The organism is Aurantimonas endophytica (assembly GCF_014196845.1).
In the GTDB taxonomy this organism is placed as follows: domain Bacteria; phylum Pseudomonadota; class Alphaproteobacteria; order Rhizobiales; family Rhizobiaceae; genus Aurantimonas; species Aurantimonas endophytica.
The window spans coordinates 166,603-224,273 of the sequence record NZ_JACIEM010000001.1 but is presented as its reverse complement, the minus strand read 5'-3'; the positions used below and the strand labels follow the sequence as shown (position 1 = coordinate 224,273).

The window sequence follows — 57,671 nt, the reverse complement described above, 5'->3', positions numbered from 1 at the left end:
CAGCAGGCCGAGATAGCCCGCTCGCTGCAGCCCGATCGCCATGCCCACCTGGCTCGAGGCCGGTCCGGGAAGGAACTGGCAGAGCGCGACGAGGTCGGCATACGCCCGGTCGCCGAGCCATTGCCGGCGAACCACGAACGCCTCGCGGAAATAGCCGATATGGGCGACCGGCCCGCCGAACGAGGTGAGGCCGAGCAGAAGGAACACGCGGAACACCTCGAGCGGAGACCCGGGACGGCCCTGCCCGACAGCCGCGACACGCTCGCTGGCGCTCATGAGCCGTCAGCGGGCATCAGTGCCCATTTGCGTCGGGTGACCGATGCGCCTGCCGTCATGGATTTCCCCCTATAGTTCACCGGCACAAAAGCCGACCGGTTCCCTCCGCGCAAGCCTGACATGAGTCTTGTAACCGCACCGAGGAAACGGCAGCATGACACTCCACCTTCGCCCTATCCAACGCCTCTTATTCCGTCCTCAGGTCCGACGTGACCTCATCGATCGTTGATGCCCGCGGCAACGATCATGCGCCACCGGCCCTGCCCTCCATTGCGGCACCGGCCGGCTGGCGAAGGCGAACCGAGCTCGCAACGAAAGCCTGACGCATGCGCCTGTTCTTCTCGCCCGAGCAGCTTGCCCATCGGCCCACCCAATACGGCGTCCACGGCCGGCTCATAAAGCCGCTGGAGAATCCGGAGCGCGGCGAGACGCTGATCGCCTCCCTCGGCCAGCTTGGCCTCGTGGCGGAATTGCCGGCACCCATCGCGCGGGAGACCGTGACCGGGGTCCATGCGGACCACTATGTCGGATTCCTCGAGACGGCGTTTGAGCGGTTCCAGGCGCTGCCCAATGCCGGGCCGGAAGTCCTGCCCAACGTGCATCCGTATTATTCGGGAGCGACGCAGCTGGGTGCCCGTCCCCGCCCCCGCACGACGGGGATACTCGGCCAAGCCGGCTGGTATATCGGCGATCTCTCCTGCGCCATGACAGCAGGCTCGTTCAGAGCGGCGCTTGCCTCTGCCGCCTCGGCGGCTGCGGCGGCGCAGGCGGTGCTGGACGGCGAGACATCCGCCTACGCCCTCTGCCGGCCGCCCGGCCACCACGCCTATCCGGACCGCGCCAACGGCTTCTGCTTCCTGAACAATGCGGCGATCGCAGCCCAGCAACTGCGCCAGCGCTATGAGCGCGTTGCGATCATCGACTTCGACACCCACCACGGCGACGGCACCCAGGCGATCTTCTACAGCCGCGACGACGTCTTCGTCGGGTCAACCCATACCGACCCGTCGGCGTATTATCCGCACTTCTTCGGCTATGCCGAGGAGCGCGGCGCGGGTGCCGGCGAGGGATTCAACCTGAACCTGCCGCTGGCTCCGGGCGCTGGCGACGCCGCCTTCGTCGCGGCAGTCGAAAAGCTGGCGGGAGCCGCAACCCGGTTCGGCGCCGAGGCGCTGGTCGTCTCCGCGGGCTGGGACGCCCATCGCGACGACCCGCTCTCGAAACTCGACGTCACCACCGCAGCCTACCCGCTCGTCGGTCGGCTCCTCGGCGGCTTGAACCTGCCAACGGTGATCGTTCAGGAAGGCGGCTACTCCCTCGCCGCCGTCGCCGAAGCCGCGCTAGCCTTCGTCGCGGCGTTCCAGGAGGGCTGACGGGCACCCTGCCCGCCGCAGCCTGTCCAGGCCGGCCGCGGCGATCAGGGCTGAACCGGCCTTCGTCCGTGCTCAGCCCTGGTCGGGCTCGAAGTTCATCGCGACGCCGTTGATGCAGTAGCGCAGGCCCGTCGGCGGCGGCCCGTCCGGGAAGACGTGGCCGAGATGGCTGCCGCAGCGGCTGCAGTGGCATTCGGTGCGGATCATGCCGTGGCTCCGGTCCTCGGTCGTCTCGACCGAGCCTTCGACCGGCGTGTCGAAGCTCGGCCAGCCCGTACCGCTCTCGAACTTGCGTCCCGCGACGAAGAGCGGCTGGCCGCAGCCTGCGCAGGTGAACATGCCCGGACGCTTCTCGTGAAGCAGCGCGCAGCTGCCCGGGCGCTCGGTGCCATGGCCGCGCATGACCGCGTACTGCTCGGGAGTCAGGACGGCGCGCCATTCGGCATCGGTGCGGGTGAAGGGGTAGGTCTTGGCATCCATGCTGGGCTCCTGGCTTTGACACGTGCGCCCGTCAGCGCAGTCGGCGCCTGCTCAACGAACCAGGGCGCCACCCGCGGTCGCGACCGAGCGCCGCGTGGCACTCATATAGGCGGGCGCTCGGCGGTGCGCGAGGGTCGAGGCTGCGGATCGTCCGGGCTCTCAGGAACCCGCGGAGACTCCGAGCGCCGCGGCATCCCGTCTGTCGACGCCCGCCCCCCGCATGTCCTCCCAGGCACGCTCCAGCGACCCGTCGAGATCGATGGCGCGACAGGCATCCTCGATGACGACCACCTCGAACCCCGCAGCCCGCCCGTCCAAGGCGGTCCAGGCGACGCAGAAATCGGTGGCGAGGCCGGCGACGATGATCCGGGTCGTGCCGCGTTCGCGCAGATAGCCGGCGAGGCCGGTGGGCGTCCGGCGGTCGGCCTCGCGGAAGGCGGAGTAGCTGTCGACGCCGGGACGAAACCCCTTGCGCAGGATCAGCTGGACGCCGGGCAGCACGAGTTCGGGGTGAAGTGCCGCGCCGTGCGTGTCCATGACGCAGTGATCCGGCCACAGGACTTGTGCCCCGTAGTGAAGATCGATCATCTCGAACGGATCGCGGGCGTGCGTCGAGGCGAACGAAGCGTGCCCCGGCGTGTGCCAGTCCTGTGTGACGGCGATGACCGGGAACAATGGCGCCAGCCGGTTGATCACCGGCACGACAGCTTCCCCGCCTGGAACGGCGAGCGCGCCGCCGGTGCAGAAATCGTTCTGGACGTCGACGACGAGCAGCGCGTCGTCGGATTTGATATCGAGTTTTGGCATAAGGCGAAGATGGCACCGATCGTGTGACCGGAAAAGGTCGACCGCCGCTGCCGGCACGGTCAGGTCCAGGGATTGCCTGCCCAGCAGGATCCCTCACCGCGCTCGGCGCACGCCTCTGAGACGCCGGCCCCGCGGTGGCAGGCCCGGCGTCAACGTTGTCAGTCGAAAGATGCGTCCGCCCGCAGTTCGGGGGCCAGGCGGTGGGTGACCTCGACGCGATCGCCGGTGCGGGCAATGACGACATCGTTGCTCCGCTCGCCCAGCGTCGCCGGTACCGCGATGGTGACACTCTGGCCGTCGGCTAGGGTGGAAACGACGCGGATGGGCTCGCCGCTCTCGCCATTGCCGATCGTGGCGACGACACGGAAGCCGTCCGGCTCCACGGTGTAATAGGCAGCGCCCGTGATTCCGCCCAGCGCGATGCCATGGCCGGCAAGCGGCTTCAGTTCGCCCGCACCGGCGTTCGTGGCGACGGCAACTACCAGGGCTGCTGCGAAAATGGTCTTCATGGTCTGATTCCTAAGATCCGTTGTGGACCTCCCGCAGCACAAGCTATGCGCGATTGCTGCACTGCACAACGACATGGCAGCCATGAGGATTTGCCGGGACGGAATCCCTAAGAAAAGAACCTGAAGATTGAAGCGGCGCATCGTCGCCCCCGAAGGGGCCGCGGCGCCTGGGGTGAGCCGACGGCGCGGCAATGCGGCTCCCGCGGGAACAGCACATCGGACTCTCGCGAGACCCAACAGGAGGTCTGGACCAAAGTTCGCAAAATCAGGCTGAACGATCGGAAGATGATGGCGAAACTGTTTCCCGGCGCCGAGCTTTGGATCGAGAAGGTGGCGGGGCTTTCGAAGTCTGTTATGGTCATCGGACGATCAGCAGCGTGAAGCGAAGGCTGGCCCGGCGGGCACCATCTGCGCACGGCGATCGCATGGGAACGGATGCGGTGCACCGGGCCTTATCACCACATGACCGATCCGGAGAACGACATGAGCGCATCGACGCGTCAGCCAAAGCGATTGATCGCGCTGGGCCTCGGCCTGTTTCTGGCCCTGACCGGCAGCGGGTTTGCACAGGTGGCAGAGCCGGCAGCCGACGTCGAGAACCCCAACGGACTGGTGGAGGTTTCGCTCGGCGACTGGGGCGTCAAGACTGCGCTTGCCAAGGATCTGTCCATGGGGATCGCCGATGTTCCCCTGACCATTTCCGTGCCAGCCGACATGGCCGCCGAAGTCTGCCCGATCTCCGACGAGGATCTCGAGCAGCAGGAAGTGATCAGCCCGACGCGAACCTGCGCAGCGAAGAGCCTGACCGACGGCCTGCGGGCCGAGGTGCGGAAGCAACTCCAACCGCAGTGACCGCGCTGGACGACGGCCGTTGCGGCAGCCCCCTCTGGCTAGCCGGAGCAGCCGGATGTCGCGACTCAAGTGCCACACCTTTGCCGGAATCCTCGCCTCAGAGGTTGTTTCGTGCGCGGAAGTCCCGCAACGGAACGCGCGGGCCGTTTCCGGCCTTCTTCCTGAACCGGCCAGTGCCGGTCGGCCTCGATTTTCGCCTCGGCGTGAGACCACACCTTCCTTCGGCGTCGAATCGCGCGGAAGGCACTTGAAAGGCATTGAGATGCGCATCGCCGCGACCCTGGCCGTCAGCCTCATCCTGTCCGGATGCGTGACGGGTGGTAACGACCTCGAGGACGCACTGCGCCTGACGGAGGCCGAGGACGATGCGCACTGCCGGAGCCTGCTGATCCAGCCGGGCGAACTCGTCTACGCGCAGTGCCGCCTGGCGATGCGCAAGACCTACCTGAACAACTACAATTCGCGCAAAGCCCAGATCCAGCAGCAGTACGGCTTCGTGTCCACGGATCTGGATCAGGCTTTGCGGGCCGACGCGTTCTGCAACTATGACGAGTCGGTGAAGGAAGCGGTCAAGCCGGTCGCCGAGGACGTCGCCGCCGCAGTCGCCTACGGAAACTGCGCCACGACGCGCGATCTGCTGCTGCAGGCCTTCCAGACCGCGACCGGCGCCGATGGCGTCGCCTTCTCCTTTGCGGAGCAGCCGCTGATCGTCCAGCAGAACATCACTGCAGTACGCGAGGCGCGGCTGGTCATCAGCGGTCCGGGAGTCGCTCAAGTTTCACTGTGACGGCTCAGGCATTTGATTCTGTTGAGCCCTGAGCACCCGGACGACGCGGATTCTCGCGGAACGTTGCACGATTTAACGAAGGTTGAGGCGTTCTGGCCATACGTGGCAGTCGCCTGATCGGAAGCTCGTTCAAAGCGTGAACGACAGCGATTTCAAGGCTGTGCCCGCTTTGGCCGTTCTGGCCGCAACCATTTGTTTAGATTGAGGAGACGGTTCCCCCACGTTACCGGCGCAGTGTGGCTTTTCGGCACTTGCCGCTATCGCCTAAAAGCAACAGGTTGCCGACGCACCGGCCGCAAACAGCGTCGGGAATTTGAACTGCGGCATCAACCGTCAGGCACTGATAGGTAGCTACTATGAAGAAAGTCATCATCGCATCGGTCGCGTGCTTCGCTCTCGCAAGCTTCGCCGGCTGCATGGGCAAGGGCATCGGCAAGGGCAAGGGCAAGGCCCCTGTCGCAGAGCCGATGGTCGTCGAAGAGACGTACGTCACCAAGGGCTAATGCCCTGGGTATCTTGGGGGGAGCCGTTTTCGCGCTTCCCCCAAGTACCGCCTCAATTCAAGTCCATGACCCGCGGCGTCCCTACGCACGTCGGGTGTCGTGACTCGGCCATGCCGAGACGGGGACAACTGATCCCTTTTGCAAGAGGCATGTCAATGTCGTTGTCCCTGATTCGGTTGGCCTTCGTCGCCTGCCTGGGAATCGCCCTCGCCGGCTGCACGTCGACCGCATCAGATACGACGATGTCGGGTGCCCCGATCGCTTCGGCCGCCACCCTCGCAACGCCTGCCGCCTTCGCGCCGACCGATTCCGCGCCCGGCACGTTTGCGCGAGCCAAGCCCTATTTCGTTGAATTCCGTGCCCGTTCGGCGATGAGCTACGGCCACACCTTCGCGGTGTTCGGCGTCCTCGACCAGAACGGCCGCGTGCCGACCGACGCCAACGGCGTGCTGATCCCGAACATGACCGAGGTCACCGGCCTGCATCCGGCGTCGACCAGCAACGTGCCCTATACGATCGGCCACGTGCTGCCGGTCCCTTCCGAGACCGGACCGAGCGACGGCGACACCGAGAATGCCTACATGACGGCGCGCTACCGGATCGATCTGACCGAAGCGCAGTACCGCGACCTGGTGGCCTTCATCCGCAAGAAGCAGAGCAGCAGCCCGGTCTGGCATGCGGTGCTATACAATTGCAGCGCCTATGTCGGCGACATCGCCAAGCACCTCGGCCTCAAGACGCCAAACTCGATGCTGTTCCCGAAGGAATACATCAACAAGCTCGAAGAGCTGAACAGCTGACGGATCTGCCGTCGGCCCGTTTCATCGCAATGTGACACGCCAGATGCCAGGTGGCCCCGCCCCTGGCATCTTGCGTTGGCGAGCCCACGACAGCCGAGCCGGCGTCGTCACCCGCGGCGCTGGCCGTCGCGTTCGCTGACGCCCGCTACGAGATCGGCAAACCGCTCGCCCTGCACGGCGATGTGGTCGCGCAATTCGCGCTCCGCCGCCTCCCCGTCCCCCGCCACGATCGCCGCGACGATACGGCTGTGCTCGGCCAGCGACTGGCGCAGCCGCTGCGGAACCCGCAACTGCAGGCGACGATATGCCTTGAGCCGGTGATGCAGGCGCCTCGCCTCGACGGCAAGAAACGCGTTGCCGCAGGCGTCGTAGATCGCGTGGTGGAAGCGTTCGTTCTCGTAGTAGTAGGCGTCGGGATCGCGCCGCTGCGCCGCCTGCTCGCAGGCCGCGAGCGCAGTCCGGAGCGCGTCGAGGGAGCTCCGCTCCGCCCGCCGGGCCGCCAGCCGGCCAGCCATGGCTTCCAGCTCGGCCATCACCTCGAACATCTCCACCAGTTCGGCAAGGCCGACATGCCGGACGAAGGCGCCGCGATTCGGGATCTGCTCGATGAGGCCGGCGGACGCCAGCTGATTGATCGCTTCGCGGATCGGTGTCCGGGATACGCCGAAACGCTTCGCCAGTCCCGATTCGTCGAGGCGTTCGCCGGCTTCCCGCGCCCCGGTCACGATCTCCTGCTCCAGCGCGTCGCGGATGTCGCTTGCGCGGGGCCGCGGGCCGGGCGGCCGCCCGGAGATGGCCCCGGCGGACGCCGGTTCGTCCCCAGATAGCTCCAGGGGAGCAGCAACAACGGTCGTTCCATCCGAGGGAGCCATGAAGATCGTATACAATCCGGTTGACATGGCATGCAAGAGCGTATTGGCTCGCCTGAATGCGCTGGGAGGCGCTTCCAAGGGAGGAAAAATCATGAAATCGATTCTGCTTTCGGCCGTCTGCACGCTGGCGATCACGGCGGGCGCGCTTGCCCAGGACGTGACGCTGCGAGCTTCGCACCAGTTCCCCGGCGGCAAGGGCGACGTCCGTGACGAAATGGTCCAGATGATCGCGCGAGAGGTCCAAGCGGCGAATGTCGGACTGACCATGCAGGTCTTCCCGGGCGAGTCCCTGTTCAAGGCTGGCGACCAGTGGGCCGCCGTGACCAAGGGCCAGGTGGACATCACGGCTTTCCCGCTCGATTACGCATCGGGCCGCCATCCTGAGTTCTCCGCGACGCTGATGCCGGGCCTCGTCGGCAATCACGAACGGGCGGCACGGCTCAACGATTCGCCGTTCATGGACTCGATCAAGGAGTCGATCGACAAGGCCGGCGCGATGGTTCTCTCCGATGCGTGGCTCGCCGGCGGCTTCGTCTCCTCGCAGAACTGCATCACGACACCCGAGAGCGCCAAGGGTCAGACGCTGCGGGCCGCAGGTCCGGCCTTCGAGCATATGCTGGTCGGCGCTGGTGCCTCGATCTCCTCGATGCCGTCGTCGGAAATCTACACCGGCATGCAGCAGAACGTCCTGCAGGGCGCCAGCACCTCCTCCGGCTCGCTCGTGTCGTTCCGTATCTACGAGGTCGCCAAGTGCCTGACCGCGCCGGGCGAGAACGCACTCTGGTTCATGTACGAGCCGGTGATCATGTCGAAGCGCTCGTTCGAGCGGCTCACCGAGGAGCAGCAGGCTGCGCTCATCGCTGCAGGCGAGAAGGCCGAGGCGTATTTCGCCGAGGAAGCGCCGAAGCTCGATGAGAAGCTGGTGGAAGCTTACAAGGAAGCCGGCGTCGAAGTGGTCGAGATGTCCAAGGAAGACTACGACGCCTGGCTCGCCGTCGCCCAGGAGACCTCCTACAAGGAGTTCGCCGAGAAGGTGCCGAACGGCCAGAAGCTGATCGACGACGCGCTCGCGGTCGAATAGGCGGCAGTCCGGCAACCGATTGTTCCCGGGGACCGGCCTGCCGGTCCCCGCTCCTCTTGCGTGGTACCCGACATGCGGTCCTTCATTGCTGCCGTCTCGGCAGTCTCGCGATTTCTCGGCCTGATCGGTGGCATCCTCCTCGTCACCGCCATTCTCTCGGTCACGCACATGGTCTTCGTGCGCTACGTGCTGGTCCAGTCCACGGTCTGGCAGACGGAGTACACAATCTACGCCATCGTCGCCGCGACCTTCCTGGGCGCGCCCTGGGTGCTGATCGAGCGCGGCCACGTCAATGTCGATCTTCTCCAGATGGCAGTCGGACCGCGTGTGCGACTTGCCCTGCAGATGCTGTCCGGCCTCGCCTCGATGGTCTTCGTCGGCCTCCTGGCCTACGCCGCCTGGTATCATTTCGAGGAAGCCTGGGTGAACGGCTGGACGACCGAAACGGTCTGGGCCCTGCCGCTCTGGATCCCCGTCCTGCCGATGCTCGTCGGGATGGTTTGGCTGCTGGTGCAGTACATCGCGGAACTGATGCGGCTATGGCTCGACGGTGCGGACCCGGCACTCGGCGCGCAGGAAGCGCTCTTCTCCGACATCGCGAAGGGAGCCTGACATGGATCCGACCGTTTCCGGCCTTTCCATGCTTGCAGGACTGCTGGTGCTGCTCGCCATCGGCGTTCCCGTCGCCTTCTCCCTCGGTCTCGTCTCGATGGGCGCACTGTTCGTCGTCTACGGGCCTTTCTTCCTGGAAACCATCGGCGAGCAATTCCTCGGGGGGCTGGCTTCCTTCGGCCTCGTCGCGGTGCCGATGTTCATCCTGATGGGTGCGGCCGTCGCCTCCTCGCCGGCCGGCAAGGACCTCTACGAAGCGCTGGACCGCTGGCTGAACCGCGTGCCCGGCGGGCTGGTCCTGTCCAATCTCGGCGCCTGCTCGATCTTCTCGGCGCTGTCCGGTTCCTCGCCCGCCACCTGCGCCGCGATCGGCAAGATGGGCATCCCCGAGATGCGCCAGCGCGGCTATCCGCCGGAAATCGCTGCCGGATCGATCGCAGCCGGCGGCACGTTGGGCATCCTGATTCCGCCGTCGGTCACGATGATCGTCTACGGCATCGCCACCGAAACCTCGATCGGGCGGCTTTTCCTCGCCGGCGTCGGGCCGGGGATCATGCTCACGGCGCTGTTCATGATCTGGACGATCTACTCCTGCCGGCGGCAGGGCCTCGGGCTGACCGAGCTCAGCCAGCGCTTCACCATGCGCGAACGCTTCGCGGCGCTGCCGCGCGTGCTGCCGTTTCTCGCGATCATCGTCGCGGTACTGTTCGTCCTCTATGGCGGTATCGCCACGCCGTCCGAGGCCGCCGGCGTCGGCGCGCTGTTCTGCCTGATCCTCGTTGCGGTGATCTACGGCATCTTCTCGAAGTCCTGGAAATTTTCCCAGATGGGCGGGATCTTCAGGGACACGCTGAAGGAAAGCGTGATGATCATGCTGATCATCGGGGCGTCCGAGCTCTTCGCCTTCGCCCTGTCGTCGCTGTTCATCACCCAGTCGATCGCTGCCTTCATCGCCGACATGGACGTCAACCGCTGGGTGCTGATGGGGATCATCAACCTGTTCCTGCTGGTCGCCGGCTTCTTCCTGCCGCCGGTGGCGGTGATCCTGATGACCGCCCCGATCCTGCTGCCGATCATCATGGGCGCCGGATTCGATCCCTACTGGTTCGCCGTGATCCTCACGATCAACATGGAAATCGGCCTGATCACCCCGCCCGTCGGGCTCAATCTCTACGTCATCAACGGCATCGCGCCCGATATCTCGCTCGGGCAGATCCTGCGGGGCTCCCTGCCCTATGTCGGGTGCATGGTGCTCGGGATCGTGCTGCTGTGCCTGTTCCCCGACATCGCGCTCTTCCTGCCGAACCTCGTGATGGGCCCTTCGTAATGAGCCGGGTTTCGCTGCTCTCCGACCTTCTCTCCTCGATCGGGGCGCGCTCCTGGTTCCTCGGCGACGACGCGACGCGCCGGATCGCCTTGCCGGAGCTCGCCGGCCTCTGCCACCGGCTGGTATCCTCGCGCGGTGAAGCGTCGGGTGTCCGGCTGGCCGCCAACATCCTGAAGGGCATCCGGGCGCTGGACGACGCGGATGCCGAACGGTTCTTCGCAATTCTGGCCGACGATTTCGGGCCGGACGCGGCAGCGTTGCGGGAAGCCGCCGATGCCTATGCCAGCGCGCCGAGCCCGGCGACGCTGTCGACGCTCCAACGCCTCGCCGAACCGCCGCGCCAGGAACTGTTCCGCCGCCTCAATCTCGCGCCCGGCGGCACCGCGGAAATCGTCCGGCTGCGCGAGCGGCTGCTGCCGTTCCTGCGGCGGGACCGCGAACGGCTCGGCCCGGTCGAGGACGATCTGCGGCATCTGTTCCAGTCCTGGTTCAATCGCGGCTTTCTCCTGATGCGGCCGATCGACTGGAACACGCCGGCCAGCATCCTGGAGAAGATCATCCGCTACGAGGCGGTCCACGCGATCGCGACATGGGAGGAGCTGCGCCAGCGGCTGGCGCCGGCGGATCGGCGCTGCTTCGCCTTCTTCCACCCCTCGATTCCCGACGATCCGCTGATCTTCGTCGAGGTGGCCCTGACGGTTGAAATCCCGGCCTCCATCGCCTCCGTCCTCGACCCGGCCCGCCCTGTCCTGGCCCCCGAGGCGGCGCAGACGGCGGTGTTCTATTCGATCTCGAACTGCCATGCTGGCCTCGCCGGTGTCAGCTTCGGCTCTTTCCTGATCAAGCAGGTGGCCGAGGATCTCAAGGAAACCGTCCCGAGCCTCAGGACCTTCGTGACGCTGTCGCCGGTTCCGGGCCTCGCGGCATGGCTCGCGGGACTGTCGCCCGCCGGAATCGAGAAGCTGGAAGCGAACGAGAAGCAGGCGATCGCCATCGTGGGCGAACCGAACTGGACGGCCAATACCGCCAAGGTGGAAGCGGCGCGTCCCGGCCTGCTGTCGCTGGGGGCACGATACTTCCTGCGCGCCAAGCGGCCCGACGGCCGGCCGGTCGATCCGGTGGCGCGCTTCCATCTCGGCAACGGGGCGATGCTCAACCGGATCATGCATGTCGGCGACATCTCCGCCGGCGGGCTCGCGCAGGCGCACGGGCTGATGGTCAATTATCTCTACGATCTTCCGCGTGTGGAGCAGCGGCACGAAGCCTACGCGACCGACGCGGAGATCGCGGCCAGCCGGGCGGTGACCTCGCTGCTCCCGGGTCGCGGCAGTGCAATGAAGGACGTAGCATGACGAACCGCTTGTTCGATGGCCTGATGGAAGCGGGACGACGCGATCCGGGAAAGCGCTTCGCCGTGCTTCCTGACGGGCGGAACTACTCCTACGCAGACGTGGAAGCGGTCTCGGCGCGGTTCGCCAACGTGCTGATCGGTCTCGGCGTGCAACCCGGAGACCGGGTGGCGGCGCAGGTGGAGAAATCCATCGAGGCGCTGATGCTGTATCTCGGCACCGTGCGGGCCGGCGGCGTCTTCCTGCCGCTGAACACCGGCTATACCGGCTCAGAGATCGGCTATTTTCTCGATGACGCTCGCCCGACCGTGTTCGTCTGCGATCCCGCTTCCCGCGACAGCCTCGCACCATTGGCCGAAAAGGCCGGCGCTCGCATTGAGACCCTGGGTGTCTGGACGTCCGCCGACCGAAGCGGCGGTTCGCTTTTCGATGCCGCGCTGGCCGCGCCGGAGAAGTTCGATTCTGTCGCACGGGCCGGAGACGACCTTGCGGCCATCCTCTACACATCGGGCACGACCGGCCGCTCCAAGGGCGCGATGCTGACGCACGACAATCTCCTGTCGAACGCTGAGGTGCTGCGCGACACCTGGCGCTTCACGGCAGACGACATGCTGCTGCATGCCCTGCCGATCTTCCACACGCATGGACTTTTCGTCGCGTCGAACACCGTGCTGATCGTCGGAGCATCGACGATCTTCCTGCCGAAATTCGATGTCGAGCAGGTGTTTCGCTACCTGCCGCAGGCGACCACGATGATGGGCGTCCCAACCTTTTACACGCGGCTGCTTTCTGACGAGCGGCTGACCCGCGAGGCGACGGCACACATGCGGCTGTTCGTCTCCGGGTCGGCGCCCCTGCTGGCAGACACCCACCGGGAATTCGAGGCACGCACCGGCCAGCGCATTCTCGAGCGCTACGGCATGACCGAGACCAGCATGAGCACGTCCAACCCCTATGAGGGCGAGCGACGGGCCGGCACGGTCGGCTTCCCCTTGCCGGGGGTGGCACTCCGCGTGGTGGATGCCGAGACGGGCAAGGAACTGCCGCAGGGCGAGATCGGGGTCATCGAGGTCAAGGGGCCCAACGTCTTCTCGGGCTACTGGCAGATGCCGGAAAAGACCGCGGCAGAGTTTCGCGACGACGGCTACTTCATCACCGGCGACCTCGGCCTGATCGATCCCGATGGCTACGTGACGATCGTCGGGCGCGGCAAGGACCTCGTCATTTCCGGGGGCTTCAACATCTATCCGAAGGAAGTCGAGATCGCCCTGGACGAGTTGCCGGGCGTGGTCGAAAGCGCCGTGATCGGCGTGCCGCACCCCGACTTCGGAGAGGGTGTGGTCGGCGTCGTGGTGGCGAAGGGGGCCGTGCGCGAGGACGAGCTCACTGCGGCGCTCAAGGAGCGGCTGGCTCGGTTCAAGCAGCCCAAGCGCATCGTCTTCGTCGACGAGTTGCCCCGCAATACGATGGGCAAGGTGCAGAAGAACGTCCTGCGCGAGCAGTTCGCCGATCTCCTGTCGAAGGCCTGAGAGGACGCAGCTGATCAGGACAGCTCCCACTGCGCGAGCAGCGTAGTGGGAGCTGTCCTGCCCGTATCGGGCTCTGGCACTTCATCGGCAAATTCTCGCAAGTCGCCGAGCCGAAAGAATATTTACCTTCTGGATCTAGCATCGTGGCACGGAACAGTGCGACGAGTGCAATGCTGCTCAACACCATCAGGCGATACTGGGCAACAGTCTGCGGCGGCGTGGCAGTTACCGGTTTCGTGATCATGAGCATCCTGTGGCTCGGCAGCGCGTCGGTCGGGGAGCTGGTCGAGGCGGAGATGCGTGCGCGCGGCGCCAATTTCGTGCGCCTTCTGCTTGGCCCGCAGGGACAGGTCGACGCTTTCCTTACCGGCATCGCGCGCGATCCGAACGCAGAGACGACGATCCGCACGGTTGCGAATCTGGCGGACATCGAGAGCTTTGCGGTCTTCAGCCAGCAGGGCGAGGAAGTATTCCGGTCCCGATCCGACCGTTACGAGTGGCTCCTGCGCGATCGCCCCGGAGGCATCAGTTCCGGCGATCGCCTGTCGCCATCGTTGCTGGAGCGACAGGGCGAGTGGCAGGTCGTGCACGATGAGGGTCGCACCAACTCGTCCGTTGTCGCGCCACTGATCCGCGACGGTGTCACGATCGGCTACTTGTCGGTCGTCGCCAACATGGACGAGAGCCGCGCCGCCTATGCCGGCACGCTGGGCCGCACATCGGCGCTCGTGGCCTTTGTCCTCTGTCTGGCGACCGGCGTCCCGTTCCTGCTCTATCTGCGCCGCAAGCGGAAGATCTCCGAGGCCGACGAGCGGATCCAGTTCCTCGCTAACCATGATGGCCTCACCCATCTCCTCAACCGCCGGCGCATGCAGGAAGAGACCGACCGGGTGATGGCAACGGCCCGCGCCACGCGCGAACGGGTCGCGTATCTTTACATCGACCTCGACGAGCTTTCGGAGATCAACAACAGTCTCGGCCACGGATGCGGCGACGAGCTGCTCCGCACCGTCGCCACCCGGCTCGCCGCTGCCGTGGACGAAGGCGACCTCGTCGCCCGCATCGGCGCCGACGACTTCGCCGTGCTGCACCGGCGCTCCAGCGACGTCGCCGCGATCGCCAGTTTTGCCCGGCGCATCAGCGATTCCGTCTGCGAGCCCGTACAATTGGGCGGGCAGACCGTACGGCCGAGCATCTCGATCGGCTGCGCCCTCGCCCCGCAGGACGGCCGGATCCATTCCGAAATCGTCAAGCACGCCGAGATCGCGCATCTTCATCACAAGGCCGACAAGGGCCGGAGCCTGGTCTTCTTCGATCCGTCGATGGACGACGAGATGGCCCGCCGTCGCCAGATCGAGGCGCTGGTGCGCGAAGCCGTCGAGAAGGACCGTTTCGAGCTTTTCTACCAGCCGATCGTCAATGGCGACGGATCGCGGCTGCTGGGCTTCGAAGCATTGCTGCGCCTCGGCGATACCCAGGGCGGCTACATCTCGCCCACCCTCTTCGTGCCGATCGCCGAGACGCGCGGCTATATCAAGGCCATCGGCAGTTGGGTGATACGCGAGGCAGCGCGGCAGATCGCCCTCTGGCCCGAGCCGCTGTTCGTGTCCGTCAACCTCAGCGCGGTGCAGTTTCGCGACGGCGACCTCGTCGACATCGTCCAGTCGACGTTGCGAGAAGCCGGCATCCCCGGGCGCCGGCTCGAGATCGAAGTCGTGGAATCGCTGCTGCTGGAGCGTTCGGAGGACGTGCTGGAGCAGCTGGGCCAGCTGAAAGACCTCGGCATATCCATCGACATGGACGATTTCGGCACGGGCTACTCGTCGCTGAGCTATCTGTGGCGGTTCCCCTTCGACAAGTTGAAGATCGACCAGTCCTTCATGGTCGCGCTCACCAACGGCGAGCCCAACGTCCCGCAGATTCTCGAGACGATCGTCGCGATGGCCCATACAATGCAGATGAAGGTGACGACCGAGGGCATCGAGACCGACGCCCAGGTCGAGCTGATGAAGCGCCTCGGCTGCGACCAGTTGCAGGGTTATCTCTTCGGCAAGCCGATGCCGGCGGAACGCGTCGCCTCGGAAGTTCTCACGCGCTTCCGGATCGGCGAGGCCGAGAGCATCCGTCCCCTGTCCAGCGCCAAGGCGGCGGGATAGCGGAGCTCATCCCATCTGCCGACCTGCGGGCCCGCGAGTGCCCACCGGAACTCCACCACGACCCTGCTGATGGAGGTGCGAGACATCGCAAAAGTCTCGGCGCAACGTTCCGACCGCCAACATGGTTGTTCTTTTCAACCTTCTGAAGTGGTCATAGTTAATCGAAAGTTGCTTCGCAAAAAGTTCTGAAATTTTTCATGTTCCCGCAACCGCTTCCGCACCGTGCGCATTTAACACGGGAAATCGAAGGGTCTGACCATGAAAATCCTCATTGTTGAAGACGAGCCGATCATCGCCATCGATCTTGAAGACATCGTGCTGAGCCAGGTCGGGGCGGCCGAAGTGCTGGTTGTCGATTCCCTCGATGCGGCGCTGTCCTCGCTTGCCGGCGGCATCGATTTCGCCCTGCTGGACATTGCGCTGGGCTCCGCAGGCGAGACCTCCTTACCGATCGCGCAGCGCCTTCTACGTGATCGCGTGCCGTTCTGCTTCGTCTCCAGCAGCCTCGACAATCTTCCGGCAACCTTCAACGCGGTGCCGAAAGTGTCCAAGCCCTTCCGCCCCGAGCAGGTTGCCGAGTTATTGCCGGTAGCGGCCTGACGTTGGGGCGGTGGATTATCGACGCACCCGGGCCTGCGGCCTGGGCGCCGTTGAAGCGTCGACTGTCAGGGATGGGAACGGCAGGAGGGGGTCCCGGTACGCACAACCTGATCCGGTCCTGCCTTCCTGCCGCGTCCTGATTCTTAGCCGCAACCAGTTACCGAGCCGTTAGCTTGGCGAGCGCGTCAGGAAAGTCGGCGACCGGTCCCTTTGACGTGGGAAATCCGCGGCAAGCGAGCGACGTGTAGGATCGAAAGCCTCTGCCCGGCCCACTTCCCTACGCCATCCGTAAGATGCCACCCCCGAAGTGCGACCCTCCGCTCGGAAGGTCGCTGACACCTCTGTATCAGCCCTTTCCCGGTGCCACCGGTCGTCGCCCGCCAGAAATATGTTGGAATCGTGGCCAGCAGGGTCTAGCTTCTGCCTTGAGTTCCGAGAAAACGTGCTGTCTTCCCTAGGACAGTTGCGAAGGCTTCGGCTCGCCTCGGCGTTTCGGCCGATGCGCGGTGGCAACTCCTGTCGCCGATGTCCCTAGAAACTCGAAATCAGGGAAATCTGATGAAATCACTTGTTACGGCCACCTTGCTGGCGGCAGCTGTTTTCAGCTTTGCGCCGACGGCATCTGCTCAGGACAACTGCGAGATTACCATCTCCAACATGAATTGGGCCTCCGCCGAGGTCATGGCCGAAATCGACCGGTTCATCATCGCCGAGGGCTTCGATTGCACGGCCCGCCTGATGCCCGGCGACACGATGCCGACCTTCGCATCGATGACGGAGAAGCAGGAACCCGACGTAGCGCCCGAAATGTGGGTCAACCAGTTCCGCGAGCAGATCGACGCGGCTGCAGAGGAAGGCACGATCGAATTCGGGGCGGAAGTGCTGGCCGACGGCGGTGAGGAAGGCTGGTGGGTGCCGGACTATTTCGCCGAGGCACATCCGGAGATCAAGACGGTCGGCGACGCGCTCGCCCACCCGGACCTGTTCCCTTCCCGCGAGGACCCGAGCAAGGGCGCCGTCCACGGTTGCCCGGCGGGCTGGGGCTGCCAGATCACCACCGCCAACCTGTTCAAGGCCTATGACGCGACGGATAAGGGCTTCGTCCTCGTCGACACCGGCTCGGCCGCAGGCCTCGATGGCTCGATTGCCCGCGCCTACGAGAACGAGGAGCCATGGCTCGGCTATTACTGGGCACCGACTGCCATCCTCGGAAAGTATCCGATGGTGAAGCTCGCCTTCGATGCCGAGCACGATCCGGAAGAGTGGCAGCGCTGCACGACCGTTGCCGATTGCCCTGATCCGAAGATCAATGCCTGGACCAAGTCCGAGGTCTTCACCGTGGTGACGCCGCGGGTCGCCGAGCTGTCGCCGGGTATCGTCGCCTATCTAAAGGGCCGCTCCTGGAGCAACGAGACGGTCAACAATCTGCTGGCCTGGAAGGAAGACAACCAGGCCACCGGCGAGGACACCGCCCTGTATTTCCTCGAGAACAACGAGGCGGTCTGGTCGAACTGGGTGTCGCCCGAGACGGCAGACAAGATCAAGCAGGCTCTCTGATCCCGCCATCCCCAGCCGACCTGGCTCATAGCGACCGCAGGTCGCATGGGCATGCAGGGTCGTGGCATCAATTTCATCACGGCCGCGGCGTCGCCGCGGCCGTTCGCATATGAGGAGATCGCGCAGGGCGCAGCGTCGGTATCTGCCTGCGGTTCCCTGATGCTTCCTTCCTCCTGTAAGAATCCCGCTGGACGACGAGAAGGAGCCCTGTCGCTTGGACTGGCTGACCGAATTTCCCCAGATCGCGGGCCGTGACCTGCGACTGATGTCCCGCACAATCGACCAGCATTACCGCGCGTTCTCGCGGGCCTATGGCGATACGATCGAGGCGATGTTCCGCCCGCTGCTCGATTTCCTGCTCTGGTTCGAGCGGCTCCTGCTGGGCACGCCGTGGTTCATCGTGCTCGGCGTCATCGTGCTGGTCGTCTGGCTCGCCAGCCGCTCCCCGAAGATCACCATCGGCACCGCCATCGCGCTCACCCTGATCGGCGTTTTCGGCATGTGGGAAGACACGATGCGGACGCTGTCGATCATCATCGTGTGCACCTTGATGTCGATCGTCGTAGGCCTGCCGATCGGCATCCTGATGTCGCGCTCGAACCGCGTGCAGGCGGTGATCAATCCGATCCTCGACGTGATGCAGACGATGCCGTCCTTCGTCTATCTGATCCCGATCGTCATGCTGCTCGGAATCGGGCTGATCCCGGGGCTGATCGTGGTGGTGATCTACGCGATGCCGCCGATCATCCGGCTGACCAATCTCGGGATCCGGCTGGTCGACAAGGAAGTGCTCGAGGCCGCCAACGCCTTCGGCTCCTCCACCTGGCAGCGGCTGATGCAGGTACAGTTGCCGCTGGCGCTGCCGACCATCATGGCCGGCATCAACCAGACCATCATGATGGCCCTGGCGATGGTCGTCGTCGCCTCGCTGATCGGGGTGCGGGGGCTCGGCCAGCCGGTGCTGCAGGCGATCACCAACCAGTACTTCACCCAGGGCGTGCTGAACGGTCTCGCCATCGTCGCCATCGCCATCATCTTCGACCGGGCCAGCCAGGCCTACGGCAAGCGCCTCCAGCGCCACCGGGAGGCCGCCCATGGCTGATGTCGCCATCCAGATCCGCAATCTCTACAAGATCTTCGGCCCCGATGACAAAGCGCTGGTGGCCAAGGTCCGGGACGGCATGACCAAGGCCGAGCTGCTCAACGAGCACTCGCACGTGCTCGGGCTCAAGGACATCAACATCGACATGCCGGCGGGCGCCATCCAGGTGGTGATGGGGCTTTCCGGTTCCGGCAAGTCGACGTTGATCCGGCACATCAACCGGCTGATCGAGCCTTCCGCCGGCGAGGTGCTGATCGGCGGCGAGGACGTCGTCGCGATGTCGCGCCACCGGCTGCGGGAGTTGCGCCGGCACCAGATCTCCATGGTGTTCCAACGCTTCGGGCTGCTGCCGCACAAGACGGTGATCGACAACGTTGCCTACGGGCTCAAGGTGATGGGCAAGTCCGCGGCCGAGCAGCGCGACGGTGCCACCCGGTGGATCGACCGGGTCGGGCTGAAAGGCTACGAGGACAATTATCCCGCCCAGCTGTCCGGCGGCATGCAGCAGCGCGTCGGCCTTGCCCGCGCACTCGCGACCGATGCCGACGTGCTCCTGATGGACGAGGCCTTCTCGGCCCTCGATCCGCTGATCCGCACCGACATGCAGATGGTGCTTCTGGATCTCCAGCAGGAGCTGAAGAAGACCATCGTCTTCATCACTCACGATCTCGACGAGGCGCTGCGGCTGGGCGACCGGATCGCGATCCTCAGGGACGGCGAGATCGTCCAGCAGGGGACGGGACAGGAGATCGTCCTGAACCCCGCCGACGACTACATCTCGTCCTTCGTTCGCGAAGTGAATCGCGGCCGGGTGATACAGGTCGAGACGGTCATGGAGAGGCTGCCGGCAGACGGCGCCCCGTTGGAAGAGGGCAGCCTGTCGATCCGCAAGGGGACGGTCCTCGAGGAAGCGGCGCGGCGGATGAGCGCGCATGGCGGCGTCAACGCACGGGTCGAGGACCAGGCGGGCAAGCCGCTCGGCACGCTGACGATGCGCGGTCTCATGGCGGCGATGGTGACGCCGGTGGTCAAGGATGGGCTGCAGTCCGACATGCTGTAGCGGATCAGCAGGCCTTGGATGAGGGTCAGGCGGCCCGGTGCTGCGGCTCAGGCGCCGCTTCGCCGGCGAAGAGCCGCTCGTAGCATTGCGCCAGGAGGTCGAGGTCCACCGGCGCCTGCCGGATCAAAGCGAGTTCGATCGTCGCGCGATCGTAACCTTCCTCGAAGAGCGCGGCGATCGCCGCACAGACCATGCCTTCCTCGTCGAGCCGCTTGGGTGCGCGCTGAAACATCGCCGTCTCCCCCGTATCCTGGCCTGCGCCCTGGCCCCGCCGGACCGTCCCCATGGATGCGCAGCCAGCTAATTCGTACCGCGCCGGGCTTGGCCAGGGCTTGCGCAGGGCCATCTCGGCAGCGGCGAGCGGAACGCGGGATGGCGACATGATCATGTCGCCGCCAGACTTTCGCTGTGGAAAAGCGCATGGCAGGGTCGTCTCGCCAGATGAGCCCTGCCCGTCCGTACCGGAGCCGCATGTCATGACCGACCTTCTCAGCCGGCTTCTCGCGGAAAAGGGCGTGCTGCTCGCCGACGGCGCCACCGGCACCAACCTCTTCGAGGTTGGGCTCGAGTCCGGAGAAGCGCCGGAAATGTGGCTGGAGAGCCATCCGGACCGGATCGAGGCGCTGCACCAGGCCTTTGTCGACAATGGCGCGGACATCATCCTGACCTGCTCCTTCGGGGCCAACCGGCATCGACTGAAGCTTCACCAAGCCGAGGACCGGGTCCACGAGATCAACAAGATCGCCGCGGAGCTCGCCCGCTCGGTTGCCGACCGCGCCGGGCGGCCGGTCGTTGTCGCGGGCTCGGTCGGGCCGACAGGCGAGTTGCTGGTGCCGCTCGGCGCGCTGACCTACGAGGACGCCGTCACCGCCTTCCGCGAGCAGGTCGAGGGGCTGAAGGACGGCGGCGTCGACGTCATCTGGATCGAGACGATGTCGGCCGCCGACGAGGTTCGCGCCGCCGCCGAGGCGGCGATCGCCTGCGGCATGCCCTATACGGTCACCGGCTCCTTCGACAGCGCCGGGCGAACGATGATGGGCATCCATCCCAAGGAGTTCCACAAATCGGTCGACGGCCTTTCCGAGGCGCCGCTGGCGCTTGGTGCCAATTGCGGGGTCGGCGCCTCCGACATGCTGGCCACCGGTCTGGAGTTCGAACCTGCCGGCGCGGCGCTGCTGCTGAAGGCCAATTGCGGGATCCCGCGCTTCGTCGAGGGCAAGACGGTCTATTCGGGCACCCCCGAACAGATGGCGGATTATGCTCGCCTCTCCATCGATCTCGGCGCCAGGATCATCGGTGGCTGCTGCGGGACCTCGCCGCATCATCTGGGCGCCATGCGCCATGCGATCGACACTCATCAGCGGCGCGGACGTCCGACAATCGAGACCATTGTCGCCGCCGTCGGACCGCTGGTGAACAAGCCGGCATCCGAGGTGGCGGAACCACGAGCGGCCACGGGCGGCCGCCGAGGCCGCGCCAGGGACTGATCGGGCCCGCCACTGGATCGAGGCGCCTCTCTTATAGGCAGTTTCGACGCACGCCGAACTTTCAGCCATCCTTAATAGGTTCACCTTCAACTGTTGCCTTGCGGCGCAGCAGGATAGTGAACAGTGCGACTTCCAGGATTTCTTTGTCTCGGCCTCGCCATGCCCTCGGCGGCGACGGCCAGCGTGACGGCAGCGTCTGCTGCGCCGCAGCGGCCCGACGCCTTTGTCTGGGTGCTGGTCGCTGCAAGTCTCGTCCTGCTGATGCAAGCTTCATGATCGCCTTCGGGGTCGACAGCGGCTACGGCTTCGGCCTCGACGCACGCTTCGCCGGCCTCTGGGACCTTGAGCCGGCCGAATACGCCTTCTTCGCCTTCCAGGTGATGTTCTGCGGCACCGCCGCGACCATCGTCTCTGGGGCCGCCGCGGAGCGGCTGCGGCTCGGCACCTATGTCATCTGCTCGGTCGTCGTGGCGGCGCTGATCTACCCTGTCTTCGCCCACTGGGTCTGGGGCGGCGCGCTGGCGCCGAGCGCCTCGGCGTTCCTGTCGAACATGGGCTTCATCGACTTCGCCGGCTCCACCGTCGTCCACAGCACCGGTGCCTGGGTCTCCCTCGCCGCCTGCCTGGTTCTCGGCCCGCGTATCGGTCGCTTCGAGGCGGACGGTGGCGTCCGCCGCATCCCCGGTCACAGCGCGGTACTGGCAACGGTGGGCGCGATGGTCATCTTCGTCGGCTGGATCGGCTTCAACGGCGGCTCCACCATCGTTCCGACCCCGGCCATCGCCCATATCGTCGCCAACACCGTGCTGGCCGCAGGCGCCGGCGGGGTCGCCGGATATTTCCTCGCGCTTCGGCATGACGGGCTGGTCCTGCCGGAAAAGCCGATCTGCGGACTGCTCGGCGGCCTAGTCGCGATCACTGCCGGGTGCCATCTCCTCAACGCGACGGGCGCCATGATCATCGGCGCCGCCGGCGGGCTGATCGCCGTCTGGGGCAACCGGTTCATCGAACGGCGTTGCCGGATCGACGACGCCGTCGGCGCGATCGGCGTACACGGCTTTGCCGGGGTTCTCGGAACGCTGGGCCTCGCCCTCCTTGCGCCGCTCGACCAGATCGCAGCGGGCGGGCGCCTCTCACAGCTGGCCATCCAGGCGGCCGGGGCAGGCCTGAACTTCGTCTGGGCGTTCCCCCTCGCCTATCTGTTGTTCCGCGCGCTCGACCGGATCTATCCGATCCGGGTTTCGGCCGCCGACGAAGAACGCGGGCTCAACCAGTCGGAGCACGCAACCAGCTTTGGCCTCGGGACTATGGAAACGGCGCTGCGCCAGATCCTCGGTGGCCACGCCGACATCAGCCATCGCATTCCCATCGAGACCGGCGACGACGCCGAGCTGACCACGCGCCTGTTCAATGCCTTTCTCGACAAGGTCGAGGATGGGGAACTCGCCCGGCGCGCCAGCGAGGACGTGCTGCGCGCCGAGCAGGAGGCGGAACGCCTGTCGGCCATGGCCGGCGCGGTGTTCGAGGGGATCGCCGTAACCGTCGGCGGGCGGATCATCGATGCCAATGCGGCCTTCGAACGGCTTACCGGCCTTTCCGGGCGGGAACTGATCAAGCGCACATTGCAAGACGTCGTCGCCGAGGCGGACGTGGGGACGCTCGGCAGGGCCCTCGCGACGCGGGAGGTCAGGCCTCTGGAACTGCGGCTGCGGCGCGCCGACGGGTTGGAGATCCCAACGGAGATTCGCTCGCGCACGATCATCTTCCGCGGCGAGGAGACAAGGGTCAGCGCCTTCGTCGATCTGCGCGAGCGCAAGGAGGCGGAGGAACGCATCCGCTTCACCGCGCAGCACGATGCCCTGACCGGACTGCCGAACCGGCTCCTCTACCAGCAGTTTCTCGAGGAGACGCTGGCCGAGGTGCGCAGGGGCGGCCGCGTCGCGGCGCTGATCGCGGTCGACCTCGACCGGTTCAAGGACATCAACGATCTCTACGGCCATCCGGCCGGCGACGCCGTCATCCGCGCTTCGGCGCAGAGGCTCCAGACGCTGTTCGGCAAGGCAGGGTTCGTCGCGCGCCTCGGCGGCGACGAGTTCGGCGTCATCCTGCCGGACGTCGCCTTCGCCAATCAGGTCGCCGATTTCGCCTTCCGCATCGTACATGAGCTGGGCGCACCGATCGACGTCGGCAACGGCGTCAGGATCCGTCCCGGGGCTAGTGTCGGCTTTGCCCTCGCCCCGCGCGACGGCATCGAGGCGGGCACCGTCATCTCGCGCGCCGACGTCGCGCTCTACCACGCCAAGCGCAGCGGCCGGAACAGCTACGCCGGCTTCGAAAGCGGCATGGATGCCGAGCTGCGCATGCGGCGCATCCTCGAATCCGATCTCGGCGACGCCGTCGCCCGGAACGAGCTGTATCTTTGCTTCCAGCCGCGGATCGTGCTCAGCGAGGAACGGATCGGCAGTTACGAGGCGCTGGTGCGCTGGCAGCATCCCGATCGCGGCCTGATCAGTCCGTCGATCTTCATTCCCATCGCCGAACAGTCCGGCAAGATCGGCGAAATCGGCGAATGGGTGCTGCGCGAGGCCTGCCGGCAGTCGCTGGAGCTTGCTGGACGGCGCGGCGATCAGCGTCAATGTCAGCGCCTATCAGCTCCGCAACCGCAACTTCGTCGAGACCACGCTGGCGATCCTGGAGGAGGTCGGCTTCCCGCCGACACGGCTGGAGCTGGAGCTGACGGAGAGCATCCTCATCGAGGACCGGGACCGTGCGCTCAGCGTCCTGAGGGCGCTGAAGCGCCACGGCATCAAGGTCGCCCTCGACGATTTCGGCACGGGCTACTCGTCGCTTAGCTATCTGCGGGCATTCCCGTTCGACTCCATCAAGATCGACCAGTCGTTCATCCGCAATTTGTCGATCGACGACAGCTCGCTGGCAATTGCCGATGCCGTCATCGAACTCGGCCGGGCGCTCGATCTCAACATTGTCGCCGAGGGTGTCGAGACCGAGGAGCAGCTTGCGATTCTCGCCGGGCGGCGCTGCGACGAGATCCAGGGCTATCTGTTCGCTCGTCCCTTGCCCGCGGCCGAAGCCATGCGGCAGATACCGGCGGACATCGCCGCGCAGATCGCCAGGACGGCTTTGCGTCCGCAAGGCGGCGGTTCGCGCCGGTATGAAGGCCGGGAGCGGCGGTCTGCCGCTCGTCGGGCGCGCGAATTGTCCTGACTCGGCAGCGAGGGGCCGCCTATTTCAGGACACGACCGGCTGGTGTCGCCTGAGTGCTGTGACGGCCCGGGTCAACACCTCCTCGATCCGCGCGCGCTCCTCCTCGGTCAGGCGCTCGACGTCGAGGAAGATCCGCGCGCCGTCGGTGAATTCGTTGATGACGCTCGGCATCGCCTCGGGTGCCTCGTCGTGGATACCCTCGACGACATAGGGGATCACCTCCCGGCTGATGCCCTTGAGGGAAATCGGCGCCAGCGCCCTCGCCCGCACCTCGTCCTCGACGAGCGCGAAGGTCTCGTAGCTCATGACGATGCCGCCGGGCTCCGCGATCTGCTCGAGACGGGCCGCGAGGTTCGCCTCCGCGCCGATGATCGTGTAGTCCATGCGGTCGACACTGCCGAAATTGCCGACATTGCAGAAGCCGGTATTGATGCCCATCCGGGCCTGGAACGGCTTCTCGATGCCACGGCGGCGCCACTCGGCGTTGAGCTCCACCATCCGCCGCTGCATGGCGATGGCCATGGCGAGGCACGCCCTGGCGTCCTCCCGCGTGCCCCTCGTCTCCGGGTCGCCGAAGAAGGCGAGGATCGCGTCGCCGATGAACTTGTCGACCGTCGCCCCGTATTCGTGGGCGATCTTCGACATCTCGGTGAAATACTCGTTGAGCAGCTGCGTCAGTTCCTCCGGCTGCAGCCGCTCCGACGTGACGGTGAAATCCTTGATGTCGGAGAAGAAGATCGTCAGCTTCTTGCGCTCGGTGGAGATCACCACGTCGCGCTCGCCGCTGAAGATGCTGCGATAGACCTGTGGCGACAGATATTTGGAGATCTTCATCGAGACGGAGGCGAGGAAGCTGTTGGCCTCCTCGAGGTCCGCGTTCATCCGACCGAAGGTCCGCGCCTGGCGCCACTGCATGGCGGCGAAGCCGACGCCGAAGATTCCCGCGCCCACGAAATAGGACAGGAGATACTTGAACGAGAACAGGTTGGCGGCGATCGGCTGCTGCACCTCGATCTCCTGGATACCCCGCACGTCGCCGACGCTCCAGTCGCGTTTCGGGCTTTCCGGGTGGCTGTTGTGGCAAGCGACGCACGCCTCGCCCATGACGACGGGGGCGGCCAGGCGGATCCGCCGATCGAGCATCGTTCCGTCGATGGCGGTGATCAGCGGGCGATCGGCTCCCTCGGTGCGGAAGGTCTGCAGGGCCTGCCGCTCGAACTCGTCCAGCGGGTGCGGCTCGCGCGCCGCGAAGACGAGATCGGAGACGAAGCGGTAGCGCACGTTGTCTCCCCGGTGCCCGACGACGTCGCCCAGTTCCAGCGAGAGCGTCGCGGGGATCGGGATGGCGCCCGGTATGTCCATGTAATTATGCGCCGCGATGGTCTGCCCGCCGGGATTGGCGAGGACGCGCCCGACGACGTTGCGGGCATAATAGGTGCGGATGTCGGTGATCATCGAGTTCAGGCTCGTGGCCTGCGTGTTCAGCGCCGTGTCGGAGAGGTGCCGCAGGTCGAGCCAGACGGCGACGGGCAACAGCACCAGAGCCATGGCGACGGCGGCGGCAAACCAGATCGGCCGGGCCATGAAATAACGAAACAACGACCCCATCGACCGGCTCCGCGAGACGAACTCAGGCGATATAAGCGGAAGTCGGGAGTGCTGTCAGTTGCAGGGCAGCCGCTGTCCCCACAAGTTCATGTCGGACGACATCTGTCACCGCCCCGGCGGCGATACTATTCGTCCTGCGTGCTGCGCCAGACGGCACGGTGGATCGTGTCGGCAACGCGGCCGGCGGACGATGCTTCCCCTCGGGCGGCCGGATCCGCCTCTCCCTTTCAGGCAAAGGCGTCGGGCTCGGACTCCTTGCGGCGGGCGACGAAGGCGGCAAGGGCTTCGGCGATGGCCGGGTCGAGCGGCGGCGGCGCATAGGCGTCGAGCCAGCGCCGGCACAGCGTGTTGGCGCGGGATTCGGCCCGCTGCGCACCCTCGGCGCTCCATTGCTCGAAGGAATTGTTGTCGGCGATGGTGGAGCGATAGAACGCGGTCTGGAAATTGTCCTGGGTGTGCTGGCAGCCGAGATAGTGGCTGCCGGGCCCGACCTCGCGGATCGCCGACATGGCCTGGCCGTTCTCGCTCAGATCAACACCCCGCATCAGCGCCTGCATGGCGCCCAGCTGGTCGCAGTCCATGACGAATTTCTCGTAGCAGGCCGCAAGCCCGCCCTCGAGCCAGCCCGCGGCATGGAGCACGAAATTGGTGCCCGCCATCAGCGTCGAGTTGAGCGTGTTGGCGCTCTCGTAAGCCGCCTGCGCGTCCGGAACCTTCGACGCGCAGAGCGAGCCGCCGGTGCGGAAGGGCAGGCCCAGCCGGCGTGCGAGCTGCGCCGCGCCGAAGGAGACCAGCGACGGCTCCGGCGTTCCGAAGGTCGGCGCGCCCGACTGCATCGAAATCGACGAGGCGAAGGTGCCGAAGACCACCGGCGCGCCCGGCCGGCAGAGCTGGGTGAAGGCGGCGCCCGCGAGCACTTCGGCGAGGACCTGCGTCAGCGTGCCGGCGACGGTGACCGGGCTCATCGCGCCGGCCAGGATGAAGGGCGTGACGATGCAGGCCTGGTTGGCGCGTGCATAGACCTTCAGCGCCCCCAGCATCGTGCCGTCGAAGGTCATCGGGGAATTGGCGTTGATCAGGTTGATGACGACGCAGTTCTGGTCGACGAACTCCTCGCCGAACAGGATGCGGCACATCGCGACGGTGTCCTCGGCCCGCTCCGGCGCCGTCACCGAGCCCATGAACGGCTTGTCGGACAGCGTCATGTGGGCATGCACCATATCGAGGTGCCGCTTGTTCACCGGGACGTCGACCGGCTCGCACACGGTCCCGCCGGAGTGATGGATCGCCGGCGCCATGTAGGCGAGCCTGACGAAATTTCGGAAATCCTCGATCGTCGCATAGCGGCGCACGCCATCGAGGTCGCGCACGAATGGCGGCCCGTAGACCGGCGCGAAGACGGTGGCGTTACCGCCGATCTCCACGGAATTCTCCGGGTTGCGGGCATGCTGGACGAAGCTCCTCGGCGCCGTCTTCAAAAGCTCGCGGCAGAGCCCCTTGGGGAAGCGCACGCGCTCGCCGCTGACATCGGCGCCGGCCGCCCGCCACATCGCCAGCGCCTCGGGATCGTCGCGGAACTCGATGCCGATCTCCTCGAGGACGATGTCGGCATTGGCCTCGATCAGCGAGGCGCCGGCTTCGTCGAGGACCTCGTAGACCGGCAGGGCCCGGCGGATGTAAGCGAGCTTCGGCCCCGAGCCGGTCTGGACCCGCGCCGCGCGCCGCGCAGAGGCGCCACCGCCGGCGCCCCGGCTGCGCCGGCCGCCTTCGGTTGCCGCAACCTCGGCGGTCTCGACGGTTTCGTTATCCATGGTACTGCCTCCCGGCGCTCGCCGATGCCGCGGACTCGCCTGTGCCGCGCGATCCGCCTGCCGAGAATACCAGAACCCGGGGCCTGCCCTGCCGTCCCCGTTGCGAATTCTGGTGACGCGGCAAGGACAGTGCGTGCAGCGTCTGGTCGAGGCGCCCGGGCGACGTCGCTTTCCGCGCCCTCTATGTCGCTCGGACGGTATGCGATCTCAACGCCTTGCCCTAAGCTCCCTCAAGCAACCCGGGGCGATGCATCATGCATCCTGCCCGCTCGAGGAAAAGCCGTCATGGCGGACGACGACATCATCCTGGCCGAACTCTCCGACGAGGACCTCGTCGCGCAGATGAAGGACGACCTCTATGACGGAATGAAGGAGGAGATCGAGGAGGGAACGCGGCTCCTCCTGGATCGCGGCTGGACCCCGTACGACGTCCTTACTCAGTCGCTGGTGGCCGGCATGCAGATCGTCGGCGAGGATTTCCGCGACGGCATCCTGTTCGTGCCGGAAGTGCTCTTGTCGGCGAACGCCATGAAGGCTGGCATGGCTATTCTTCGGCCGCTCCTGGTGGAAACCGGCGCGCCGAAACAGGGCAAGATGGTGATCGGCACGGTCAAGGGCGACATCCACGACATCGGCAAGAACCTCGTCGGGATGATGATGGAAGGCGCGGGTTTCGAAGTGGTCGACCTCGGCATCAATATCGATGTCGACAAGTATCTCGCGGCGATCGAGGAGCACCAGCCGGAACTGCTCGGCATGTCGGCGTTGCTGACCACCACGATGCCCTACATGAAGGTGGTCATCGACACGCTGGTCCAGAAGGGCATCCGCGACGAGGTGATCGTGCTGGTCGGCGGCGCACCGCTCAACGAGGACTTCGCCAACCAGGTCGGCGCAGATGCCTATTGCCGGGATGCGGCAGTAACGGTGGAGACCGCCAGGAGCCTCATCGAGCGGCGACACAACCAGTTGTGATCGGCGATCTGGAAGGCCGCGGACAGCAACGGACGGCCTTTCGGGCGCTTGGAGATCGGCGCAAAGAAAAGGCGCGGCTGCCTTTCGGCACCGCGCCCCGTACTGGCAGGTTGATGCAGGTCTATCGTGCTACGTCGTTCACTGCCGCACCGGTTGCGTCGACGGTGTTGCCGACGTCGCGGCCGACGCCACGGACCGTATTGGCGCAAGCGGAGAGCATCAGGGCTCCAGCCAGGATCGTGGTCAGTACTGCAAGGCGGTTGGTCATGATCAACTCTCCGTTGGAACAATGTGACGAAAAAACGTTCCGCCGGCCGACAGGTTCCCGCGCCTTTAGCGTTTTTCGTTCGACCTGCTTATGGACGCTCCAGTGACGGATGCAACCAATATCGCCATGGAACCGCTGACGGTTATCGCTTGCGGCGCCATCGCCCGCGAAATCGGTGCCGTCCTGGCCGCCAACCGGCTTCAGCACGTCACCCTCACCTGCCTGCCGGCGATCCTGCACAACGCGCCGCAGAAGATCGTGCCGGCGGTCGAGGCGGCCATCGCCGCGGCTCGGGAACAGGGATGCCAACGGATCTTCGTCGCCTACGCCGACTGCGGCACCGGCGGCGGTCTCGACGCACTGTGCCTTCGCGAGGGAGTAACGAGGATCCCCGGCCCGCACTGCTACGCCTTCTTCCGCGGCAATGCGCAGTTCGCCGAGGAAGCGGAGGAACACCTCACGACTTTCTGGTTGACCGATTTCCTGGCCCGGCAGTTCGACGCCTTCGTCGCCAAGCCGTTCAAGCTCGACCGGCATCCGGAGGTGGTCGGGATGCTGTTCGGGCACTATGAACGCGTCGTGTACCTGGCTCAGACCGACGACGCGGCGCTGGACCGTCGGGGGCGGGCCATCGCCGCGCGGCTCGGCCTTGCCTACGAGCGCCGTCTGGTGGGGTACGGCGATCTGACCCCGGCACTTGTTGCCGCCGCTGCGGGCGCATAGACCGCCTCGCCCGGATCCGGCCGCTCCTGCCTACCCTCTGGCTTGTGTCAGCCACCGTGATCGGGACGTGAAGGAGCGGTGCGAGTGTGGCCGAAGTCACATTGCGGGAAGAAGCTCGTTGGCTTAAATCGAACCGCTTCCGGGGGCACGGCAAAGAGCCGGGCTGGCGGAGCCATCGCGGGTGTCACGTCTTGATATTCCCGGAGGCAACGCTGACTTAACTGCCCATCGGGCATAGTCGTCTCCCATATGGGCAAAAGGCGGAGCATCGGGCATGGGGCCCGGCTTCCGGTACGGGACCTCGAATTCGTCACCATGTCCTCTCCCGAAGCCTCCGCTCCCCGAACCGCCCGTGCGCCGACCGCCGCTTTCGCGCGCCTGCGTGAATCGCTCAGACGGCGCAGAGGCAAGCGCCAGCGTCGCATTTCGGCGATCCTGCGCGCCTATAGCCATCGCGACCGGGACATCCCGACGATCGGTGACCTGTCCGAGGCCTTCGACGCCCGCTCCTTCGGCGCCTTCTTCATCGTCTTCGGCGGAGTGAACCTCATTCCGCTGCCGCCGGGCACGTCGCTGGTTTTCGGCGTGCCGCTGCTGCTCTTCACGATCCAGCTCGCGATCGGCCGGCACCGTCTGTGGTTGCCCGAACGTGTGCGTAACATCCGACTGAAGCCGGAGACGATGAGCATGCTCGTCGTCCGGCTCGGTCCCTACCTGCGAAAGGTCGAGCGACTGGCGCGCCACCGCTACTGGCCGGAACCCGAATGGGTGGTCCTGTCCGCCATCGGCTGGTTCTCCTTCGTGATGGCGCTCCTGGTAGCGATCCCCTTCCCGCTCACCAACATGTTCCCTGGCGTCTCAATCGCGCTCGCCGGCGTTGCCATCACGGCCCGCGACGGGCTCTGGCTGATCGCCTCGATCGTCGTCGGCATCGCCTCGGTGCTCTTCCTCGCCGGCATCTACGGCGCCGCGCTATTCGCCTTCCTGCAGCTGTTCTGAGACAGCCGGCGCCGCATGTCGCAAAGGCGCCGCGGCTCGTCGCGGCCGGCACAACGTCGTCTTGTCGTCACGTCCACATTAGCCGCCACGGAGGACCCCGATGGCGGAACTGCAGATCGTCTACTGGCGCGACATCCCGGCCCAGGTGATCGTGCGGCAAGGCCGCAAGGCGGCGCGGCGCGAACTGCCGAAACGCTTCATCGAAGCCGTGGACATGTGCGCGATGCGCGTCGGGGCAAAGGATTCGGACGCCTACCTCGCGGAATGGCGCCGGGCGAGCACCGAACGCGAAGCCGCCGACCTCGAGAGCGAGGCCGAGCGGGCCGCGGCCGAAATCGACAACAGCTACGACATGCAGCGACTTCGCTCGCTCATCGCCAATGCGGGACGCGAGCCATGAGCCACGCCCTGCCGCAGACGCGGGACGTCATCCCCGCTTCGATCGAGGTCGCGCCGCGGCAGGCGGTGCGATCGACGGAACTGCCGGGCCTCTTTCCGCCGCGGACCCGGACCTACCTGACTGATGTCGGCGTCGACAGCGTCAAGGATTTCGTCGCCGCGACGCGGCGGATCGCCGATCTCGGCTATGTACCGGTGCCGCATATCCCGGCGCGCCGGATCCGGTCGCGCGACGAGTTGCAGACCCGGATCCGCGCCTATGCCGAGGAGGCCGGGGTCACCGACGTGCTGGTGATCGGCGGCGGCCTCGACCGGCCGGCCGGGCCTTACACCTCGTCCATGGAAATCCTCGAAAGCGGCCTGCTCGACCGCCACGGCATCAGCGAGATCGGCGTTGCCGGCCATCCGGAGGGCTCCCCGGAGTTCTCGCTCGCCACGGCCGAGGCCGCGCTGCGCCTGAAGCGGGATTTCTGCGAGCGCACCGGCGCCAGGATGCGGATCGTCACGCAGTTCGGCTTCGACGCCGATGCCTATGTCGACTGGGCGATGGCCGTGCGGGAAAGCGGCATCGGCCTGCCGATCCATATCGGCGTCGCCGGGCCGGCGTCGATCACCACGCTGATCCGCTATGCCGCCCTTTGCGGCGTCGGCAGCTCGGTCACCTTCCTGAAGAAGCGCACCGGCGCGCTGGCGGCGCTTGCAGCCCATCATTCGCCCGAATCCGTCGTCGGACCGATCGAACAGCATTGGCGGCAGACGCCGGAATCACCGATCCGGCAGATCCACGTCTTCCCGTTCGGCGGCCTGGCGCAATCGGCGACATGGCTGCGCGAGCGCGGTTCCTGGCCGGGCAGCGTCGCCGAGCGCGCGCTGGGGTGAAGCCGACGATGCCGACCAAAACCTCCCGGGAACGCCCATGACCCGCACTGTCGTCGCCTCCGCCAGCCGGGAGATCGTCATCGGCTTTGACGAACCGTTCTGCGTCATCGGCGAGCGGATCAACCCGACCGGCCGCAAGAAGCTCGCCGCCGAGATGGTGGCCGGCAATTTCGAGACGGTGACCAGCGACGTGCTGCAGCAGGTCGCGGCAGGGGCCACCATGCTGGACGTCAATGCCGGCGTGACCGCCGTCGACCCGAACATTTCGGAACCGCCGCTGCTGGTCGAGACGATCAGGCTGGTCCAGAGCCTGACCGACATGCCGATCTCGATCGACTCTTCGGTGTCTCCAGCAATCAAGGCGGCGCTGGAGATCGCCGAGGGGCGGCCGCTGGTCAATTCGGTCACCGGCGAGATGGAGAAGCTCGAAGCCATCCTGCCGCTGATCAAGAAATACGACGTGCCGGTGGTGGCGATCTCCAACGACGAGAACGGCATCTCGGAAGACCCGGACGTACGTTTCGAGGTTGCCCGCAGGATCGTCCACCACGCGGCCGATTACGGCATCAGGCCATGCGACATCGTCGTCGACCCGCTGGTGATGCCGATCGGGGCCATAGGGACAGCCGGGCGCCAGGTTTTCGCGCTTGTCCGGCGGCTACGCGAGGAACTCAGCGTCAACACCATTTGCGGCGCCTCGAACATCTCCTTCGGCCTGCCGCATCGCCACGGAATCAACGCTGCCTTCCTGCCGATGGCGATCGCGGCGGGCATGACCTCGGCGATCATGAACCCCTGCCGCCCGCAGGAGATGGAAGCGGTGCGGGCCGCCAACGTGCTGATGGGTAACGACCCCTCATGCATGACCTGGATCCGCAGCTATCGCGACGCAGTGCCATCTGCGGCGATGATCGCCGCGGCCCCCGCGGCATCGACCGGCAGGCGGCGGGGCGGCCGCGAGGCCCGCCGGCCGACGGCATGATGCCATGCCCTCCACAGGCGGGACACCGTGAACGGACGGTCTCGTGCTCCCCAGCCCCCGAGTCTTCGCACGTGCGAAATAAATCTGCGGCTGCAGCGACTATTTCGCCAGCCTTAGCGTTTATGTGGGACAGGCCCACAAGGAATGCTCCCGATGATTCGCCGCCACCCTTTCCCCGCGGTTTTTGCCCACGCGCCCAAGACGGCGGCGGAAATGACCACGCTGATGATCATGTCGCCGTTCGTCATCGGCACGCGCCTGACGCAGTTCTGGGCGTCGGCCGCCTCTCCGCAGGCGAAGGATCGGGAAGAGGCGGCGCAGATGGTCAGCGAGAAGATGCAGGCGGTCGGGGAATCGGTGGTCGCGATGAACCTCGCCGCCGTAGAGGCAGTGACCAAGGCGACACTGGCCGTCGCCACCGGGTCGTATCTCAACGACAATCACGGCGACGCCATCTTCTCGGCCGGGCTCAAGCCCTATTCGCAGCGCGTTCGGGCGAACCGCAAGCGCCTCTCGCGGTAAACCCCTCGTCGCCTTTGGTTCTCGAAAAGCGATGAGCGACGAGACCGATCCCCTCGTCCTGTTCATGCCGTCCGGGCGCCGCGGACGCTTTGCTCGCGGCACCTCGCTGATCGCCGCGGCGCGCTCGCTCGGCGTCCATGTCGAGAGCGTCTGCGGCGGCCGCGGCATCTGCGGCCGCTGCCAGGTGGAGATCGTCGAAGGCGCCTTCGCCAAGCACAAGATCGTCTCCGCCGCCCACCATCTGTCGCCCGTCTCGGCGACGGAAACCCGCTACGCCGAGAAGCGTGTCCTAAAATCCGGGCGGCGGCTCTCCTGCGCCGCCACGATTGAGGGTGACCTCGTCGTCGACCTGCCCTCCGACATGGCCGTGAACACCGCCGTGGTGCGCAAGGCCGTCGACACGCGGGTCTTCCCCCGCGACCCGGCGATCCGCCTGCTCTTCGTCGAGGTCCCGGAGCCGGACATGCACGCACCGCTCGGCGATCTCGACCGGGTGTTCGCGGCACTGGAAGGCGACTGGAGCCTGGCGCGGCCGACGGTCGAGCATTCTGTCCTGCCCCTGCTCCAGAAGACCTTGCGCGAGGGCGCGTGGCAGGTGACCTGCGCCATCGCGCACGACCACGAGGAAGATCGCCCGCATCTATTGGCGATCTATCCGGGCCTGAAGAACGAGGCCTATGGGATCGCCGTCGACATCGGCTCGACGACGATCGCGCTCTCCCTCTCCTCGCTCCTCTCCGGCGCGACCATCGCCGCCACCGGCGCCCCCAATCCACAGATCCGCTTCGGCGAGGACCTGATGAGCCGGGTCTCCTATGTCATGATGAACCCGGGCGGCCGGGCCGAGATGACGCGCGCCGTCCGCGAGGCGGTGCAGGCGATGATCGAGACCGTCTCCGCCGAGGCCAATGTCTCGACCGCTGACATCATGGACTGCGTCTTCGTCGGCAATCCGGTAATGCATCATCTCTTCCTCGGCATCGACCCGACAGAGCTCGGCCAGGCGCCTTTCGCACTGGCTCTGTCGGGGGCGCTGGCGCTGCCGGCCGCCGATCTGGACCTGACGCTGCATCCGGCCGCACGAGCCTATCTGCTGCCGTGCATCGCCGGCCATGTGGGCGCGGACGCTGCGGCGGCGACGCTGTCGGAAGGCCCGCACCGCCAGGACGAGACGATGCTGCTGGTGGATGTCGGCACCAATGCCGAGATCGTGCTCGGCAACCGCAACCGGCTGCTGGCCGCCTCCTCGCCCACCGGCCCGGCCTTCGAGGGCGCCGAGATCTCCTGCGGCCAGCGCGCCGCCCCCGGGGCTATCGAGCGGGTGCGGATCGACCCGCTGACTCTCGAGCCGCGCTTCAAGGTCATCGGCATCGACATCTGGTCCGACGACCCGGGCTTCGCCGATGCCGCAGCCGCGCTCGGCGTGACGGGCATTTGCGGCTCCGGCATCGTCGAGGTGGTCGCCGAGATGTTCCTGGCCGGAATCGTCACCGAGGATGGCGTCATCGACGGTGCGCTCGCGGCGCGAACGCCCCGCGTCGTCGCAAACGGCCGAACCTTCGCCTACGTCCTCCACGAGGCCCCGCAGCGGACCCTGACCATCCTGCAGACCGACATCCGCGCCATCCAGCTGGCGAAGGCGGCGCTATACGCCGGGATCAAGCTCCTGATCGACCGGTTCTCGCAGCCCGCGACAGCCGACGGCCTGCGGAGCGACCCAACCGTGCGGATCGACCGGATCGCGCTGGCCGGGGCCTTTGGGTCGTTCATCGAACCGCGCTACGCCATGGTGCTGGGGCTCGTTCCCGATTGCGATCTCGATCGGTGCAAGGCGGTCGGCAACGCCGCCGGCGCGGGCGCCCGAATGGCGCTGCTCAATCGCGCCTATCGCCGCGAGATCGAGACGACCGTCAGCCGCATCGAGAAGATCGAGACGGCGCTGGAGCCGGCCTTCCAGGATCATTTCGTGGCGGCCATGGCCTTCCCGAACAAGCGCGACGCCTTTCCGGCGCTTGCCCGCGTACAGGCTTTGCCGAACCGGGACGCGGCCGGCATGCCGTTGCCTGGCCGGAGTATTTCAGCGTCGGGCACGCCGGATCGCGGACGACGCGGCGGGCGCGCGGGGCGGTCCGCCTGAGGCTGCGCCAGAGGTTCTTTGTGCACGCCCAATGCTCCGATCGCGCATCCCGCCCGTTGCGTCTTGGCGCAAACAGGCTTATCGAACCCCATCCCGCTTGACAGAAGGCGAATAACGAAGCGAGCCAGCCCGATGCTGCGCCGTCGTCGCCACCCATGAGGACCGATGAAGCCGATCGACAGCGATTTCGCCGACCGCCGCAAGACAGCCAACGAGGCCAAGCAGGCACTCCTTGAGAAGGCCAAGGCACGTCTCAACAGCCCGGAGGCCGAGAAGGCCCGCGAGGAACGCGCTGCGGTCGTTGCCGCGCGCGAGGAGCGCCAGGCGCAGAAGCGCGCGGAAGACGAGCAGAAGCAGCGCGAGGAAGAGGCCCGCGAGGCCGAGCGGGAGGCCGCTCGCCAGGCCGAGGAAGAAGCAAAGAAGGCGGACCAGAATCGGCTGATCGACCAGATGGTCGCGGACGAGGCGGCACGGAAGGCGGAACGCGACGCCAAATATGCCAGCCGCAAGGCACGCCAGGGCAAGAAATAGGCCCGGACACCGGTCCTTCACATCTGCACGGAGTTCCGTCTTGCGCGGCGCCGACTTTGCCGCCACCTTCCGGTGGCCGGCAAGTTCCGGCATGGGCGTGATGCGGAGTACCATCGGCAATGATGAGGACCAACGGGTCCGTGGAGCTGGAACGTCCGCCTCGATCCGTCGAGCCTGAGCACGCGCCAAAGCGCACGATCGTCTTCCTGCTCGTCCCGAATTTCTCGATGATCGCCTTCGCAACGGCGATCGAACCGCTGCGCATCGCCAACCGCATCGTCGGCCGCGAGATCTATCGCTGGCGGCTGGCGTCACCCGACGGCCGGCCGGTGCGGGCATCGAACGGCGTCGAGGTTTCCGTCTCCGCCTCCGTCGAAGACGAACGCCGGGCATTGCCGGGCGAGCGGCGTCCCTCGATGGTGTTTGCGTGTTCCGGCATACTGGTCGAGGATTTCACCGACCGCAGCACCCTCTCCTATCTGCGCGAGGCGCATCAGCGCGGCATCTCCGTCGGCGGCCTCTGCACGGCTGCCTGGATCCTCGCCCGGGCCGGCCTTCTCGCCGACCGGCGCTGTGCCATCCACTGGGAGAACCTGCCCGGCTTCGCGGAGGCCTTCCCGCGCGCCGACGTCTATGCCGACCTCTTCGAGATCGACCACAACATCTACACCTGCGCCGGCGGCACCGCGTCGCTCGATATGATGCTGGCCCTGATCGGTCACGATCAGGGTGACGAGGTGGTGAACCGGGTCTGCGAACAGGCCCTCACCGACCGGGTCCGTAGCGCCCACGATCGGCAACGCCTGCCGCTGCGGGCAAGGCTCGGCATCCAGCACGGCAAGGTGCTGCGGGTGATCGAGATCATGGAAGCCAATCTCTCCGACCCGCTGTCGCTGGTGGAGATCGCCCGGCATGTCGGCCTTTCGCGCCGACAGGTGGAGCGGCTTTTCGACAAGGAGATGGGGCGCTCGCCGGCGCGCTATTACCTGGAGATCCGGCTCGATCGCGCCCGTCATCTCCTGGTGCAGTCGCAACTGCCCATTGTCGAGATCGCCGTTGCCTGCGGCTTCGTCTCGGCGTCGCACTTCTCCAAATGCTATCGTGAACTCTACGACCGCTCGCCGCAGCAGGAGCGCGCGGCCCGGGCGGCGCTGACGCCGGCTTGAAAAGCGCTGCCAGGTTTGCCCGGCGCCGCTACTGGTAGCCGTCCATCCAGCGCTGCTGACGATCCTGCCACATGCGTTCGCCGATCATACAGTCGACGCCGCTGCCCTGCGTCCGCATCACCTGCGCCTCGTCCTCCGCCTCGATGTCCCAGTCGCCGGCGAGTTCCATCACCAGCTTGCGTCGGACCGCCTCGGGAAACTGCGACCAGTCGTTGACCGGGATCATGAAGGCGCCGGGACCGCCGATGACGCAGTTCTCGTAATAGAGATCGAGGTCGGGAATGGAGCCCCATGAGGCATAGCTGCCGGAGGTCATCAGCGGCAGGCCGTTGATCGTCACGCCCCGCCCGATCGCGTGATCGCGGGCGTCGGTCACCGGCCGGCCCTGGTTGTTCGGGCCGTCGCCGGAAATGTCGATCACCCGCCGCAGACCGTCGAAGCCGTTGCGCTCGAACAGCGGCACGGCAAAATCGATGGCGGCGGCAACCGACGTGCGGCGCTCGCGTTCAGGCTCCTCGGTCTGCAGCCGGTAGGCGAAGCCATCGGCCGCTTCGCGGGAATCGATCAGCGTCCAGGGCACGACCACCGACTGCGCGAAGCTTCCGGCCCACTCGATATAGGCGACCGCGACGCGTCCGTTGACGCCATTCAGGATCGCCTTCTGCACGTCCTGGCTGCGAAAAGCGGCGGCATAGCCCGCACGCTGAATCTCCTGCTCGCCGCGATCCATCGACCAGGAGACGTCGACCGCCAGGATCAGTTCGACATCGACCTTCGTGCCGCCTTCAACGGCCGGCGTCCGGGTTGCGCCAAGATCGCCGAGGCCGCGCTGCTGAGCGGTAGCGGGCCGAGACGCGTCGATCGTCGCGGCGGCGGCGAAGGCAATCGACAGGGCTGCGAAACTGCGGATCCCATGGCGCATTGCGAAAAGGTCTCGCCGAACCGTAAGGCGCGCAATTCACAAAACCGTCACTGAACCAACTGCGGCCTCGACGCAGTTTCAAGGAGCATCCCGCCATGCAGATAACTGCCCCGAGCCAGGATCAGGCTTTCAGGCGCTCATTGTCGGGGTCGAACGGGCTCTCACCGATCACCGTCGCAGCATGAAGCCGGCCGAGGATTTTGATCTCGAGCTTCGTGCCTTCGGCGGCATATGCGGGTTCCAGCATCGCCAGCGCGAGGCTCTTGCCGACTCGCCAGCCGTAGCCGCCGTTAGTCGCGCGCCCGATCAGGGCACCCTCGGCATAGATCGGCTCCGACCCGCGGGCGTCGGCATCCTCGACATCGTGGATCTCCAGCGTCGCGAAGGACCAGCGCAGGCCCGCCTCCCGCGCCCGCACGACCGCGTCGCGGCCGATGAAATCGCCCTTGTTCGGGTGAACGAACCTCTCAAGCCCCGACTCGAAGGCGTTGTATTCGATGGAAAGTTCGCGCGGCAGCTGGCGGTAGGACTTCTCCAGCGCCATGGCGTTCATCGCCCTGATGCCGAACGGACTGATGCCGAACTCGGCACCCGCCGCCAGCAGCGCATCAAAGAGCGCATTCTGCATGCCGATCGGATGATGCAGCTCCCAGCCTAGCTCGCCGACGAAATTGACCCGCAGCGCATGCGCACTCGCGGTCCCCACCGAGATCGCCTTGCCGGTCAGCCACGGGAAAGCGGCGTTGGAGAGGTCGCTGCGCGTCAGCTTGGCCAGCACGTCGCGAGCGCGCGGACCGGCCAGAACCAGGACGCCGAGCTGCTCGGTCAGGGGCTTCAGCGTCACCGACCCGTCTGTCGGCAGGAGCCGGCGCAGATTGTCGTGGTCGATCCGCTCGTAGCCGCCGGCCGATACCAGGTAGAAGCGGCCCGGCGCCCATTCGTAGACGGTGAACTCGGCGCGCACGCCGCCCGTCACGGTCAGGAGATGGCACAGCGCGACGCGTCCGCGCGCGTTCGGAATGCGGTTGGCGAGGATCGAATCGAGCCAGGCGCGCGCGCCCGGTCCCGAAACCTCTGTCTTGGCGAAGGCGGTGAGGTCGAGAAGGCCGACGCCCTCCGTCACCGCCCTCACCTCGTCGCCGACATGGTCGAAATAGTTCGAGCGGCGGAACGACCATTTCTCCCGGATGACGCCGTTCGCGTCCGCCGGTGCGTGGTTCTCGTTGGTCAGCACCTCGGCACCGAGGTCGAGTTCTTCCTCCGAAACCGACGTCCCCTCGGGCGCGAACCAGTTGGCGCGCTCCCAGCCATAGACCGAGCCGAAGACGGCACCGAGGGCCTTCTGGCGGTCGTAAGAGGGCGAGGTCTTCAGCGGCCGCGCGGCGGGACGCTCCTCGTCGGGATAGTGCGTGGTGAAGACGTTGGCGTAGGCTTCCTCGTTCTTGGCGATGAGGTAGCCTTCGGTGGCGTAGGGGCCGAAGCGGCGCGGGTCGACGCCGACCATGTCGACGGTTGGCTGGCCGTCGACGATCCACTCGGCGAGCTGCCAGCCGGCGCCGCCGGCGGCGGTGATGCCGAAGGAATGGCCCTCGTTCAGCCAGAAACCCTCCAGCCCCGGCGCCGGACCGACGATCGGCGAGCCGTCGGGCGTATAGGCGATGGCACCATTATAGACCTTCTTGATGCCGACCTCGCCGAAGGCCGGGACGCGCGTGATCGCCGTCTCGATATGCGGCATCAGCCGGTCGAGATCTTCCTGGAAGAGCTCGTATTCGGACGCATCGTCCGGCCCGTCGATGTAGCAGCAGGGCGCGCCCTTCTCGTAGGGACCGAGCAGCAGGCCGCCATTCTCCTCGCGCATATACCAGGCCGAGTCGCTCTCGCGCAGCACGCCCATCTCCGGCAGCCCCTGGCGCCGCCGCTCGACGATCGCCGGATGCGGCTCGGTGACGATGTACTGGTGCTCGACCGGGATCACCGGCACGTCGAGCCCGACCATGCGCCCGGTGCGGCGGGCGAAATTCCCGGTCGCCGAGACGACGTGCTCGCAGACGATGGTGCCCTTGTCGGTCGTCACCGACCACTCGCCGGACTCCAGCTGCTCGATCGCCGTCACGGCCGTGTTCCGGTAGATCTTCGCGCCGAGATCGCGGGCGCCCTTGGCCAGCGCCTGCGTCAGGTCGGCCGGCTGGATGTAGCCGTCGTCGGGATGCTGGATGGCGCCGAGGATGCCGTCGGTCTCGCAGAGCGGCCAGACTTCCTTCAGCTCGTCGGGCGTCAGCATCTTGACCTTGACGCCGATCGTCTCGGCGATGCCGGCATAGTACTGGAACTCGTCCCAGCGGTCCTTGGTTCGGGCCAGGCGGATGTTGGTGACGTTGGAGAAACCGACATTCATGCCGGTCTCCTCCTGCAGTTCGCGATAGAAACGCACCGAATAGCGGTGCAGCTGCCCGACCGAGTAGCTCATGTTGAACAGCGGCAGGAGCCCGGCTGCATGCCAGGTGGAGCCGGAGGTCAGCTCCTTGCGCTCGAGGAGGATGCTGTCGCTCCAGCCCTTCTTCGCCAGATGGTAGAGCGTCGACACGCCGACCACCCCGCCCCCGATCACCACCGCCCGCGCGTGTGATTCCATTGTCCGCTGCTCCCCGACTCTTCGCGAGCGCGAGCTTAGCCCGGCGCTGCAAGAGACGCGGCACTCATTTGCGACACGGGGAAAGCCGGCGGCGACCTCGACGGTCGACGCGCGCGGTCAGCGCCGCTCAGGCGAAGGCCCAGACGTCCTCGCCGTAGAAGCCGACGCTGTATCCGGCGGTCTTCAGCTTGACGACGACCTGGCCGATCTCGGCGGCCGGCAGCGCGCCGATCTCCACCTTGATCATGCCGGGGCGGTAGCGGGCGATGTCGAACTGGTCGAACACCACCCAGTCGGCGCCCTCGCAATCGACCAGGAAGGCGTCGATATGGTCGAGCCGGTTGCGGTCGAGGACGGTCTGCAGCGGCTCGGACGGCACGCTGATGTCCTTCAGGTGCTGGGCGAAATTCGAGAAGTTCGCGTCCTCCTTGCCCCAGGCGTCCTTGCCGGACATCAGGTTGGTGTCGGTGACGGAGGAGCAGCCGATGAACTCGATCGGCAGCGTCCCGGCCTCCAGCGCCTCGGCCTCGAAGGTGCGGATGGCTATCGTGCCGGTCTCGCGGGTGATCGCCACCGGCTCGATGACGAAGCGCTCGGTGTCAGGGTAGTTCCTGCGCAGGCGCTGCTGGTTGTAGGGAATCGGCTCGACCAGCACGGCCCGGGCATTGGGGATGCGATGCAGCCAGGGCGTCACGTCGTCGAAGAGGACGCCGTCGCAGGCGCCGACATTGACCATGACGAAAGGCCGGCCCCTGCCGAGGCGCGCCCGGATCGCGGCCTTGGCGAGATAGCGCGTGCCAAGCAGAGCGGGCGCGCGATCGAGAAGGCCTGCCGGAAGCCCGAGGGAAACGGCGATGCGTGCGGCATGGGACAGACGGGACATGGCGATATCTCAGTTGGGCCGGCGAGCGGACGGGGTGAAGGCGGCGGTGGCGGTGGCGAAATCCGGCTTCCAGGCTTCGAGCAGGATCATCAGGAAGGGCGCGACGAAGATGAAGTAGACGCGGTCGTCCGGCAGCGGGAAGGTCACATACTTGCCGATGAAGCAGAGGACGATGGCGGTGAGCACCATCGTGGCATTCCGGTCTGCCCCCCGGCCGCGGGCGGCGAGCAGCAGCCAGCCGAGCAGCAGCACCGCCATGATCATCGGCCAGTTGTTGAAGCGCAGCCCGACATTGATGCCCCGCACGATGCCGTGCAGATAGGCGCCGATGCTGAAGGCCGGCTCGAAGCCGCGCATGTCGTTCTGCAGCGCGATGTTCGAGAAGTAGTAATGCGGCCACCAGCCGGGATGCCCGGCCGCCTCGGCGATCGGCCCATACATCAGTACCGCGGCGAGGAAGGCGAGCAGCATCGGCAGCCGCCCCTGGCCGAAGGCGAGCGCCGCCAGCAGCAGGGCGAAGAGGAAGATGATTCCGTCCGGGCGCACCAGGAACATGGCGAGCAGGAACGGCACCGACAGCCAGTAGCGGCCCTTGGCAGCAAGATAGATGCCCGGAATGCCGAACGCCGCCATCATCATGTCGGGCGTCGCCAGCATCGCCATGTCGAAATAGCCGGCGAGCAGCAGCACGGGCGCGGCGAGCAGCAGCGATTGCGAGAACCCGTGCCGGACTGCCCAGGCCAGCAGGACGAGCCCGACCACCAGCGTCGACAGGCTGGCAACGATGGCCGTCGCGGTCACCGGTTCGACCAGACGATCGAGATAGCGCAGCGCGAGGATATAGCCGAGCTTCACCCGGTACATCGACAGCTGCGAAACGAAGTGGTCGGGATTGGCGAACTGGTCGACGATGTAGGTGTTGCCGCGGGTGATCTCGTACCACTGGAAGTCAGAGATGCCGTAGCGCGTCGCCTCCCAGGCGGCCGTATGCAGCGCCTGCGGACCCTCGTAACGGTCCTCCAGCGAGGCCGCGATGTAGGGCGCCATGTCCCAGTTGTGTTCCGGCTTGATCAGCCCGAACAGCGACGACAGGAGGACGAAGAGTGCGAAGGCGGCGACCGCCAGTGTCGAGAAGACCCGTGCGGTCATGAAGCCGGCGACGCGGCGGCCGAGCTCGCGCATCGGGCCGGAGTCGATCGGGCGGTGGAAGTCGGTTGCAATGCTCATGCCGGGCTTCCCCGCGTCAGGTTGATATCGGGCAGGCTTCGGCCGGGCGCGAGGCGTCGCGCTCAGCCCATCTGCGACTTCACGAAGTCCTTCACGATCGACACGATGCCGCGCGACAGGAGGTCGTCCAGGGCGTCGCAGAACTGGTCGACATGCTCCTCGCCGCAGATCAGCGGCGGCTCGAGGCGGATGACGTTGCGGTTGTATTCGGTGAAGGCGACCAGCACGTCATAGTCGCGCAGCAGCAGCGCCCCGATGAAGCCCGACAGCGAGCCTTTCAGTTTGTCGTCGAGGATCGCCACCATCGGGCGCAGCGCCAGCGGCAGGGTGCGCGAGAAGTCCTGGAACTCCAGCCCGACCATCAGGCCCTGGCCGCGCACTTCCTTGATGATCGTCGGGTATTTCTGCCGGATCGCCTCCAGGCGTTCGAGGAGATAGGCGCCGACCTCCTCGGCATTGCCGATCAGGTCCTCGTCATAGAGGACGTTCAGTCCCTCGATCGCGGTGACGCAGGCCTCGCCGATGCCGCCGAAGGTCGCCTGGGCGTGGATCATCGCCGTCTTCGGCGTGCCGTAGGCCTTCATGTAGACCTCGCGGCGGGCGATCATCGCACCGACCGCCGCCTTGCCGGCGCCGAGCGACTTGGCGAGCGCTGTAACATCCGGCACGACGCCATGATGCTCGAAGGCGTAGAAGCGGCCGGTGCGGCCGTAACCGCACTGCACCTCGTCGGCGACCCACATCACCTTGTGCTTGTCGCAGAGGGCGCGCACGCCCTGCCAGTAATAGGTCGAGGCCTGGACGATGCCGCCGCCGCCCTGCACCGTCTCCAGCACGACGACGCCGATGTCGGGATCGCTCTCGACGCAGGCGGTCAGCGCCTTGAGGTCGCCGAACGGCACCTTGTAGCGGTTCTCGACCAGCTTGAACTCGCCCTGGTAGAGCGTCGAGTCGGTGATCGACAGGACGCCCTTGGTCTTGCCGTGGAACGAGTTCTCGGCGTGGACGATCTTGCAGTTCTTCCGGCCCGAGGCGCGCTCGGCGACCTTGACGGCGGCTTCCATGGCTTCCGAGCCGGACGAGCCGAGGAAGACCATGTCGAGGCTGCCGGGGCTGACCGCGGCGAGGTTCTTCGCCAGCGCCGAGGCGTATTGCGACAGGAAGGCGATGGCGATCTCGTGCCGCTTCTCGTCCTGGAAGCGCCGGCGCGCCTCGATGATCCGCGGGTGGTTGTGACCGAAGGCGAGCGAGCCGAAGCCGCCGAAGAAATCGAGGATTTTCCGGCCGTTCTGGTCGGTGTAGAACATGCCCTCGGCGCTCTCGACCTTCACCTTGTGGAAGCCGAGCAGCTTCATGAAGTGGAACTGGCCGGGGTTGATGTGGTCCTTGAACAGATCCGCCATCGACTGCACGTCGAGGGACTTGGCCTCCTCGACCGACAACAGGTTCGGCTTGGCCGGCCCGCGGCGCAGCGGGGCGTCGAGCGGGGGAGCGGTCACTACGGGACGGTCGAGCATGGCGGCGCTCCTTATTCGGCGGGTTGGATGGAGGCTTCGGCGTCGTCCTGCCGGCCTTCGCGCTTGGCGCGGTATTCCGTGTAGGCGGCGATCAGCATGTCCTCGTCGCGATACTGCGGGACCCAGCCGAGCTGGCGCTCGCCCTTCGAGACGTCCAGCACGCACATCTCGTCGGCGATCAGGTACTGCTCGGGATCCATCAGCGGCATGTTGAGCCGGTCGAGCAGGTCGAGCGTCCGCTTGACCGCCCAGCCTGGCGTCGGCACGAGCAGCGACTTCGAACCCGCATGTCTGATGAGGTCGCCGAGCAGCTTCCTGACCGGTGGCGGGTTGAGCGAGCCGAGATTGTAGGCCTCGTTCGGAACGCCCGCCTTCCAGGCAAGCCGGGCCGCCTCGGCGCAGTCGAAGACCGAGATGAACTGGTAGGGGTTCTTGCCCGACCCGATCATCGGCACCGGCAGGTTGCCGTCGATGAGCTTGAACAGCTTTTCCAGGATGCCGAGCCGACCCGGTCCGATGATCAGGCGCGGGCGGAACAGCGAGATGTTCATGCCCCGCTCGCGCCACTCGGCGGCGAGATGTTCGGTGTCGAGCTTCGACTGCCCGTATTCGCCGAGCGGCGAGACCGGGTGCTCCTCGGTCATCGGATAGATCACGGTATGGCCGTAGATCATGTCGGTGGTGAAGTGGACGAGGTCCTTCGCCCCCGCCGCGTCCATCGCCTCGATGATGTGCTTCGTGCCGTGATAGTTCACCGGATAGAAGAAGTCGTGACGCTTGGCACGGACCTGGATCGGCGAGAGCATCTTGGCCGAAAGGTTGTAGACCATGTCGCCCGGCTGGATCGGCACGGCGCGCACCGCCGCCGGAACGGTCACGTCGGCTTCGATGAAGCGCGAGCGGCGGTAGTGCGGCAGGTCGCTGCGATGGATGTCGGCGACGACCACTTCCTCGCCGTCGGCGACCAGCTTCTGGGCAAGGTGGCGGCCGACGAAACCGTCGCCGCCGAACAGGATATGCTTCATCGTGAGACCTCACGGGTGGAATCGGCAGGAAGGGCGGCGATCTCGTCCTCGCCGTGGATGGGCGAGCCGCCCTGGGCGATGAACACGGTGCCGACGCAGATCAGCGCGATGCCGGCAATGCGCATGGCATTGAGGTCCTCGCGGAAGACGAAATAGGCGAACACCGCCACCGCCACGTAAGCCAGCGAAAGGAACGGATAGGCGTAGGACAGCTCGACCTTCGACAGGACGTAGAGATGCGAGGCCATCGAGATCACGAAGACGCTCAGCCCCATGAAGACCCAGGGGCTGAAGACGATCTGCAGGATCTTGAACAGCGGGTTGACGCCGGCGAACGACAGCGGCCCTAGCTGCATCATGCCGTATTTCAGCATCAGCTGCGCTGCGGCGTTGGTCAGCACCGTAAACAGAATGAACGGCAGAAACTTCAGCATCGTCAGGAACCTGGTTGGGACAAGCAATGACATGGCCTGCCGCGACATGCGGAAATTACCGCACTGAGCCTTTCGGAAGGTTAATACGTCGGAGTACTTGCGCCGCCGACTACAGCCACTGCGCGGAAGGGTAAATTTTGGATTTTTGTTTCCGCTAGAACTTTATCTCCGGCAGCCGAGGCTGGTGCCAGCCGAAGGGCGGTGCGGCGCCAGAAATCGGAGCAGAAGACCGGGTCACGGAGCGCTTCCAGTTCAGCCCAGCGCGGGAACCCGGCCGCGAACGTTGCGGGCGACATCCGTGCATCCTTGTAGGGATTGACCGCTCCACCCGCCCCGATCGCGATGCTGTCGAGTTCGGCCAGAAGCTTCAGCGTCCGTTCGCCACGATCTGGGAAATCGAGCGTCAGCGTGTAGCCCTCGCGGGGAAAGCTGGTGAGGCCCGGACTGGCCACGGCGCCGAACCGCTTGAGAACGGTAAGGAACGACCCCTGCCCCGCCCGCTGGGCGCACGTGATCAGCGCGCGCACGGCATCGGGACCAGCAGCGAGCGGCACAACGCTCTGATGCTGGTGCAGCCCGTGCGGGCCGTAGAGGCGGTTCCAGCGGCCGATCCGGTCGAGCGGATAGAAGAAGCTGTCGAAGCGAACGACGCGCTGGCGCGAACCGTCCGGGGAGCGGCGGAAATATCCGCCGTTGAACGCCGAGAGGCCGAGCCCCCGCAGCGGACTGACGGGCGGCGTGAAGGGGATGGTGATGAGAGGTCGCGCCGCGACGCCCGAGCGGTCGCCCTCGGCCGCGTGATCGCCGGTGATGAGATGGCCGCGGCCGAGCGAAGCCCCGGTGACGAGCGAGTCGATCCAGGCGACGGCGTATTCGTGCCGGAGGTCGGCGGCTTCCGCGAGATCGAAATATTCGTCGAGACTACCGAAGCGGGTCGTCGTCTCGTCGATCGACAGCGACGGCACCTTGAGCAGGCGGATCGTCGCCTGCCGGATGAGGCCGGTGAGGCCCATGCCGGCGATGGTCGCGGCGAAGAGCTCCGGCTCTATGTCCCGGCTGCAGCTCAGGAGGCCTCGGTCGGATCGTTCGAGCTCGAAGCTCTCGACCCAGTTGCCGAAGGTGCCGCGCCGGTGATGGTTCTTGCCGTGGATGTCGTTGGCGATGGCGCCGCCGAGGGTGATGAACTGCGTGCCGGGGGTCACCGGCAGGAACCAGCCGGCCGCCGCGACGTGGTGGGTGATTTGCGAAAGCAGGATTCCGGCATCTGCCGTCAGCGTTCCCCCGACCGGATCGAAATCATGGATCCGGGCTTGCCCGCGGCTGTCGATCAACGTGCCGGCGTCGTTATGGCAGGAATCGCCGTAGGAGCGGCCGTTGCCGTAGGGGAGCAGGCTGCCATCGCCGCGCCTGCCCGCCAGCGCGCCGAGATCTTCAACGCAGACCGCTGCCCGGTGTACCGGCTTCAGACGTCCCCAGCTCGGATAGGTGGCGTCAGACATAGGCGCCGAGCAGGAAGAGGGTGGCGCCAAGGCCGATCATCATCTGGCTGCGCCAATCCTGCATGATGAACACCACCGGATCCTCATGCATCTCGTTGCGCCGCGCGAGGATCCAGATCCGCACGATGATGTAGAGGACGAGCGGGCAGAGCGGCCAGACGAGGTACGGCTCGGCGAAATGTTCGCGGATGGCGGGACTGTCGATGTAGAGCGCCAGGACGAGGACCGCTGCGAAGCCGGACGACATGCCCGCCTGCGACAGGGTCTCCAGATCGGCGTCGACATAGCCGCGGCCGGTTTTCGAGCGGTGCGCGCCGACGCCGAAGTCCTGCAATTCGGTGAAGCGCTTCACCAGCGCCAGCGACAGGAAGAAGAACACGGAGAAGGCCAGCAGCCAGAACGAGGACTCGGCGCCCGCAGCCTCCGAGCCGGCGATGATCCGCGTCGTGTAGAGGCCGGCCAACGTCAGGACGTCGATCAGGAGCATGCGCTTGAGAAAGAACGAATAGGCCGTGGTGGTGACCATGTAGGCGGCCAGCACGACCGCGAACTCGACCGGCAGGATGGCGGCAATGCCGAGGGAGATCGCAAGCAGGCCGCAGGCCAGCTTCAACCCCGTTGGAATGGCGATGGCGCCGCTGGCGAAGGGCCGCCGGCGCTTCGTCTTGTGCCGGCGGTCGGCCGTCAGGTCGAGCAGGTCGTTGAAGATGTAGACGGCCGAGGCGGCGGCGGAAAAACTGATGAAGGCGAGGAGCCCTGCGAGCAGCATCTGCAGATCGAGGAACTCGTGCGTCAGCGCGATCGGCACGAAGACCAGGATGTTCTTCAGCCACTGATGTGGCCGCATCGCCTTGATGACCGCCCGGACCGCCCCGGCTTCGGCGTCGATCCGGGCCGACCCGGTTCGCGCCTGCCAGAGATGGGCCGTCCTGTCCGGCGCCACGACCGTCGCCGTCGCGGCCTTCTCGAGGAGGCAGATGTCCTCGTGGGAATTGCCGACATAATCGAAATCATGCTCACCATGTTCGGCGAGGATCCGGTCGAGCTTGCGGGCCGAAGTCAGGTTGACCGTGTCCGAGGAAGCCATCACCGCATCGAACAGGCCGAGATGGTCGGCGACGGCGTGGGCGAGCTTCTCGTTGGCGCCGGTAGCGAGGATGATGGTCCGGCCCGCCGCCTTCTCGCGGCGGAGCAGCTCGACCACCTCCTCGCGATAGGGCAGCAAGGCGGCGTCCATCTCGCAGCCGCGCGCCAGCTCCGCCTTCAGCCTCGACTTGCCTTCGGCCATCCAGCCCGGCACGCGCCACAGGAGCGCCGGCTCCTGGCGTGCGACGAGGAACAGCGTCTCCCACAACAAATCGCTACGGATGAGCGTGCCGTCGAGGTCGACGAAGATCGGTCGTTCGGTCTGCGGCGCTCTGGCGTCCACCGGTCATGCCTCCCTGTCGCGTCCTGCGTCGGATCGCGTGAAGTCCGGCTATATCTGTCAGCGAAAGCGGTTTCGACCGGGTGAATCCCGGCTGCCGTTCGGGCATCCGCGGAAGGTGAAGCTGCGAAGGGAGTCAACAAACTCCCAATCTTCCAGGTCGTTTTTGACGGGCAGTGCAGCGGGCCGAGAGACCCTCGTCGGCACGGCACGGCGGCGCAGCAACCGTCTTTCGGCCCAACTCGCTGATTTCGCGAATTCCGCCCTTCCGGATTGGCTTCCTCTTCCCTATAAGGCGGCCTCAGCCTCTCAGGAACGATCTGCCGCCGGCCGCGCTTTGCGCGGGTTCCGGGTTTTCGGCACGCAACAACAGCGGATTTAGCCCTCCCATGCCGAAACGCACCGACCTCAAGACGATCCTCATCATCGGTGCCGGCCCGATCATCATCGGCCAGGCCTGCGAGTTCGACTACTCGGGGACGCAGGCTTGCAAGGCGCTGAAGGAAGAGGGCTACCGGATCGTCCTGGTCAATTCGAACCCGGCGACGATCATGACCGATCCCGATCTTGCCGACGCCACCTATATCGAGCCGATCACCCCGGAGATCGTCGCCAAGATCATCGCCAAGGAGCGGCCCGACGCGATCCTGCCGACCATGGGCGGACAGACGGCGCTGAACACCGCCCTGTCGCTGCGCCGGATGGGCGTCCTGGAGAAATACGGGGTCGAGATGATCGGCGCCGACGCCGACGCGATCGACAAGGCCGAGGACCGCGCCTTGTTCCGCGAGGCGATGGCCAAGATCGGGCTCGCGACGCCGAAATCGATGCTGGCGAATGCCACCGAAGCCAAGGCGGCCGACCGGCGCGTCCACGACGAGCGCAAGGCGGAGATCATCGCAGAAACCGCCGACGACGCGGAACGCGAGACCAGGCTTGCCGCTCTGGAGCACGACTGGCTGATGGGCGAGGCCGACCGCAAGCAGCGCTACATGACGCGCGCCCTCGGCTCGGCCGCCGAAGCGCTGGACGAGGTCGGCCTGCCGGCGATCATTCGGCCGTCCTTCACGCTCGGCGGCACCGGCGGCGGCATCGCCTACAACCGCTCCGAGTTCTTCGAGATCGTCGAAACCGGCCTCGACGCCTCCCCGACGACCGAGGTGCTGATCGAGGAAAGCGTGCTCGGCTGGAAGGAGTACGAAATGGAGGTCGTCCGCGACAAGGCGGACAACTGCATCATCGTCTGCTCGATCGAGAACGTCGATCCGATGGGCGTGCACACCGGCGATTCGATCACCGTCGCGCCGGCGCTGACGCTGACCGACAAGGAATACCAGATCATGCGCAACGCCTCGATCGCGGTCTTGCGCGAGATCGGGGTGGAGACCGGCGGATCCAACGTGCAGTTCGCCGTCAATCCCGAGGACGGGCGGCTCGTCGTCATCGAGATGAACCCGCGCGTGTCGCGCTCCTCGGCGCTGGCGTCGAAGGCGACGGGCTTCCCGATCGCCCGCGTCGCCGCCAAGCTTGCTGTCGGCTACACGCTGGACGAGCTCGACAACGACATCACCGGCGGGGCGACGCCGGCTTCATTCGAGCCGTCGATCGACTACGTCGTCACCAAGATCCCGCGCTTCGCCTTCGAGAAGTTCCCCGGCGCCGAGCCGATCCTGACCACCGCGATGAAATCCGTCGGCGAGGTCATGGCCATCGGCCGGACCTTCGAGGAGTCGCTGCAGAAGGCGCTGCGCGGCCTCGAGACCGGCCTCGACGGGCTCGACGAGATCGAGATCCCCGGCATCGGCGAGGGCGACGACAAGAACGCCATCCGCGCCGCACTCGGCACGCCGACGCCGGACCGGCTGCTGATGGTCGCCCAGGCGCTGCGCATGGGCACCAGCCCGGAGCAGGTCCACCAGTCCTGCAAGATCGACCCGTGGTTCATCGCCCGCATCAAGGCGATCATCGACCTCGAGGAGCGCGTGCGCGAGCACGGCCTGCCGCAGGATCCCGACAATCTTCGTTTCCTGAAGTCGGCCGGCTTCTCCGACGCACGCCTGGCGAAGCTCGCCGGTACCGAGGAATCCGCGGTATCGGCGCTGCGCGAGCGCCTCGACATCCATCCCGTCTACAAGCGGATCGACACCTGCGCCGCCGAGTTCGCCTCGCCGACACCCTACATGTACTCGACCTACGAGCGGCCCTTCGCCGGCGCGCTGCGCTCGGAAGCCGAGGTGAGCAGCGCCAGGAAGGTCGTCATCCTCGGCGGCGGCCCGAACCGTATCGGCCAGGGCATCGAGTTCGACTATTGCTGCTGCCACGCCGCGTTCGCGCTCAACGACGCGGGCTACGAGGCGATCATGATCAACTGCAATCCGGAGACGGTCTCCACCGACTACGACACGTCGGACCGGCTATATTTCGAGCCGCTGACCGCCGAGGACGTGCTGGAGATCCTGCGCGTTGAGCAGACCGCCGGCACGCTGGTCGGCGTCATCGTCCAGTTCGGCGGCCAGACGCCGCTGAAGCTCGCCGAAGCGCTGGAGCGCGCCGGCATTCCGATCCTCGGCACCTCGCCCGACGCGATCGACCTCGCGGAGGATCGCGACCGCTTCCAGCGGCTGCTCAACGAGCTGGGCCTTCGCCAGCCGAACAACGGCATTGCCCGCTCGGTCGAGGAGGCGCGCGAGATCGTCAAGCGGATCGGCTATCCGGTCGTCATCCGCCCCTCCTACGTGCTGGGCGGCCGGGCGATGGAGATCGTCCGCAACGAGGCGCAGTTCGAGCGCTACATGCACACCGCCGTCGTCGTTTCCGGCAAGTCGCCGGTGCTGATCGACTCCTACCTGTCCGACGCGATCGAGGTGGACGTCGACTGCCTGAGCGATGGCAAGGCGACCTATGTCGCCGGCATCATGGAGCATATCGAGGAAGCCGGCATCCATTCCGGCGACAGCGCCTGCTCGCTGCCGGTGCACTCGCTTTCGCGGGCGATCACCGACGAGCTGTCGCGGCAGACCCGCGAGATGGCGCTGGCGCTCAAGGTCGGCGGGCTGATGAACGTGCAGTTCGCCATCAAGGGCGAGGACATCTACGTGCTCGAGGTCAATCCCCGCGCCTCGCGCACGGTGCCTTTCGTCGCCAAGACGATCGGCTCGCCGATCGCCAAGGTGGCGGCGCGGATCATGGCCGGGGAAACCCTCGACGCGGCCTTCGCCGCCTATGGCGGTGCGCCGGATCCGCACGGGCTGAAGCACATCGCGGTCAAGGAGGCAGTCTTCCCCTTCGCCCGATTCCCCAATGTCGACACGCTGCTTGGACCGGAGATGCGCTCGACCGGCGAGGTCATGGGTCTCGACTACGACTACACGCTGGCCTTCGCCAAGGCGCAGCTCGGCGCGGGCGTCGAACTGCCCCGCGACGGCACGGTGTTCGTCTCGGTCCGGGACAGCGACAAGGACCGGGTCCTCGCCCCGGTCCGCCTGTTGCACTCGCTCGGCTTCCGGATCATCGCGACCGGCGGGACGCAGCGCTTCCTGGTGGAAAGCGGCGTGCCGGCCGAGAAGATCAACAAGGTGCTGGAAGGCCGGCCGCATATCGAGGACGCGATCCGCAACCGGCGCGTGCAGCTCGTGCTGAACACGACCGAGGGCGCCAAGGCCCTGTCCGATTCGCGCTCGCTGCGGCGCGCTGCGCTCATCCACAAGGTGCCCTACTACACGACGCTGTCGGGCATGATCGCCGCTGCCGAAGCCATTGCAGCGCTTCGCGAGGGCAATCTTGAAGTTCGCCCGCTCCAGTCGTACTTTACAGCCGTCTGATTGCAACAACGCCGCTCGGACGGGCGAATCGGATATCTTCGCAGTCCGTTGTCACGCTGGTTCCGTACGGGTCGTACCGTTCGGGGCCGGTTTGTTATTGTGCTCCGGCCATGCCGGCAACGAACGATAGGCGACCGGTCCGCCGGGCGTCGGAAAGGTGGAGGCGATGGACAAGGTCCCGATGACGAGTGCCGGCTTCGAGTCGCTCAAGGAAGAGCTTCGTCGGCGTCAGCAGGAAGAGCGCCCGCGGATCATCGCGGCGATCTCCGAGGCGCGCGCTCACGGCGATCTCTCGGAGAACGCCGAGTATCACGCCGCCAAGGAATCGCAGAGCCTGAACGAAGGCCGCATCTCCGAGCTGGAGGACCTGACGGCGCGCGCCGAGGTCATCGACGTCGCCAAGATGTCGGGCGACCGGGTCAAGTTCGGCGCGATCGTGAAGCTCGTCGACGAGGATACCGAGGAAGAGAAGACCTACCAGATCGTTGGCGACCAGGAAGCCGACGTGAAGAATGGCCGTATCTCGATCTCGTCCCCGATCGCCCGGGCACTGATCGGCAAGGGTGAAGGCGACACGGTCGAGGTCACCGCACCGGGCGGCGCACGCTCCTACGAGATCCTCGAACTGCGCTGGGGCTGATCCTGCCTGCTTCTCCGTGGCCCTCCGCCTGAACTCTCGGGCGGAGGGCCACGAACTATCCCTTCCCCCGTGCTGTGCCCTGCCCTGATCACACGTGGCCGGCACGTTCCCCCGGAATGCGACCACGCGTTCCGTCATGGGCAATGCCCCCGCGACCGCGCGGACCGGTTCGTTTCCTTCGGCACGAGAACAACCCCATGACCATCCGCGACGTCGAGGTCATCGCGCCGAACTTCAAGCGTCGCCTGTCGGGCGTGACCTCGACGATCGTCCAGCTCCTGCCGCTGCAGGCTCTCGACATCGGCATCGCGACGATGGGGCCGGACGTGCTGCCGAACTCGGTGCCACGGCTCGGCTACGGCGCCCTTCTCGCCTTGTGGCAACGGCCGGCGCGGCATCGGCGCCGCATCTGGCACGCCCGCCGCAATACCGAGATGCTGGCCGGCGTCATCCTTCGCGACATCTTGCGGATGAAGCTGCGGCTGCTCTTCACCTCGGCGGCGCAGCGGCGCCACACCGCCTGGACGCGCTTCCTGATCCGGCGGATGGACGCGGTGATCGCCACCAGCGAACGTAGCGCTGCGTTTCTCGACGTGCCTGCCACCGTGATCCTGCACAGCATCGACCTCGACCGCTTCGGCCCCGATGGTCCGCAGCCGGCAGGGCGTATCCCAGCGGCGCTAGAAGGCCGACAAATCGTCGGCTGCGCGGGACGCATCCGCCACCAGAAGGGAACCGACGTCTTCGTCGACGCGATGGTCGCCCTGCTGCCGTCAAGGCCGGGCTGGACCGCCGTGATGACCGGTCGCACCACGGCCGAACATTCAGCGTTCGAGGCAGGCCTGCGCGACCGGATCGAGAAAGCCGGTCTGGCGGATCGCATCCGCTTCCTCGGCGAGGTCGACGACGTCGCCCCCTGGTTCCGCCGCTTCGACCTCTATGTCGCGCCGCCGCGCAACGAGGGTTTCGGTCTGACACCGCTGGAGGCGATGGCGAGCGGCACCCCCGTTGTGGCAAGCGATGCGGGTGCGTTCGCGGAGATGATCTTGGACGGCACGACGGGACGGGTCGTTCCGGCCGGCGATGTCGCTGCCCTCGCTGCAGCGATCGCACCCTATCTCGACGATGACGAACTTCGGCAGCGAACCGGGCAGGCAGCACTTGCCCATGTGCGGGCGGCGTTCCCGCTGGCGCGCGAGGCCGAGCAGATCGGCGCGGTCTACCGCTCGCTCTGGGCGATGGACGATCGCGACTGAAGATCCGCCCCCGGCTCGCCAACCTGCCGGAATTCGTCGAGGTCGACCTCGGGCCGGCGCAGGACCAGCGGCCCGAGGCGCCCGAGCTGATAGCGGATCAGGGCCAGTTGGCCGACGAACCGCCGTGCCCGGTATTTGATCGAACCCTCCTGCAGCGTCAGTCTCTGGCGCGGCTGGTGGATCTGAGTCACCGTCGCGATACCGGGATCGATTCCCTCGCCCGCGAGGATATGTGCCTGGACCGCGAGCGCCGGCTCCACCTGCGCGATCCGCAGTCGCCCATGCTGGTACATGAACGCGTCGGCCGGCGCTGCTTGCGTCGCAAGGGCCGCCAGCAGCTTCCGGGCTCCGCCGGGGCTGACATAGTAGGCAGCCGTCCCGGTCTTCTCCCGCGCCACGGCGGTCAGCCGTGTGCCTTCCTGCCGAACCGCTCCCGAGCGCCGGAAGTATTTCCGGCGGCCGTACCATTCGAGATTGACGTTGTCCCACTCCGTCGGCGCCGCGGACCGCAGGAATTCGGTCAGGCGCGGAGACAGCACCGCGTCGTCCTCGAACACGACGAGGCCGTTGCTGCCGGCGGCGGCGCGTTCCCATAATTGCGCGTGGGACAGGAGTACCGCGATCTCGATCCGGGTGATCGGCCTTTGCCAGCGCCGCGACATGGTTGCGTAGGTGGCCTCATCGACGTCGGCTGCCTCGAGCGCCCGGATCCGCTCCAGCGCGAAACCGAGCCGGCGGGCCTGGCGTTCCATGAAGGCCCGCCGCTCGACCGCACGGTCGAGATTGATGAAGAATGCCGGCAGCGGCGTATCGGCCATGTCTGGTCCCCCTGCCCTAGTCCATCCACACGGACGGAAACAGCAGGATGAGGACCGTCACCAGCTCGAGGCGGCCGAGCAGCATCACGGCCGAGAGAACCCACAATGCACCATCGGGCAGGCTGGCAAAATTGCCCGCCGGACCGATGATCTGGCCGAAGCCGGGGCCGACATTGGAGATCGCCGTCAGACAGCCGGAAAACGCCGTGATGAGGTCCAGCCCGATCATCGTCAGCAGGACGGTGCCCATCAGCAGCGTTCCGAAATACAGGAAGAAGAAGATCGTCACGGTCTGGATCGTCTGGGTCGAGATGTCGTCATTGCCGTATTTCAGGCGGATGACGGAGTGTGGCCGGACGAGGCGCCGGAAGCTGGCCCGCACCACGAGATACAGGATGACGAGGCGGTTGGCCTTGATGCCGCCAGAGGTCGAGCCGGCGCAGCCGCCGAGGAAGGTCGCCAGGAAGAAGAGGCCGATCGCCGCGTTCGACCAGAGCGTATAGTCGTCCGAGGCATAGCCGGTGGTGGTGATCACCGAGACGAGGTTGAAGGCCGACGAGATCAGCGCCTCGCCGAAGGGCGTCTCGTTGACGATCCGGCGGGTGACCGCGATCGAGAAGCTGAGCACGAGGCAGGTCATCAGGAAGACCAGGATCTGCGGGTCGCGCCAGAGCTGGAAGCGCCGCGGCAGGAAGGCCTTGATGTAGATGACGAAGGGCAACGCGCCGAGGATCATGAAGAGGGTGGAGGCAACCAGGATGCGGTTGTCCTCGAAATAGCCCATCGAGGCGTCATGGGTGGAGTAGCCGCCGGTCGAGAGCGTCGTCATGGCGTGATTGATGGCGTCGAAGAAGCTCATACCCAGCGAGGTGTACGCGGCCGCGCACAGCATGGTCAGCGTGACATAGGCGGTGATCAGCCCACCGGTCAGCTGGTTCACCCGCGGCAGAACCTTGTCCGACTTGTCGGAGCTTTCCATGTGGAACAGCGCCATCCCGCCGGCCTGTAGCGAGGGCAGGATCAGCAGCACCATGCCGATGATACCGATGCCGCCCAGCCACTGCAGCAGCGAACGCCACAGCAGGATCCCGGGCGGCAGTGCGTCGAGGCCCGAGATCACCGTTGACCCGGTGGTGGTAAGCCCCGACATGGCTTCGAAGAACGCCCCGGCATAGGTGACGTTGACCGAGGAGAAATAGATCGGCAGCGAGCCGACGACCGTCGCGAACAGCCAGACCGTGGTCACCAGCAGGAAGCCGAGGCGCGGCGTGAATTTCGGTCGCTCGCCGCGCGTGGCGACGGCGATCAGCACGCAGACCATGCCGACCATGAAGCCGGAACCGACGAAGACCCGCCAGTCGTCGTTGTTGTCGGCAAGATCGACGAGGGCCGGCAGCATCATCGCGGCGGCGAGGCCGAGCCCGAAGATCGAGGTGACGTGGGCGATAGTCCTGAGGATGGATCGCTCCCGCGGCGTGTCGAAGGCGCACCTCTTGCCGGCGCGATCGGCGCTCTTCTAGCGCCTCCCCTGCCCCTCGGCAATCACCGCAGACGGGCCGACTTCCGGTGCCGTCACTTTGGCTGCCGTGTTGCAGGCCGGCACCCCCTCGTCTATTGAACGGTCCTGTTTGCGGGGCCATCTGCCAGAGGCCATTCGAGCGAGGCCACCATGACCGAACGCCATGCGGAAGTACTGATTCTCGGTTCCGGCCCGGCCGGCTACACGGCCGCGATCTATGCCGCCCGTGCCATGATGAAGCCGCTGCTCGTCGCCGGACTGCAGGAGGGCGGCCAGCTCACCATCACCACCGACGTCGAGAACTATCCAGGCTTCGCCGATCCGATCCAGGGCCCCTGGCTGATGGAGCAGATGAAGGCGCAGGCCCTGCATGTCGGCGCCGAGATGGCGAGCGACCTGATCGTCTCGGCCGACCTGCATCACCGCCCCTTCCGGCTGGTCGGCGATTCCGGCACCGTCTACACCTGCGACGCGCTGATCATCGCGACGGGTGCGCAGGCCAAATGGCTCGGCCTGCCGAGCGAGAACACCTTCCAGGGCTTCGGCGTCTCGGCCTGCGCGACCTGCGACGGCTTCTTCTACCGGGGCAAGGACGTCGTCGTCGTCGGCGGCGGCAACACCGCCGTGGAGGAAGCGCTCTATCTGTCGAACATCGCCAGCAAGGTCACGGTGGTGCATCGCCGGGACGAGTTCCGCGCCGAACGC

Annotated in this window: 50 protein-coding genes and 1 pseudogene (2 of these 51 only partly in view); 31 read left to right on the top strand and 20 right to left on the bottom strand. The window is 66.3% G+C overall.

The genetic code is table 11. The features are described 5' to 3' along the window. Nucleotides 1-276, bottom strand: partial view of a chromate efflux transporter gene (chrA, locus tag GGR03_RS01105; protein WP_183205550.1) — the beginning only. 948 nt of this gene lie to the left of the window's left edge; 276 of the gene's 1,224 nt are visible here — the first part of the coding sequence; it begins with the start codon at nt 274-276; the stop codon falls past the left edge of the window. Between the two features lie 326 nt (nt 277-602). Between chrA and GGR03_RS01100 the strand changes: the two genes are divergently transcribed. After that, nucleotides 603-1,649 (top strand): histone deacetylase family protein, encoded by a 1,047-nt coding sequence (locus tag GGR03_RS01100; RefSeq protein ID WP_183205549.1) that lies wholly within the window; start codon nt 603-605, stop codon nt 1,647-1,649. Between the two features lie 72 nt (nt 1,650-1,721). On the opposite strand, the gene msrB is transcribed toward GGR03_RS01100, so the two are convergent. The 3 genes from msrB to GGR03_RS01085 all read right to left on the bottom strand — a co-directional run bounded on the left by msrB (nt 1,722) and on the right by GGR03_RS01085 (nt 3,445). After that, entirely contained in the window at nt 1,722-2,129 is a 408-nt protein-coding gene (gene msrB / locus GGR03_RS01095; RefSeq protein ID WP_183205547.1) for a peptide-methionine (R)-S-oxide reductase MsrB, read from the bottom strand. 159 nt (nt 2,130-2,288) lie between these two features. Further along, a complete protein-coding gene (gene pncA / locus GGR03_RS01090; RefSeq protein WP_183205544.1) occupies nt 2,289-2,936 on the bottom strand; it encodes a bifunctional nicotinamidase/pyrazinamidase in 648 nt (215 codons plus the stop codon). A gap of 158 nt (nt 2,937-3,094) precedes the next feature. Further along, nucleotides 3,095-3,445: a hypothetical protein gene (locus tag GGR03_RS01085; RefSeq protein WP_183205542.1), complete on the bottom strand. Its 351-nt coding sequence runs from the start codon at nt 3,443-3,445 to the stop codon at nt 3,095-3,097. 483 nt (nt 3,446-3,928) lie between these two features. Between GGR03_RS01085 and GGR03_RS01080 the strand changes: the two genes are divergently transcribed. The 4 genes from GGR03_RS01080 (at nt 3,929) to GGR03_RS01065 (ending at nt 6,387) form a co-directional block, all read left to right on the top strand. Continuing rightward, nucleotides 3,929-4,297 (top strand): hypothetical protein, encoded by a 369-nt coding sequence (locus GGR03_RS01080; protein WP_183205540.1) that lies wholly within the window; start codon nt 3,929-3,931, stop codon nt 4,295-4,297. 55 nt (nt 4,298-4,352) lie between these two features. Continuing rightward, nucleotides 4,353-5,084, top strand: a complete 732-nt coding sequence (locus GGR03_RS01075; RefSeq protein WP_246367555.1) for a hypothetical protein — start codon at nt 4,353-4,355, stop codon at nt 5,082-5,084. A gap of 356 nt (nt 5,085-5,440) precedes the next feature. Beyond that, a complete protein-coding gene (locus tag GGR03_RS01070) occupies nt 5,441-5,587 on the top strand; it encodes an ABC transporter (protein ID WP_163043604.1) in 147 nt (48 codons plus the stop codon). A 155-nt stretch (nt 5,588-5,742) separates the two neighbouring features. Then, on the top strand, nt 5,743-6,387 hold the full coding sequence (locus GGR03_RS01065; RefSeq protein WP_183205538.1) for a hypothetical protein: 645 nt from the start codon (nt 5,743-5,745) through the stop codon (nt 6,385-6,387). 107 nt (nt 6,388-6,494) lie between these two features. Here GGR03_RS01065 and GGR03_RS01060 read toward each other — a convergent pair whose 3' ends face one another. Continuing rightward, on the bottom strand, nt 6,495-7,394 hold the full coding sequence (locus tag GGR03_RS01060) for a GntR family transcriptional regulator (protein ID WP_343058595.1): 900 nt from the start codon (nt 7,392-7,394) through the stop codon (nt 6,495-6,497). Here GGR03_RS01060 and dctP point away from each other — a divergent pair. The 10 genes from dctP (at nt 7,351) to GGR03_RS01010 (ending at nt 19,632) form a co-directional block, all read left to right on the top strand. Next, on the top strand, nt 7,351-8,340 hold the full coding sequence (gene dctP / locus GGR03_RS01055) for a TRAP transporter substrate-binding protein DctP (protein WP_183205536.1): 990 nt from the start codon (nt 7,351-7,353) through the stop codon (nt 8,338-8,340). The genes GGR03_RS01060 and dctP overlap by 44 nt on opposite strands. Nucleotides 8,341-8,412: 72 nt before the next feature. Then, nucleotides 8,413-8,952 (top strand): TRAP transporter small permease subunit, encoded by a 540-nt coding sequence (locus tag GGR03_RS01050; RefSeq protein ID WP_183205534.1) that lies wholly within the window; start codon nt 8,413-8,415, stop codon nt 8,950-8,952. A gap of 1 nt (nt 8,953) precedes the next feature. Next, on the top strand, nt 8,954-10,279 hold the full coding sequence (locus tag GGR03_RS01045; RefSeq protein WP_183205532.1) for a TRAP transporter large permease: 1,326 nt from the start codon (nt 8,954-8,956) through the stop codon (nt 10,277-10,279). Further along, nucleotides 10,279-11,631 (top strand): malonyl-CoA decarboxylase, encoded by a 1,353-nt coding sequence (locus GGR03_RS01040; RefSeq protein WP_183205530.1) that lies wholly within the window; start codon nt 10,279-10,281, stop codon nt 11,629-11,631. The genes GGR03_RS01045 and GGR03_RS01040 overlap by 1 nt, the downstream gene beginning before the upstream one ends. Next, complete coding sequence (locus GGR03_RS01035; RefSeq protein WP_183205528.1) at nt 11,628-13,157, top strand: malonate--CoA ligase; 1,530 nt, start codon at nt 11,628-11,630, stop codon at nt 13,155-13,157. Before GGR03_RS01040 ends, GGR03_RS01035 begins: the two co-directional genes overlap by 4 nt. A gap of 143 nt (nt 13,158-13,300) precedes the next feature. Next, nucleotides 13,301-15,313: an EAL domain-containing protein gene (locus GGR03_RS01030; RefSeq protein ID WP_252920130.1), complete on the top strand. Its 2,013-nt coding sequence runs from the start codon at nt 13,301-13,303 to the stop codon at nt 15,311-15,313. Between the two features lie 258 nt (nt 15,314-15,571). Further along, a complete protein-coding gene (locus tag GGR03_RS01025; RefSeq protein ID WP_183205526.1) occupies nt 15,572-15,913 on the top strand; it encodes a response regulator in 342 nt (113 codons plus the stop codon). 558 nt (nt 15,914-16,471) lie between these two features. Continuing rightward, the gene (locus tag GGR03_RS01020) at nt 16,472-17,470 is read left to right on the top strand and encodes an ABC transporter substrate-binding protein (protein ID WP_183205524.1); all 999 of its coding nucleotides are present in this window, start codon (nt 16,472-16,474) and stop codon (nt 17,468-17,470) included. 214 nt (nt 17,471-17,684) lie between these two features. Continuing rightward, nucleotides 17,685-18,572, top strand: coding sequence for an ABC transporter permease (locus GGR03_RS01015; protein ID WP_183205522.1), 888 nt, complete (start codon nt 17,685-17,687; stop codon nt 18,570-18,572). Then, nucleotides 18,565-19,632, top strand: a complete 1,068-nt coding sequence (locus tag GGR03_RS01010; protein WP_183205519.1) for a quaternary amine ABC transporter ATP-binding protein — start codon at nt 18,565-18,567, stop codon at nt 19,630-19,632. The genes GGR03_RS01015 and GGR03_RS01010 overlap by 8 nt, the downstream gene beginning before the upstream one ends. A gap of 25 nt (nt 19,633-19,657) precedes the next feature. Here the strand turns inward: GGR03_RS01010 and GGR03_RS01005 are convergent, their stop codons facing one another. Beyond that, complete coding sequence (locus tag GGR03_RS01005) at nt 19,658-19,864, bottom strand: hypothetical protein (protein WP_183205517.1); 207 nt, start codon at nt 19,862-19,864, stop codon at nt 19,658-19,660. Nucleotides 19,865-20,108: 244 nt separating this feature from the next. Between GGR03_RS01005 and bmt the strand changes: the two genes are divergently transcribed. Continuing rightward, complete coding sequence (bmt, locus tag GGR03_RS01000) at nt 20,109-21,119, top strand: betaine--homocysteine S-methyltransferase (RefSeq protein ID WP_183205515.1); 1,011 nt, start codon at nt 20,109-20,111, stop codon at nt 21,117-21,119. A 272-nt stretch (nt 21,120-21,391) separates the two neighbouring features. Then, a pseudogene (locus GGR03_RS00995) lies at nt 21,392-24,344 on the top strand (EAL domain-containing protein). Nucleotides 24,345-24,368: 24 nt separating this feature from the next. Here GGR03_RS00995 and GGR03_RS00985 read toward each other — a convergent pair. Together GGR03_RS00985 and GGR03_RS00980 are read right to left on the bottom strand one after the other, a co-directional pair. Continuing rightward, nucleotides 24,369-25,952 carry an adenylate/guanylate cyclase domain-containing protein gene (locus tag GGR03_RS00985; RefSeq protein ID WP_183205504.1) on the bottom strand — a complete coding sequence of 528 codons (1,584 nt, stop codon included), beginning with the start codon at nt 25,950-25,952 and terminating at the stop codon, nt 24,369-24,371. Between the two features lie 227 nt (nt 25,953-26,179). Beyond that, complete coding sequence (locus GGR03_RS00980; protein WP_183205503.1) at nt 26,180-27,763, bottom strand: trimethylamine methyltransferase family protein; 1,584 nt, start codon at nt 27,761-27,763, stop codon at nt 26,180-26,182. 285 nt (nt 27,764-28,048) lie between these two features. Here GGR03_RS00980 and GGR03_RS00975 point away from each other — a divergent pair, with 285 nt between their 5' ends. Beyond that, nucleotides 28,049-28,738 carry a corrinoid protein gene (locus GGR03_RS00975; protein WP_183205502.1) on the top strand — a complete coding sequence of 230 codons (690 nt, stop codon included), beginning with the start codon at nt 28,049-28,051 and terminating at the stop codon, nt 28,736-28,738. Between the two features lie 121 nt (nt 28,739-28,859). Here GGR03_RS00975 and GGR03_RS00970 read toward each other — a convergent pair whose 3' ends face one another. Further along, entirely contained in the window at nt 28,860-29,006 is a 147-nt protein-coding gene (locus GGR03_RS00970; protein WP_183205501.1) for an entericidin domain-containing protein, read from the bottom strand. A gap of 126 nt (nt 29,007-29,132) precedes the next feature. Between GGR03_RS00970 and GGR03_RS00965 the strand changes: the two genes are divergently transcribed. From GGR03_RS00965 to GGR03_RS00925, 9 genes are all read left to right on the top strand, one after another. Beyond that, on the top strand, nt 29,133-29,729 hold the full coding sequence (locus GGR03_RS00965; RefSeq protein ID WP_343058591.1) for a DUF1638 domain-containing protein: 597 nt from the start codon (nt 29,133-29,135) through the stop codon (nt 29,727-29,729). A 315-nt stretch (nt 29,730-30,044) separates the two neighbouring features. Continuing rightward, nucleotides 30,045-30,728, top strand: a complete 684-nt coding sequence (locus tag GGR03_RS00960) for an exopolysaccharide biosynthesis protein (protein ID WP_183205499.1) — start codon at nt 30,045-30,047, stop codon at nt 30,726-30,728. 100 nt (nt 30,729-30,828) lie between these two features. Next, on the top strand, nt 30,829-31,128 hold the full coding sequence (locus GGR03_RS00955) for a virulence factor (protein WP_183205498.1): 300 nt from the start codon (nt 30,829-30,831) through the stop codon (nt 31,126-31,128). Next, nucleotides 31,125-32,006 (top strand): methylenetetrahydrofolate reductase, encoded by an 882-nt coding sequence (locus GGR03_RS00950; protein WP_183205497.1) that lies wholly within the window; start codon nt 31,125-31,127, stop codon nt 32,004-32,006. The genes GGR03_RS00955 and GGR03_RS00950 overlap by 4 nt, the downstream gene beginning before the upstream one ends. Nucleotides 32,007-32,043: 37 nt before the next feature. After that, complete coding sequence (locus GGR03_RS00945) at nt 32,044-32,988, top strand: methyltetrahydrofolate cobalamin methyltransferase (RefSeq protein WP_183205495.1); 945 nt, start codon at nt 32,044-32,046, stop codon at nt 32,986-32,988. A gap of 153 nt (nt 32,989-33,141) precedes the next feature. Then, on the top strand, nt 33,142-33,510 hold the full coding sequence (locus tag GGR03_RS00940; RefSeq protein ID WP_183205493.1) for a hypothetical protein: 369 nt from the start codon (nt 33,142-33,144) through the stop codon (nt 33,508-33,510). A 31-nt stretch (nt 33,511-33,541) separates the two neighbouring features. Then, nucleotides 33,542-35,647, top strand: a complete 2,106-nt coding sequence (locus GGR03_RS00935; protein WP_183205491.1) for an ASKHA domain-containing protein — start codon at nt 33,542-33,544, stop codon at nt 35,645-35,647. A gap of 165 nt (nt 35,648-35,812) precedes the next feature. Continuing rightward, a complete protein-coding gene (locus GGR03_RS00930; RefSeq protein WP_183205489.1) occupies nt 35,813-36,178 on the top strand; it encodes a DUF6481 family protein in 366 nt (121 codons plus the stop codon). A gap of 227 nt (nt 36,179-36,405) precedes the next feature. Beyond that, complete coding sequence (locus tag GGR03_RS00925; protein ID WP_246367640.1) at nt 36,406-37,344, top strand: GlxA family transcriptional regulator; 939 nt, start codon at nt 36,406-36,408, stop codon at nt 37,342-37,344. 28 nt (nt 37,345-37,372) lie between these two features. On the opposite strand, the gene GGR03_RS00920 is transcribed toward GGR03_RS00925, so the two are convergent. The 9 genes from GGR03_RS00920 to GGR03_RS00880 all read right to left on the bottom strand — a co-directional run bounded on the left by GGR03_RS00920 (nt 37,373) and on the right by GGR03_RS00880 (nt 48,915). Further along, complete coding sequence (locus tag GGR03_RS00920) at nt 37,373-38,266, bottom strand: DUF1194 domain-containing protein (RefSeq protein WP_183205486.1); 894 nt, start codon at nt 38,264-38,266, stop codon at nt 37,373-37,375. A 121-nt stretch (nt 38,267-38,387) separates the two neighbouring features. Next, on the bottom strand, nt 38,388-40,901 hold the full coding sequence (locus GGR03_RS00915) for a GcvT family protein (protein ID WP_183205484.1): 2,514 nt from the start codon (nt 40,899-40,901) through the stop codon (nt 38,388-38,390). A gap of 127 nt (nt 40,902-41,028) precedes the next feature. Further along, nucleotides 41,029-41,784 (bottom strand): FkbM family methyltransferase, encoded by a 756-nt coding sequence (locus GGR03_RS00910; RefSeq protein ID WP_183205482.1) that lies wholly within the window; start codon nt 41,782-41,784, stop codon nt 41,029-41,031. Between the two features lie 9 nt (nt 41,785-41,793). Further along, entirely contained in the window at nt 41,794-43,011 is a 1,218-nt protein-coding gene (locus tag GGR03_RS00905; protein ID WP_183205480.1) for a hypothetical protein, read from the bottom strand. A gap of 62 nt (nt 43,012-43,073) precedes the next feature. Then, nucleotides 43,074-44,528, bottom strand: a complete 1,455-nt coding sequence (locus tag GGR03_RS00900; protein ID WP_183205478.1) for an aspartate aminotransferase family protein — start codon at nt 44,526-44,528, stop codon at nt 43,074-43,076. A gap of 11 nt (nt 44,529-44,539) precedes the next feature. Then, nucleotides 44,540-45,553, bottom strand: a complete 1,014-nt coding sequence (locus GGR03_RS00895) for an NAD-dependent epimerase/dehydratase family protein (RefSeq protein ID WP_183205476.1) — start codon at nt 45,551-45,553, stop codon at nt 44,540-44,542. Further along, nucleotides 45,550-45,984: an EamA family transporter gene (locus tag GGR03_RS00890; RefSeq protein ID WP_183206961.1), complete on the bottom strand. Its 435-nt coding sequence runs from the start codon at nt 45,982-45,984 to the stop codon at nt 45,550-45,552. The genes GGR03_RS00895 and GGR03_RS00890 overlap by 4 nt, the downstream gene beginning before the upstream one ends. Before the next feature lie 83 nt (nt 45,985-46,067). Continuing rightward, nucleotides 46,068-47,486, bottom strand: coding sequence for an FAD-binding oxidoreductase (locus GGR03_RS00885; protein WP_183205474.1), 1,419 nt, complete (start codon nt 47,484-47,486; stop codon nt 46,068-46,070). Continuing rightward, entirely contained in the window at nt 47,479-48,915 is a 1,437-nt protein-coding gene (locus GGR03_RS00880; RefSeq protein ID WP_183205471.1) for a UbiA family prenyltransferase, read from the bottom strand. Before GGR03_RS00880 ends, GGR03_RS00885 begins: the two co-directional genes overlap by 8 nt. Nucleotides 48,916-49,301: 386 nt before the next feature. On the opposite strand from GGR03_RS00880, the gene carB reads away from it, so the two are divergent. The 3 genes from carB to GGR03_RS00865 all read left to right on the top strand — a co-directional run bounded on the left by carB (nt 49,302) and on the right by GGR03_RS00865 (nt 54,629). Then, nucleotides 49,302-52,733, top strand: coding sequence for a carbamoyl-phosphate synthase large subunit (gene carB, locus GGR03_RS00875; RefSeq protein WP_183205469.1), 3,432 nt, complete (start codon nt 49,302-49,304; stop codon nt 52,731-52,733). A 166-nt stretch (nt 52,734-52,899) separates the two neighbouring features. After that, on the top strand, nt 52,900-53,373 hold the full coding sequence (gene greA, locus GGR03_RS00870) for a transcription elongation factor GreA (protein ID WP_163043778.1): 474 nt from the start codon (nt 52,900-52,902) through the stop codon (nt 53,371-53,373). A 197-nt stretch (nt 53,374-53,570) separates the two neighbouring features. Further along, a complete protein-coding gene (locus GGR03_RS00865; RefSeq protein ID WP_183205464.1) occupies nt 53,571-54,629 on the top strand; it encodes a glycosyltransferase family 4 protein in 1,059 nt (352 codons plus the stop codon). Here GGR03_RS00865 and GGR03_RS00860 read toward each other — a convergent pair. Next, nucleotides 54,593-55,447 (bottom strand): glycosyltransferase family 25 protein, encoded by an 855-nt coding sequence (locus GGR03_RS00860; protein ID WP_183205463.1) that lies wholly within the window; start codon nt 55,445-55,447, stop codon nt 54,593-54,595. The genes GGR03_RS00865 and GGR03_RS00860 overlap by 37 nt on opposite strands. 16 nt (nt 55,448-55,463) lie before the next feature. Further along, entirely contained in the window at nt 55,464-56,849 is a 1,386-nt protein-coding gene (locus GGR03_RS00855; RefSeq protein ID WP_183205462.1) for a TrkH family potassium uptake protein, read from the bottom strand. A gap of 267 nt (nt 56,850-57,116) precedes the next feature. On the opposite strand from GGR03_RS00855, the gene trxB reads away from it, so the two are divergent. After that, a protein-coding gene (gene trxB, locus GGR03_RS00850; RefSeq protein WP_183205461.1) for a thioredoxin-disulfide reductase crosses the window boundary here: on the top strand, nt 57,117-57,671 show its 5' portion. It continues 417 nt past the right edge of the window; 555 of the gene's 972 nt are visible here — the first part of the coding sequence; its start codon is at nt 57,117-57,119; the stop codon falls past the right edge of the window.

Coding starts and splice junctions, on each gene's coding strand:
- GGR03_RS01080 (WP_183205540.1), top strand. CDS start 3,929: ATGAGCGCATCGACGCGTCAGCCAAAGCGATTGATCGCGCTGGGCCTC.
- greA (WP_163043778.1), top strand. CDS start 52,900: ATGGACAAGGTCCCGATGACGAGTGCCGGCTTCGAGTCGCTCAAGGAA.
- GGR03_RS01085 (WP_183205542.1), bottom strand. CDS start 3,445: ATGAAGACCATTTTCGCAGCAGCCCTGGTAGTTGCCGTCGCCACGAAC.
- GGR03_RS00920 (WP_183205486.1), bottom strand. CDS start 38,266: ATGCGCCATGGGATCCGCAGTTTCGCAGCCCTGTCGATTGCCTTCGCC.
- GGR03_RS00935 (WP_183205491.1), top strand. CDS start 33,542: ATGAGCGACGAGACCGATCCCCTCGTCCTGTTCATGCCGTCCGGGCGC.
- GGR03_RS00965 (WP_343058591.1), top strand. CDS start 29,133: ATGGAACCGCTGACGGTTATCGCTTGCGGCGCCATCGCCCGCGAAATC.
- bmt (WP_183205515.1), top strand. CDS start 20,109: ATGACCGACCTTCTCAGCCGGCTTCTCGCGGAAAAGGGCGTGCTGCTC.
- GGR03_RS00960 (WP_183205499.1), top strand. CDS start 30,045: ATGTCCTCTCCCGAAGCCTCCGCTCCCCGAACCGCCCGTGCGCCGACC.
- GGR03_RS01050 (WP_183205534.1), top strand. CDS start 8,413: ATGCGGTCCTTCATTGCTGCCGTCTCGGCAGTCTCGCGATTTCTCGGC.
- GGR03_RS01010 (WP_183205519.1), top strand. CDS start 18,565: ATGGCTGATGTCGCCATCCAGATCCGCAATCTCTACAAGATCTTCGGC.
- GGR03_RS00900 (WP_183205478.1), bottom strand. CDS start 44,528: ATGCTCGACCGTCCCGTAGTGACCGCTCCCCCGCTCGACGCCCCGCTG.
- GGR03_RS00865 (WP_183205464.1), top strand. CDS start 53,571: ATGACCATCCGCGACGTCGAGGTCATCGCGCCGAACTTCAAGCGTCGC.
- dctP (WP_183205536.1), top strand. CDS start 7,351: ATGAAATCGATTCTGCTTTCGGCCGTCTGCACGCTGGCGATCACGGCG.
- GGR03_RS00885 (WP_183205474.1), bottom strand. CDS start 47,486: ATGTCTGACGCCACCTATCCGAGCTGGGGACGTCTGAAGCCGGTACAC.
- carB (WP_183205469.1), top strand. CDS start 49,302: ATGCCGAAACGCACCGACCTCAAGACGATCCTCATCATCGGTGCCGGC.
- GGR03_RS01020 (WP_183205524.1), top strand. CDS start 16,472: ATGAAATCACTTGTTACGGCCACCTTGCTGGCGGCAGCTGTTTTCAGC.
- GGR03_RS00970 (WP_183205501.1), bottom strand. CDS start 29,006: ATGACCAACCGCCTTGCAGTACTGACCACGATCCTGGCTGGAGCCCTG.
- GGR03_RS00855 (WP_183205462.1), bottom strand. CDS start 56,849: ATGATGCTGCCGGCCCTCGTCGATCTTGCCGACAACAACGACGACTGG.
- GGR03_RS00910 (WP_183205482.1), bottom strand. CDS start 41,784: ATGTCCCGTCTGTCCCATGCCGCACGCATCGCCGTTTCCCTCGGGCTT.
- GGR03_RS01070 (WP_163043604.1), top strand. CDS start 5,441: ATGAAGAAAGTCATCATCGCATCGGTCGCGTGCTTCGCTCTCGCAAGC.
- GGR03_RS00895 (WP_183205476.1), bottom strand. CDS start 45,553: ATGAAGCATATCCTGTTCGGCGGCGACGGTTTCGTCGGCCGCCACCTT.
- GGR03_RS01040 (WP_183205530.1), top strand. CDS start 10,279: ATGAGCCGGGTTTCGCTGCTCTCCGACCTTCTCTCCTCGATCGGGGCG.
- GGR03_RS00940 (WP_183205493.1), top strand. CDS start 33,142: ATGATTCGCCGCCACCCTTTCCCCGCGGTTTTTGCCCACGCGCCCAAG.
- GGR03_RS00905 (WP_183205480.1), bottom strand. CDS start 43,011: ATGAGCATTGCAACCGACTTCCACCGCCCGATCGACTCCGGCCCGATG.
- GGR03_RS01005 (WP_183205517.1), bottom strand. CDS start 19,864: ATGTTTCAGCGCGCACCCAAGCGGCTCGACGAGGAAGGCATGGTCTGT.
- GGR03_RS00925 (WP_246367640.1), top strand. CDS start 36,406: ATGATCGCCTTCGCAACGGCGATCGAACCGCTGCGCATCGCCAACCGC.
- GGR03_RS00980 (WP_183205503.1), bottom strand. CDS start 27,763: ATGGATAACGAAACCGTCGAGACCGCCGAGGTTGCGGCAACCGAAGGC.
- GGR03_RS00915 (WP_183205484.1), bottom strand. CDS start 40,901: ATGGAATCACACGCGCGGGCGGTGGTGATCGGGGGCGGGGTGGTCGGC.
- GGR03_RS01065 (WP_183205538.1), top strand. CDS start 5,743: ATGTCGTTGTCCCTGATTCGGTTGGCCTTCGTCGCCTGCCTGGGAATC.
- GGR03_RS00860 (WP_183205463.1), bottom strand. CDS start 55,447: ATGGCCGATACGCCGCTGCCGGCATTCTTCATCAATCTCGACCGTGCG.
- GGR03_RS01075 (WP_246367555.1), top strand. CDS start 4,353: ATGTCGCGACTCAAGTGCCACACCTTTGCCGGAATCCTCGCCTCAGAG.
- GGR03_RS00930 (WP_183205489.1), top strand. CDS start 35,813: ATGAAGCCGATCGACAGCGATTTCGCCGACCGCCGCAAGACAGCCAAC.
- GGR03_RS00985 (WP_183205504.1), bottom strand. CDS start 25,952: ATGGGGTCGTTGTTTCGTTATTTCATGGCCCGGCCGATCTGGTTTGCC.
- GGR03_RS01035 (WP_183205528.1), top strand. CDS start 11,628: ATGACGAACCGCTTGTTCGATGGCCTGATGGAAGCGGGACGACGCGAT.
- GGR03_RS00945 (WP_183205495.1), top strand. CDS start 32,044: ATGACCCGCACTGTCGTCGCCTCCGCCAGCCGGGAGATCGTCATCGGC.
- GGR03_RS00950 (WP_183205497.1), top strand. CDS start 31,125: ATGAGCCACGCCCTGCCGCAGACGCGGGACGTCATCCCCGCTTCGATC.
- GGR03_RS01025 (WP_183205526.1), top strand. CDS start 15,572: ATGAAAATCCTCATTGTTGAAGACGAGCCGATCATCGCCATCGATCTT.
- GGR03_RS01100 (WP_183205549.1), top strand. CDS start 603: ATGCGCCTGTTCTTCTCGCCCGAGCAGCTTGCCCATCGGCCCACCCAA.
- pncA (WP_183205544.1), bottom strand. CDS start 2,936: ATGCCAAAACTCGATATCAAATCCGACGACGCGCTGCTCGTCGTCGAC.
- GGR03_RS00955 (WP_183205498.1), top strand. CDS start 30,829: ATGGCGGAACTGCAGATCGTCTACTGGCGCGACATCCCGGCCCAGGTG.
- msrB (WP_183205547.1), bottom strand. CDS start 2,129: ATGGATGCCAAGACCTACCCCTTCACCCGCACCGATGCCGAATGGCGC.
- GGR03_RS01045 (WP_183205532.1), top strand. CDS start 8,954: ATGGATCCGACCGTTTCCGGCCTTTCCATGCTTGCAGGACTGCTGGTG.
- GGR03_RS00975 (WP_183205502.1), top strand. CDS start 28,049: ATGGCGGACGACGACATCATCCTGGCCGAACTCTCCGACGAGGACCTC.